We start from the raw sequence: 55,896 nt of genomic DNA, 5'->3' as shown, positions 1-55,896 counted from the left end.
TCACCATCTGGTCCGCGGCCCGCTGTTCGGTGATCCGGCTGTGCGAGAGATAGATCACGATGTCCGCCTCGGTGAGCCGGTCGTCGCGGCGCAGCTTCGCGTGGGTGAGCCCGATGCCCCGGCGCTCCAGCAGCATGGTGTAGTCGGTCTCGCGCGGGATCTCGACCGGTTCGAGACCGCGCTTCCTCAGGAGGGCGTGAAAAATGCGCCCGTGCTTGTCCTCGTCGGTTCCGTGCCGGGCGATCTTCGGTGCGAGATCCCGCATGGACTCGGGCACCAGGGCGGCGATCCGGCCGTTCTCCCACCCTCCCTGGGCCTCTCCGCTGGCCGCGATGGAACAGAAGAGCCGGAAGGTACGGTCGTCGTCCAGGATTTCCTGGAACAGGCTTCGGGCCGAGAGCATCACTGTCACCTCCATACAGACATCCGCAGAAAACGAGTCAAATGGGGTGCGGGACAACAGGCAACAGGTGCGCCGTTCGGCTGAGCCGAAAGAAGGAGCGCGAAGGCGGGTCCGGCGCGTAACCGAGCGGGGCCGGAAGGCGTTGTCGTACCTGACGGCCGTGGCGGGGAAGACCCCCGAGCCCCCACCACGGCCGCGGACTTTCCTCCTCGGGCCCCCCGACCGCCGCCATCGCCCGTCCGGGCCAACGGAACCGGGCCCGGGGCTAGGACACCAGGCCCGCGCGCTCCAGGGCGTCCGTACCGGCGCGCAGGGCGGCGACGCGCTCGTCGAGCGTGAAACCGGCCGGAGCGAGGGTCAGCGTGGTGACACCCGCGGCGGCGTAGGCCCGCATCCGGTCGGCGATCCGCTCCACCGGACCGAGCAGGGTGGTCGAATCGATCAGCTCGTGCGGAACGGCCGCCGCCGCGCCGTCCTTGTCACCGGACAGGTACTTGTCCTGGATCTCCGCGGCGGCCTTCTCGTAACCCATCCGGCAGGCGAGCTGGTTGTAGAAGTTCTGCTCGCGGCTGCCCATGCCGCCCACGTACAGCGCGGTGTACGGACGGAAGTTGTCGGCCAGCGCGTGGATGTCGGCACCGATCGCGAGGGGCACGGTGGGGCAGACGTCGAAGCCGTCCATGGTCAGTCCGGCCTTCTCACGGCCCGCCCGGAGATACCTGATCGCGGTGTCCTCGAGATGCTCGGCGGAAGGGAAGATCAGCAGCGCGCCATCGGCGATCTCGCCGGTCTGCTCCAGGTTCTTGGGGCCGATCGCGGCGATGTAGAGGGGGATGTGCTCACGCTGCGGATGCACGGTGAGCTTGAGCGGCTTGCCGGGGCCGCCGGGCAGCGGCAGCGTCCAGTGCTCACCCTCGTACGACAGCCGCTCACGGGTCATGGCCTTGCGGACGATCTCGACGTACTCCCGGGTCCGGGCGAGCGGCTTGTCGAACTTCACGCCGTACCAGCCCTCGGAGACCTGGGGACCCGAGACCCCGAGGCCGAGCCGGAACCGGCCGCCGGAGAGGGAGTCGAGGGTGGCGGCGGTCATGGCGGTCATGGCGGGCTGGCGGGCCGGGATCTGGAGGATCGCGGAGCCGACGTCGATGCTCTCCGTCTGCGCGGCGACCCAGCTCAGTACGGTCGGGGCGTCGGAACCGTACGCCTCGGCGGCCCAGCAGACGTCATAACCGAGCCGGTCGGCCTCCTGCGCGACCGCGAGATTGTCGCTGTCCATCCCGGCGCCCCAGTACCCGAGGTTGATGCCAAGCCGCATGGCCACTCCCTAACTACCGATGACTACTGATGAGTAACGTCCCTGTGCCGGGGACTCTAGCGCGCCGTACGGGCTTCCGTCAGCGGCGGGTTGTCCACAGGCTCTCTCCGCGTGGGGTCCTGGCCAGTAATCTCAGCAGCCATGGAGCAGAGGCATCTCGGCCGTACCGGCCTGCGCGTGTCCCGGATCGGGCTCGGCACCCTGACCTGGGGGCGGGACACCGACGAGCACGACGCCGCCGATCAGTTGAAGGCCTTCTGGGAGGCGGGCGGGACACTGGTCGACACGGCGGATGTGTATGGCGGAGGGGAGTCGGAATATCTGCTCGGGCAGTTGATCGAGCGGCTGGTGCCGCGCCGCGATCTGATCGTCGCGACGAAGGCCGGCAGTGTGCCCGATCCGTACCGGCGCTTCGACGGATCGCGCGGACATCTGCTCGCCGCGCTCGACGCGTCACTGGAGCGGCTCGGCACGGACTATGTGGATCTGTGGCAGATACACGCCTTTGACGACGAGACACCGCTGGAGGAGACCCTCCACGCCCTGGACATCGCCGTGAGCAGCGGCCGTGCCCGGTACGCGGGAGTGTCGAACTACTGCGGCTGGCAGCTCGCCAAGGCCGCCACCTGGCAGCTCGCCGCGCCGGGGATACGGACACGGCTGGCCAGCACCCAGATGGAGTACTCACTGTTGCAGCGCGGAGTGGAGCGCGAGGTGCTGCCGGCCGCGCTGGATCTGGGCGTCGGACTGCTGCCCTCGTCGCCGCTGGGGCGCGGGGTGCTCACCGGCAAGTACCGGCACACCACCCCGCCGGACTCGCGCGGCGCCTCGGAGCAGATGGCGCCGTTCGTCGAGCCGTATCTGGACGAGGCGGCGAGCCGGATCGTGGACGCGGTCGCGACGGCCGCGGACGGGCTCGCCACGACACCGCTGGAGGTGGCGCTGGCCTGGGTCAGGGACCGCCCCGGGGTGGTGGCCCCGATCATCGGCGCACGGAACGCGCAGCAGCTCACGGCGGCGCTGTCAGTGGAGAGCCTTAGTCTTCCTGACGAGATCTGCCAGGCGCTCGACGATGTGTCGGCGCCCGTGCACCGCTATCCCGACCAGGACTGGAGCACGCTGTGAGTACGGACCGCGACATCGCTGCCAGGGAGGAGGCCGGTCCCGTGGCCGACACGGCCGACACAGGCGAGCACCCCGCGGCCCGGACAGGTCCGGACGAGGACCCGGGTCCGTCCGCGAACGGCGCCGCCGGGCCCGGTCCGGCGGAAAGCGAGGCACCGGCGGACGCCGGCGCGACGGCCGGAACCGCGGCCGGTGCGGGTACGGACGCCGAGGGAGCCGGCACCGAAGGGGCGGCCGGCGCCGAGGCGAGCGCCGAAGTGTCCGAGGCCGCCGCCGAGTTGGCCGCGCAGCGGGAGTTGCGGGAGCGGATCGAGCGGCGGAAGGCGGAGAAGGCCGGACCCATCGCCGCCGGTACGAAGCTGAGCGGGCAGGCCGCCGATCTGCTCGCCGCCGTACGGGCCGTGGAGAGCGGCGCCCGGGTGGACCCGGCCCTGCTGCGCACGCCCGCGCCCGTACGCACGCCCGCGCCCGCCGCACCCGCCCCCGTACCGGCTCCGGCGCCCCGGTCCGCGCCGCCGGGCGCCCCGCCCGGGACCGTGTCCGGCGTCCGGGCCGTCCTCGCGGAGGGTGGTGCGCCGGAGGCGCTCGCGGGGCAGGCCGCCGCCGTGCTCGGGGAGCGGGCCGCGGACGCGCTGCGGGAGGACCCCTGGCAGCTCCTCGCCGTGCCCGGGGTGCGGCCGGAGCAGGCCGACGGATTCGCGCGGGCCCTGCTCGGGGCGGCATGCGGCCCCGGCGACGAGCGCCGGGCCGCCGCGCTGGTCGGCTGGCTGCTGGAGCGGGCCGCGCTCCAGGGCCATACGGCGCTGGAAGCGTCGTCGGTGCGCCGCGCACTGGCCGAGCACGCGGTGCCCGAGCCCGACGAGGCGGTGGAGCACTCCGTCGCCGAGGGCTCCGTGCTCCTCTTCCAGGACGGCCTCGAAGAGGGCCTGGAGGACATGGCGGGCACGGAGGGCGCGGCCGGGGAGACCGGGGACGCCGGGCCACAGGGGGACGCGCACCCCGCCGGGGCGGCCGAGGCGGCGCCGGTCCCCGACCTGCTGGCGCTCGACCGCTACGCCCTCGCGGAGGAGAGCCTCGCCGACGGACTCGCGCGGCTGGTCAAGACCGGTCCCGACGCCTCGTGGGAGGAGGCCGCGGCGGCGGCCCCCTCGCCCTCGGCCGCCGAGCTGATCCGCGCGGCCTCCGGGCACGGTCTCGTCCTGCACACCGGCGGTGAGGCGGCCCGCGCGGAGCCGGCCGCGCTGGCCGGGGCGGCCCGTGCGCTCGGCGTGCGCGCCGTCCTCGCCGTCCACAGTGAGAACGGCCGCGCCAGGCTGGGCGCGGAGACGGTCACGGTGGCCGGGCTGCTGGCCGGTACGGAGGGCCCGGGACGGGACGAGGACGGCCGGTTCGCCCTCGGTCTTCTGGTGGTGCTGGACGCGCCGCAGCTCGATGTGGAGACGGCCGCGCTGCTGGTCGAATCCCTGCCGGACGGCGCCCGGCTGGTGCTCAGCGGGGATCCCGGGGTGCTGTGGTCGGCCGGCGCGGGCCGGGTGTTCGCCGATCTGCTGGCCGCCCGTGTGTGCCCGCGGATCGTCTCCCGTACCCCCGACCCGGGACCGGTCGGCGAGCTGGTCTCCGGTATCGGCGTCGGCGAGCTGAACCAGGTGGAGGCGCCCGGCCGGGAGGTGGTGATCGTGCCGGTGCGGGACGCGGGCGAGGCGGTGCACCGCACGGTGCAGTTGGTCGCCGAGTCGGTGCCGCGCGCTTTCGGGACGGCCGCCGGGGAGACGCAGGTGATCACCGTGGGCCATGGCGGGGCGGCCGGCACCCGCGCGCTCAACGCCGCGCTGAAGCAGCGGCTCAACCCCGGCCCCGGCCTGTTCGGCGGCTTCGACCCGGGGGACAGGATCGCGTACGCGCCCTCGCCCGGCAGGACGCTCCAGGGCGCCGTGGTCTCGGCGGACCAGGAAGGGCTGCTGCTCGACTGCGAGGGCGGGGAGGTCACCGTCCCCAGGGAGCGGGTCGAGTCGGCCGTGCGGCACGGCTGGGCGCTCACCGCGCATCAGGCGGCGGGGATGCGCTGGCCCGCCGCGGTCGTGGTGCTTCCCGGTGACGCCGCCCAGGGGCTGAGCCGCCCCTGGGTCTATACGGCCTTCGGCCGGGGGGACCGGCATCTCTCCGTGGTCCATGGCGTGGACCAGGCCCTGCCGCACGCGGTGGCCACGATCCCGTCCCAGCAGCGCACCACCCGGCTCCGCCCGCTGATCGAGGGCCTGCTGACACCGGCGGCACAGCACCCGTAGCCCTGGCCCGGCCGGGCCAGGCCGCCCGTCCGGGGCCGCCCCTGGCCGCCCCGGACGGAAAGACCTGTCCGGTCCGGTGCGGTCGAGGGGCGATGCGGTCCAGGGGCGATGCGGTCCAGAGGCGATTGCCGTAACCGTGCGCCGGGTGGGCGGGGCGGCAGGTGTCCGCGCGGCGGCGCGGGCCCGTCCGAGCGGAGTCCGACGCCTCGGATGACGTCCAACGGCCTCAGGCGGCCCCTGACGGCCCCCGGCCGCCGGTCGCCATCGGTCGCCGCCGGTCAGGCGTGTCAGGCGTCCTGCTCCTCCAGGTCGTCCAGATCCACGTCGAGATCGTCCTCGTCGAAGACCGCGCTCACATCGAAACGGCAGACCACCTGCTGCGGGTCGGCCTGGTCGAAGGGGGCGCTCAGCCACTCCCCCGGCTCGGGCAGATCGTCGGCCGCCGACACCCAGAGAGTCGAATCGCCCTCTTCGAGCCCGAATTCCTTGTGCCGGGACGCGATCTCGTCCGGTTCGTACTCACCGAAGAGCACCCCCAGCGCGGCATGCACACTGCCGCCCACCACACCGCCGGTGCCGGTGTCACCGTCCACATCGGCGATGCGCTGTGCTTGTGCGAGCAGCCGCTGCGGCTCGACCACCGCGTAGTCACGCCGGATCAGCACACTGAGGGCGTTCGGCTCCTCGGGACCCCTGTATGGCGGAAGCGAGTCGTCCGGATCCGGGATCTCGAAGGGGGTGACCTCGTCGTACCGGTTGTAGAGCCGCTCGTCATAGACCTCGGCGGCGACGGCCAGGGCGTTGAACGCCTCGGAGACAGCCGGATCGTCCTCACCCGTGCGGTGTTCGACCGCCGCTAGATGGCGGTCCAGGGCTACCTTGACCGCCTCGGCGGCGGCACGTACCTCGGCAGCGGTGGGCTGCGCAGCATCAGACATAGTGCAGACGCTATCCGTACCGGGCCTCTGCCCGCACAATAGATGCGATGCCGGAATACGAATTTGTCGACGTGTACGTGCCGCGCGGGGTCTCCCGCAGGGATGCGGCCCGTCTGCTCACCGACCATGCCGAGTACGGACACTGGGAACTGGACCGTCTGAGCCTGCACCGGGACGGCAGTCGCAGAGTGCGGCTGCGCCGGCGCATCATCCGCCAGGCGCGCGCCACCTGGTGAGTGCGGCGGAACGGGCCCCGCTGTCGCGAGGCCCGCCCGTGTCCGTACCCGACCGCCGTACGCACCGTCCGTACGCGTCCGATTACGCGGCGGAGCGGGCGCGGCGGTAGATGAGGCTGCCCGCGATCAGCAGGCCGGCGCCCACCGGGACGGCGATTCCGAGCGCACCCGCACCGGTCTGGGCGAGCGACTCGGTGCCTTCGGGCCGTACGACCGTCTTCGGCTCCGGGGTGTTCGGCGACGGCGGGATCGCACGCACCTGGGTCGGCTTGCCCGGCTTGCCCGGGGTGACGGGCTTCCCGGGCTGTTCCGGCTTGGCCGGAGGGGCGACGGGCGACTCGTTCTCGCAGCCGTTGCCCATGGCGGGGTTGAGCAGGCCGCCGATGGTGACGCTGTTCCCGCAGACGTTCACGGGGATGTCGATCGGCACCTCGATGGTGTTGCCGGAGCCGACGCCGGGAGAGTTCACGGAACCGCCCCCCGCGTGGGAGCCGCCGGCCGGCACGGTGTGCGTGGCGCCCGGGTGCGAACCGCCGTGGTGCGATCCGCCCTGATGTGAACCGCCCGGCTGCGATCCACCCTGCTGCGGGCCGCCGTGGTGCGGGCCGCCGCCCTGCGGTGAGGTGTGCGAGCCGCCGTGTCCACCGGACGACGGGCCGCGCCCATTGGCGCAGCCGTTGCCGAACGCGGGGTTGAGCACCCCGACGACATCCACGGTGTTCCCGCACACATTGACCGGTACATGCACCGGGACCTGCACATTGTTCCCGGACAGCACGCCCGGAGATTTCGCCGCGGTTCCCTCGGCTCCCGAGTCCGCGTGAGCGTGGCCGCCGCCGAGCGCGAGCACGCCGCCCGCGGCCGCCGCCATGGTGATCAGGCCTTTGCGCGTGACCTGTCGCATTGCTTGGATCCCTGCCTTCTGCCTTCCGGGACTGCCCTGGGCATCGGTGCCGGGGCAGGATGCCCAGCGGCCCCGGAGTGCATGGCGCGCACTCCGGGGCCGCACGGGCTCAGACCCTCACGGGTGAGAGATACGACGTCACTTGTTGACGCAGGTGTTGCCGAAGGCGGGGTTCAGCAGCCCGATCACGGAGATCGTGTTGCCGCACACGTTCACCGGCACGTGGATGGGGGCCTGGATGACATTGCCCGAGACCACACCGGGAGAGTTGACGGCGGCACCCTGGGCATCCGAGTCGGCGACAGCCATACCCGCACCCGCGAGCACCAGGCCACCCGTGACAGCCGCGGCGGCGACGATCTTCTTGATCATTATTTCCTCCTTGTTGGCAAACGCGGCCCCAACCGCGGGCCGCAACACCTGTAACGAGGAGGAACCAATGGGGCTACGAGCTTATCGTCGCATTCACTCTTTTCAGTCAAATGCGCACGCGCTGGCGATTGTTGAGAATCCTGTGTCGGCTCTCCTCCGACTCTCCGTCGGCTGTTGTGTCAGCTCTGATCGATGAAACGGTCGAGTACGCGGACACCGAACTTCAGTCCGTCCACCGGCACTCGCTCGTCCACCCCGTGGAACATCCCGGCGAAGTCCAGCTCCGGCGGGAGCTTGAGCGGCGCGAAACCGAAACCGCGGATCCCGAGGTCGTCGAAGGACTTGGCGTCGGTGCCGCCCGAGAGCATGTACGGAACGGCCCGCGCGATCGGGTCCTCGGCCAGGAGCGCGCTCTGCATGGCGTCCACCAGGCTTCCGTCGAAGCTGGTCTCCAGGGCCTTGTCGGAGTGCGCGTCCTCACGCTTGACGCGGGGGCCGATGATCCGGTCGATGTCGGCCAGGAACTCCTCCTCGTAACCGGGCAGGAACCGGCCGTCGACATGGGCGGTGGCCTGGCCGGGGATCACGTTCACCTTGTATCCGGCGGCGAGCATGGTGGGGGCGGCGGAGTTGCGCAGGGTCGCGCCGATCATCTTGGCGATCCCGCCGAGCTTGGCGAGCGTGCCCTCCATGTCCTCCGGGTCGAGCGGGACGCCGAGCGCGTCGGACAGCTCGTCCAGGAAGGACCGTACGGTCTTGGTCATCCTCACCGGCCACTGATGGCGGCCGAGCCGGCCGACGGCCTCGCACAGCTCGGTGATGGCGTTGTCGTTGTTGGTCATCGAGCCGTGTCCGGCGGTGCCCTCGACCGTCAGACGCATCCAGTGCATGCCCTTCTGCGCCGTCTCGATCAGATAAAGACGCAGATTCTCGTTGACGGTGAAGGAGAAGCCGCCGACCTCGCTGATCGCCTCCGTGACGCCCTCGAAGAGTTCGGGGTGGTTGTCGACGAGATACCGCGCGCCGTACGTACCGCCCGCCTCCTCGTCGGCGAGGAAGGCCAGCACGATGTCGCGCGGGGGCTTGCGGCCGCTGCGCAGCCTGTCCCGTACGACCGCGAGGGTCATGGCGTCCATGTCCTTCATGTCGACCGCGCCACGGCCCCAGACGCAGCCGTCCGCGATCTCGCCCGAGAACGGGTGGTGCGTCCAGTCGTCGGCGTTGGCGGGGACGACATCGGTGTGGCCGTGGATGAGCAGGGCGGGCCTGGAGGGATCCTCGCCCTCGATCCGGGCGACGGTCGAGGCCCGGCCCCGGTGGGACTCGAAGATCCGGGGTTCGAGACCCACCTCGGCGAGCTTCTCGGCGACATATTCGGCGGCGGCCCGCTCTCCCGGTCCGGAGTGGTCGCCGTAGTTGCTGGTGTCGATCCGGATCAGATCGCGGCAGAGGTCGACGACCTCGTCCTCGCCGGAGGCGGTCCTGCCCGCGTTCGACTCGCTCACGCTGCTCACTCCCACGGTCGGTGCTGGTGGTCCCCCACATCCTCCCGCGTACCGCCCCCGCACCCCAAGGCGGTTCCCCGCCCGACATACGCCCGTCACACGGTACGAGGGGGACCAGGGCCGTGATCGGGCACCGCCGATTGTTTGCTATGGTTTTCCACGTCGGAACGGCCCCGAGCCGCCCGGCAGACACCTGGTCCGGGTGGCGGAATGGCAGACGCGCTAGCTTGAGGTGCTAGTGCCCTTTATCGGGCGTGGGGGTTCAAGTCCCCCCTCGGACACAGATCATTACCCCACGGGGCGATGCGGAAGCAGTGACCAGGTCCGGACAGAGGCTCGTCTCTGTCCGGACCTGGTGTTTTCCGAGGTTGTATGCGCCTTGGCGGGGTGAGCCGTGAGGCGGGCGAGTAGCACCTGCGGCCGTTTCTGGATGTCTGGGGTCCGCCTGGGCTCGATTCTGTGTCCGCGCGAGCCGCGGGGTGCTTTTCGCGGCTACTGACCGGTCGGGGGTCCGGCTTCTGGCGTGGGGATTCGGCGTGGGGTGGGGAGGTGCTCGTGGCGGTACTCGCCGGGGGCTTCTCCGTATTCGCGTTTGAAGGCGCGGTCGAACGCGGATTCGGAGGTGCGGCCGGTCAGCCGGGCGATGGTGTGCAGGGGTGTGTCGTCGAGGCGTAGCAGGGCGCCGGCCGAGGTCATCCGCCACCAGGCGAGGCAGGTGAGTGGTGGTTTGCCGACGAGGGTGGTGAAGCGGCGGGCGAACGCCGCCCGTGACAGCCCCGCGCGTGCGCCCAGTTCTTCCACTGTCCAGGGCGATCTCCTGCCCGTGGGAGACGAACACCACGTCGCCCGCCGCGAGAGCCACCGGCGCGGCGTCGCACGACAGCAGCAGGCACCCGCCCTCAAGCCCTGGCGTCCGAGAACCGCGTGGCAGCCGCTTCCGGCGGGCGGTCCTGACGGCACCGGGCTTCCGGCCCCACCGAGCACACCGACCCGCACGAACACACCGAACACACCGACACATCGGGAGGTTGCGCCATGTCTCCTTCCCTTCGGCCGAACCGACGCTCGGTACGTAAGGCCGGTATGGGGCTCACACTCGCCGGAGCCGGTCTGCCGACTGCCACCGCGCCTGTCGTGGCAGCCGTGGCAGCGCGGTACGGATCGGCGACACCTACCGCAGGAGTTACTTCGACGTCGACACGGGCGCGATCTGCACCCGTACCGCTCCCCGCCCCGACGCCCTGTGGAGCATCCCGGTCCCGCAGATCACCGCCTTGACGGTGCCCGACCTCTACGGCGGCCACCTCCACCCCGGCGGGGCGAGCGCGGCCTCGCTGACCCTGCTCGTGTCGCAGTGGAACGGCACCCTGGGGCAGCCGTACCGGGTGCTGCAGTTCGACGGCGTCAATCCGTGACCGGAGCGCTCGTCCGTTGCTCTGGGGCTCCTCAAATCGAGGGACATCTCTTCCCTTCGGGCGATATACACGTTGCCCCAGGAAATCGAGCGAACGCAGGGGTGCGCCAATGGAATTGGAACTGGCGGAACTGGCGGGTCTGGCCGCGTCGGCGGTGGTCAGCGGAATGGCGACGGCCGGGTGGGAGGGAGCGCGGCAGGCGATCGGCGAGCTGTGGCGCCGGGCGCACCCCGAGCGGGCGGACACGGTGGTGGCCGAGCTGGGCGAGACGCGCGACGAGGTGCTCGTGGCCCGGCGGAACGGGGACGAGCGGGCCGAGCTGGAACTCGTCGGAGAATGGCAGGCGCGGCTGCGGCGGCTGCTGGTCGCCAATCCGGAGATGGTGCCCGAACTCCGGCGGCTGATCGACGAGTCGTGGCCCGCCGTCCGCGAGGAGGAACCTCGGGCCGGCGGCGTCACTCTGACCGCGAACGCGTCGGGGAACTCCCACATCACCATGTCCGGGCGGGACATCAACATCACCAAGGGGTGATCGTTTGAGCAACTCCGGAAGGACCCCGGACGGTTCGGACCGCGACGCCGACGGCAACGGCGACAGCGGGACACGGATCGATGTACGAGGGGACGGTCAGTCCCGGATCAGGGTGGCCGGCCGTGACATGAACACCACCTACTTCGTCAGTGCCTCGTCGGCGGCGCTCGCCGCGCTCGTGGGCCTCGTGATTCTCGTCGGCATGTGGCAGCCGTGGCAGGAGACGGCGTCGACCGGCGAACAGAACCGCACGGACACCGGGATCGGTTCGGGCCCCTCCGGCGGGCCCTTCACGGACCCCGCGCCGTACCGGGAGCCGCCGCCCGCCGACGAGGACGGCAAGGAGTCGGAGGACCCGGAACCCTCTCCCAGCCCCACCCCCAGTCCCAGCCCCTCTCCGACCCCCGACCCGCCGGACCCGGTCGACGTGGCATTCGCGTCCGCCGGCGTCGGCACCTGCCTCAACGTGTACGACGACGGCTGGGGCAAGCTGAACCACGACTGGCCTTTCGCGGTCGACTGCGGTGCGACCTTCGCCTTCTCGAAGGTGACCATGGTGACGACGTCCGCCTCGAACTGCCCCCAGGGCGCAGGCCGACGGGGCTGGGGTCATGTCAACGACGACGGGTCTTCCATCGCGCTGTGCCTTGACCGCGTGTTCGCCGCGGGGCAGTGCTTCCCCGCGACACTGAGCAAGCAGGCCGACGGGTCCCTCCACGGTGAAGGGCGGCTGTTCAGCGTCTGGGGCTGTGACCGGACGCAGGTGCCGAGCGGCCTGAACGCGATCATGACGATCACGGCGGTGCTGAGAGGGGGCGGTTGCCCCCAGCGGAACGACAGGCAGACGCTCTCCTGGCCGGTCTTCAACGGCGCGGGCAAGGTCTGCGCCGTGCAGAGGACGAACTGAGGCGCTTTTAGCGTCGGGGCGGCCCGAACGGTTCTCGGGCCGCCCTACCGTCGGGGCCGTCGGTGCCCGTACCGTCCGGGCCGCCCTACCGTCCGGGCCGTCGGTGCCCGTACCGTCCGGGCCGTTCGGGCCGTCCCCCGAAGCGGGCAGGGGCCGTCGTGCCCCCGGGGACCCATTGTCCGGGGATATTTTTGCCATGTACCGTTCAAGGGCTCGTCACCCAGCGGCGGTTCGTCCGATGGTCTACGCGCGCAGAGTTTTCCCGCACGCCCACCCCCTCGTACACGGAGGTTTGACGGATGCTCGGATCAGGGATTTCCCGTCGTCGCAGACTCATCGGTGTCACAGTCGTTCTCGGTGCCCTCGCCACCGGTACCGCCGCCCAGGCCGCGCAGGCCGTCCCGGCGCCCCAGGCCCCCCGGGGCGCCCAGGCGGCGCCGGCCGCCGCCGCGGCGGCCACCCATCGTGTGCTGTTCGACAACGCCCATGCCGAGACGGCCGGCAACGCCGACTGGATCATCAGCACCAGCCAGCCCGATCCGCTGGGACAGAACCCCTCTCCCTCCTCCGACACCTCCTGGACCGGCGCCCTCTCCTCCTGGGGCGTGGCGCTCCAGCGGACCGGCGACTACAGCCTCAAGACGCTGCCGTCCAGCGGCTCGATCACCTACGGCACGACGAGCGCCACCGACCTGAAGAACTTCGACAGCTTCGTCCTGCCGGAGCCGAACGTTCTGCTGACCTCGGCCGAGAAGACCGCGGTGATGAAGTTCGTACAGAACGGCGGCGGTCTCTTCCTGATCGCCGACCACACCGGCGCGGACCGCAACAACGACGGTGAGGACGCCGTCGAGATCATCAACGACCTGATGAGCAACAACAGCGTCGACAGCACCAACCCCTTCGGCTTCTCCGTCGACACCCTCACCGTCGGCTCCGACTACCCCACCGCGATCAACGACAGGACCAACCCGGTCCTGCACGGTTCCTTCGGTACGGTCACCAAGAGCCTGATCGCCAGTGGCACCACCGCCACCCTCAGGCCCGCCGACAACCCCAACGTCAAGGGCCTCGTCTACCGGACCGGCTACTCCGGCAACACCGGCGCGTTCTTCGCCACCAGCACCTTCGGCAGCGGCCGGGTGGCGTTCTGGGGCGACAGCTCCCCCATCGACGACGGCACCGGCCAGTCGGGCAACACGCTGTACGACGGCTGGCGGGACTCCGGCGCCACCAACCCCGCGCTCGCGCTCAACGCCACCGAGTGGCTCGCCTCCGGGACCAGCGACGGCGGTGACGGCGGCGGCACCTGCACCGCCGCCCAGCTGCTGGCCAACCCCGGCTTCGAGTCCGGCACCGCCTCGTGGTCGGCCACCAGCGGTGTGATCACCAACAGCAGCTCGCAGCCCGCCCGCACCGGCTCGTACAAGGCCTGGCTCGGCGGTCGCGGTTCGGCCCGCACGGACACCGTCTCCCAGTCCGTCTCCGTCCCGTCCGGCTGCGCCGCGACCTTCAGCTTCTATCTGCACATCGACACCGCGGAGACCGGTACCACCGCCTACGACACCCTCAAGGCGCAGGTGGTGAACAGCTCCGGCACGGTTCTCAGCACCCTGGCCACCTACTCCAACCTCAACGCCGCCTCCGGCTACACCCGGCGCAGCTTCGATCTGAGCGGCTATGCCGGTCAGACCGTGACGGTCAAGTTCACCGGTGTCGAGGGCTCCAAGCTCCAGACCTCCTTCGTCATCGACGACACGGCCCTCAATGTGAGCTGACGCGCGTGAGGTGACTCAGGTGAGCCGGCTCGCGTGAACCGGCTCACCTGACCCGGCGCCCTTCGGACGAACGCGGACCGCCCGGTCCTGACACTCGCGCGGTATCGAGCCGCCCGTATCCCGCGAGTGCCGGGAACCGGGCGGCTGTGTCCTGTCCGGCGGATCGGTTCCGCGGCGGCCGGTGGCACACTGGTGGCCGGTTGTCCGAAGGAGCCCGCTGTGCCGATCATCCGCAATCTCCACCGTGCGGTGAGCCGCGCCTACCGCCGGAAAGTGGATCTGAGCCACCCGGCCCGCTCCCCGCTGGGCAGCACGGTGGTCAACTGCGTGATCTACGAGGAGGGCGCGCGGCAGCCCGACGCCGGCTCGGCGGACGAGGCCCTGCGGCAGGTACGCAAGTCCGGCAAGGGCTTCGTCTGGATCGGACTGTTCGAGCCCTCCGGGACGGAGTTCGCCTGGATCGCCGAGCTGTTCGATCTGCATCCGCTGGCGGTCGAGGACGCGGTGCTCGCCCATCAGCGCCCCAAGGTGGAGCGGTACGACGAGACGCTGTTCGCCGTCTTCAAGACCTGCCACTACGTCGAGCACAAGGAACTCACCGCCACCAGCGAGGTGGTGGACACCGGGGAACTCATGATCTTCACCGGTACCGACTTCGTGATCACGATCAGACACGGCGGACACGGTTCGCTCGGCCCTCTCCGGGAAGCCCTGGAGGCCGCCCCCCAGCAGCTGGCCAAGGGCCCCGCCGCCGTACTGCACGCCATAGCCGACCAGGTCGTCGACGACTATCTCGCCGTGGCGGATTCCGTGCAGACCGACATCGACAACGCCGAGGCCGAGGTCTTCAGCGAGCACGCCAGTCGCAGCGACGCGGGCCGTATCTATCAGCTCAAGCGCGAACTGCTGGAGCTCAAGAGGGCGGTGGCACCGCTGGACCGGCCGCTCCACGCGCTGGCCACCAAGCCGCTGCCGCCGGTCGGCCCGGACATCCAGCCGTACTTCCGTGACGTCGCCGACCATCTGGCCCGGGTCACCGAGCAGATCGCCTCGTTCGACGCTCTGCTCGACTCGATCCTCCAGGCCCATCTCGCCCAGGTGACCGTCGCCCAGAACGAGGACATGCGCAAGATCACGGCATGGGCGGCGGTGATCGCCGTACCGACGATGGTCTGCGCGGTGTACGGCATGAACTTCGACCATATGCCGGAGCTGCGCTGGACCTATGGCTACCCGCTGGCCCTGGGAGTCATCGCCGTCGCCTGTCTCCTGATCCACCGCAGCTTCCGCCGCAACGGCTGGCTCTGATCCCGCCGGGCGCGTCCGCCCGCCCTCCGTGCCGCCCCGGCCCTCCGTGCCGACCGGTCTCCGTGCCGACCGGTCTCCGTGGCACATGCGGCGACACGCATGGCGATTTGTCCGAGTATCCAATCGTCTCTACGGGACGGAGGCGGGCGCCTCCGGGGCGGCCTCGGCGGCGCCCGCGCGGGTGCGCAGACCGAACGCGCTGATCAGCGTGGCGATCACGGCCGCGACCAGGGGGACGACCAGGGCGGCCTGATACCCGTCGAGCCGCGCCGCCGGGGACGAGCCGTCCGTCGCCGCGACATTGACCGCTGCCACGAAGGAGAGCCCCAGCGCCGCTCCGAACTGGAAGGAGGTGTAGAGCAGACCGCCGGCGACACCCTGCTCCTCCTCCGCGATGCCCTCGGTGGCGACGATGGTCAGCGGACCGTACGCGAGGGAGAAGGCCAGTCCCAGGACGATCAGGCTCGGGAACATGGCCGTATACGTCCAGTCCGCCCGGACCGGCAGGAAGAGGGCGTACGACAGCGAGGCCAGGAGCAGTCCGCCGAAGATGACCCGGGCGTTGCCGAACCTCTCGACCAGCCTGGGGGTCAGCGTGGGTGAGAGAACGGCGTCGACGCCGATCACGATCATCGCGAAACTGGTCTGGAGCGTCGACCAGTCGCGTAGCTCCTGGAGATACAGGACGACGATGAACTGGAAGCCGAAGAACCCGGCGGCGAAGAGCAGTCCGGCGATATTGGAACGGACGAGCGCGGCGTTGCGGAAGATGCCCGGACGCACCAGCGGCGAGGCCGACGAGCGCTCGATGGCGGTGAACGCGGTGAACAGCAGCAGACTGGCCGCGACCGTGCCGGCCGTCCAGACCGGCGCCGCGTGCGGGGCGCGCTCCACCGCGAACACCAGCAGCAGGATGGCGCCCGTCACGGTGATCGCGCCGCCCGCGTCGACGGACCGCCCGTCGCGGCTGGGGCGGGCCGGCCTGGGGATCAGGGCGAGCGCGGCGCCCAGGATGAGCAGGGAAAGGATCACGGGGGCGAAGAACACCCAGCGCCAGTCGACCGCGGCCAGGAGGCCGCCGACGACCAGACCGACGGAGAAGCCGCCGGCGGCGGTGCCGGAGTAGACGAGCAGGGCCTTGTTGCGCCTCGGCCCCTCCTCGAAGCTCGTGGTGATGATCGACAGACCGGCCGGGGTCATGAAGGCCGCCGCGACACCGGTCACGAACCGGGCGACGACAAGCATCCACCCCTCGGTGGCGAAACCGCCCAGTCCGGAGAAGAGCAGGAAGACGACCAGCCAGCACAGGAACATCCGGCGGCGTCCGAACAGGTCGGCGGCCCGGCCGCCGAGCAGCATGAAGCCGCCGTAGCCGAGCACATACGCGCTCATGACCCACTGGAGCGTGCCCGTGGACATGTCCAGGTCCGCGCGGATCGACGGGAGCGCCACATTGAGCATGGCCACGTCGATGCCCTCCAGGAAGATCGCGCCGCACAGCACGAACAGCACGCCCCAGGCGCGCCCGGTCATTCGGTCGGTACCGCTGCCCGACGGGGATCGCAGGGTGGACACAGATGTCTCCTCGTACGCAGGGGAAGGGTGGAAGAGATCCGTCCGCGCACACGGCGCGTCGGCGGTTACGCGGAAGCCTGCCGGTTCCCACTTGTAACCGTCTGAATCCTCGGGCAGGCTGACGGGCCATGGAAGAAGGCACTTCGAAGTCACCGACGCACTGCGCGGATACCGACGGGGACTACGGCGTCCTCCAGTGGCACACGCGCGAGGGCTGCGAGGTACGGCACATCCTCGACCGCGTCGCGGACAAGTGGTCGCTGCTGGTCATAGCGCTCCTGGAACGCCGGACCCTGCGCTTCACGGAACTGCGCAACAGGATCGAGGGCATCAGCCAGCGCATGCTGACGGTGACCCTGCGTCAGCTCGAACGTGACGGGCTCGTCCGGCGGACCGTCCACCCTGTCGTTCCGCCGCGCGTCGACTACGAACTGACCCCTCTCGGGGCGACGCTCCATGCCACGATCCAGGCCCTGGTGACATGGACGGAGGAGCATCAGCACGAGATCGCGGCCGCCCGCACCGAGTACGACCACCGCCCGGCGTACGGCGAAGAGGCTTCCTGAGCCGCCGTCAGGGCCCGGAACGCACGAGTGCCGGCCGTGTTGGCACGGCCGGCACTCGTTCCGGTGGGGCGGGTCGGACGCTCAGGTACGGGGGGCCGCTATGAGGGCCGTGGTCTCCATGGGGAGTCCCGCGACGCGCTCGACGTCGAAGCCGGCCCGGTCGAGAAGTGTCCGGAACTGGTCGACGGAGCGGTGCCGGCCGCCGTTGGTCATCAGCAGATGGAGATCCCACAGCGCGGGCAGCACGGTGGAGTCCTTGTCGGTCACGGTGCGGTCGAGTACGAGAAGCCGGGAGCCGGGGCCCGCCATGGCGAGCCGGCAGTGCTCGAAGGCCGCCACGACGGCCTCGTCGGACCAGCCCGCGAGCACCCGGCAGAAGAGATAGACATCGCCGTCCAGCGGCACGGCCTTGAACATGTCCCCCGCGTGGAGCTCGACCCGGTCGAGACCGACGGTGCCGGAGAGATAGTCGCGGGCGATGGGTATCACATGGTCACGGTCGATGAGCGCGCCGCGGGCATCGGGGGTGGCCTCGAGGATGACGGAGAGAAGGTGGCCGTTGCCGCCACCGCAGTCGACGACGGTCTTGCCGCCGGAGAAGTCGAAGATCTCCGGCACGTAGTCGAAGAAGAGATTGCCGGCCTTCATGGTCCGCTGGAACCGGACGGCCAGGTCGGCGTGGCCGTCGAGATACGAGTAGAGGGGCTGTCCGTAGGCGAGTTCGAAGCCCGCGGTCAGGGTGGTGAAGCACTCGACCGCGTTGCCCCAGGCGGTGTAGAACTCCTCGCCGTAGAGGAGGCACATGTCGCGCAGGGTCCCCGGCCGGTCCAGGAGCGCCTCGGCCACCGGTGTGTTGCGGTAGCCGGACTCGTGATCCCCTTCGAACACGCCCATCGCCACCAGGAGACGCATCAGCCTGCGGATGCCCTCCTCCTCGGCGCCGGTGGCCTCGGCGAGTTCACCGCTGGTGGTGCGGCCGGCTTCGATGTGATCGGGCAGACCGAGCTTCGCGGCGGTGTGCACGGCCTGTGCCCGCCAGCCCCCGGTGATCAGCTCGACTACTTCTTGGGCCGCCTTCAGATCGGCTTTCACTGCGAACTCTCCAGGATGTCGGGGGGTCACTCCGTCGTGTTTTCACCGGGCCGTCGCGCTCTTCACCGGGCCGTCGTACCTTCACCGGGCCCCGGGCCTCAGGTGGGAATCTCGCCCCGCCGGATCACCGGAATCCCTATGCCCAGCGCACGGAGCTGGTTGTACGGGTTCATGAATTCCCGGTTCTGCACGATCTTGCCGTCGTCGAGCAGGAACGAATGGATGAAGTGGTTCTTGTAGTGGCCCGGCGGATATCCGGGGAAGAGAATCGCGCCCTCACCGTCGCACTCGACCCAGAACCGGTTGGGATCCTGTGTCTCAAAGATCTCGACGTTGTACCAGACCCAGTCGGGGAAGCATTCCAGCGACCACGCGCCGTGTGCCTTCAGCTTGTCGAGACCACGGGAGACGATCGGCTCCTCGGTGTCGGCGGTGTACAGGCCGCCGCTGCCTTCCTCGGTGAACAGGAGATAGCGGCTCAGCCGCCCCTCGCCCTTCCTGCTCATATAGTCCTCGACCACGGCTCGGTTACGGCGCCGCAGTTCCGCTTCGTCGTCGGACGCCGGTTTGCCGACGGTGGCTTCAGTCATTGCCGGACCTCACAGGGGGACGATGGCGGGTGGCGCCAGGAATTCACTGGCGACTTCCGAGCACCTTATCCGGGCCATCGGGTGTCCAACCGGCGATTTCCGCACGTTGGACACCCGTATCCCGTATCCACATCTTTTTTATCCACATCTTTTGCCGTCCCGCACTTGGACGGACAGCGAATTCTTGCGGGCTCACTCTTCGGCCCAGTATTTTGCGGGAATGCATGATTATGTAGTGGCAGATGTCTTCACCGACGAACCTCTCTCCGGAAATCCGCTGGCCGTCTTCCTCGACGCCGCCGACCTGTCCACCGCGCAGATGCAGCGACTGGCCCGGGAACTGAATCTCTCGGAGACGACATTCGTCCTTCCGCCACAGGACGGCGGGGACGTACGGGTCCGTATCTTCACCCCGGTGAACGAGCTGCCGTTCGCCGGCCATCCGGCACTCGGCACCGCGATCGTGCTGGGCGCGGCCACCCGGCAGGACCGGCTGCTGATGGAAACCGCCGTGAGTACCGTTCCGTTCGTGTTCGACCGGGGTCCGGACGGCGGGATCCGCTCGGCGTGCATGCGGCAGCCGATCCCGACCTGGGAGCCCTACGCGGAGGTCGACGAGCTGCTCGACGCGCTCGGTGTGAAGTCCTCCGTCCTGCCGGTGGAGGTCTACCGCAACGGGCCGCGCCATGTGTTCGTCGGACTCCGCAGTGTGGAGGCGCTGTCCGAGGTGCGGCCCGATCTGCGGGCGCTGGCCAGGCATCACGACATGGCGGCCAACTGCTTCGCGGGATCCGGGAGCAGTTGGCGGACGCGGATGTTCTCGCCCGCCTACGGTGTCGCCGAGGACGCGGCGACGGGATCGGCCGCCGGGCCGCTCGCGATACATCTGGCGCGCCACGGGCTGATCCCGTTCGGGCGCCGGATCGAGATCTGCCAGGGCGTCGAGATGGGCCGCCCCTCCACGATGCTCGCCATCGCCGACGGCGCCGGTGAGCGGGTGGACATGGTGGAGGTGGCGGGCTCCGCGGTCATCGTGGCCCGGGGAACCTTCCAGGTGTGAGGACCGTCGTGGTCCGCGGCGGAACCGGGCGCCGCGGACCGGACCCCGCGGATCACGTCTCGTAGACCAGTCCGAGGCCGGACAGCGCCGCTCTGTCGTACGCGCCCTCGACCGTGGCCTCGACCTCGAACCGCACCCGCTCGGTGGGCGGATAGCCGATCAGACGGGCGGCGCGGTGCGGCGGCAGCGACTGCTGCTCGCCGGCTTCCGCCGACTCCCAGAGCATCACCGCTCCCCAGCGGTTCCCCGGGCGGTCGGAGATCCAGAACTTCAGCCGCAGGCCCTTGACCGAGGTCCACGGCGGCACTCCGTCACCGCCCCGCAGATACTCCCGCAGGGAGTCGATGGTCTGCTCGGACCCGGTCAGATCCCACCAGGCGATGGTGACGTTCACGCGCGGAGCACCTCTTCCATATGAGTGGCCCAGATGTGCCGCCCGTCCCGGGTGAGCACCGATTCGGCGTGGAACTGCATCGAGGTGAAGCGGGGCCCGCGCAGCGCGTGCACCTCACCGTTCCCGGTGTCCCGGCCGACCTCGACCCGGCCGATGCCGGGAACGTCGATCTCGTCCGTGTCGCAGCGGGCGGCGAAGGTGTTGTAGAACCCGGCGAGTACGCGCGTGCCGAACAGATCGATCTCACGGCGGGTGCCCTGGCGGCAGTCGTCGCAGCGCGTCACCTCCAGGCCGAGGCGCCGGCTGAGCACCTGGTGGCTCAGACAGACCGCGAGGAACGGAAGGCGCCGTTCCAGCAGGGTGCCGATCGCCGTGTGCAGATGGGCGATCCTGGGATCGCCGCTGTCGTTGGGATCGCCCGGTCCCGGACCCATGACGACCAGCTCGTGCTCGTCGAGGGAGTACTCCTCGTCGAACCGGCGTACCGTCACCCGCGTTCCGAGGGAGCGGAGCTGATGGCCGATCATCGCGGTGAAGGTGTCCTCGGCGTCGACGACCAGTACGCGACGGCCGGCCAGGGCCGGTGAGGGCCGCTCGCGGGCCGCCGGGCCCGCCCGGCCGGCGGGGCCGTCGGCGAGCCAGAACCGGGCGAGGTCCTCGTTGCGGCTCGCCAGCGCCGACCGTACGGCGGGATGGTCGCCGAGGGCCTCGCCTTTGGATCTTGCCGGGCTCGCGTGCCCTGGCACCGCTCCCTCGTCCAGCCTGATCCGAACGGGGGACCCGGGGCGCCCCTGCCGGTCTCCTTCCAGCGCGGAGAGCAGTCCGGCCGCCTTCGCCCTGGTCTCGGCGGCCTCGGAGACGGGGTCGGAGTGCCGTACGAGTGTGGCGCCCACACCGATGTCCACCCGGCCCGCGCGGTCGATGTCCGCGGTACGGATCAGAATCGCGGAGTCCAGGGACCGCGCGCCGTCCTCCCTGCCGATCAGGGCCATGACACCGCTGTAGTATCCGCGCCCCTGTGGCTCGTACCGGCCGATGACCCGGCAGGCGCTCTCCAGCGGGCTCCCGGTCACCGTCGGCGCGAAGAGCGTCTCGCGCAGGATGTCCTGCGGTTCCCGGTGGGAGCGGCCCTCGATGAGGTACTCGGTGTGCGCGAGCCGTGCCATCTCCTTGAGCCGCGGACCCACGACCCGCCCGCCGGACTCGCAGACGCGGGCCATCATCTTCAACTCCTCGTCCAGCACCATGTACAGCTCGTCGCTCTCCTTCTCGTCGGAGAGGAACTCCAGTACGTCGGAGAGCACCGGGCCGCCCTCGGGGTAGCGGTAGGTGCCGCTGACGGGGTTCATCACGGCCGTGCCCGCGCGCAGGCTGATATGCCGCTCCGGGGTGGCGCCGACGAAGGTACGGGCTCCGGTGTGCACGATGAACGTCCAGTACGCGCCCGACTCGCGGGCGCACAACCGCCGGAAGAACGCGAGCGCGTGGGCCGGGTCGTATCCCTCGATGTCCGCGACGAACGAGCGCTTGACGACGAAGTTCGCGCCCTCGCCGGTACCGATCTCGTCCGCGACGACCCTGCGGACGATCTCCGCGTACTCCTCGTCCGCGATGTCGAATCCGCTGTTCGCGAGGGTGATCGGGACATCGGGGATACGGCTCAGCGCCTCGGGCAGCGGCAGCACGGCCTGTTCCGTCACCCGCAGCGCCAGCAGTGGTGCCCCGTCGTCGACACAGGCGAAACCGCGTTCGGCGATCTGGCGGTAGGGGATGATCACCAGAACGTCCTGGCCCTGTCCGCGGGAGTCCGCGGGTACGGGGATCCCGGCGAGGGTGGCCGGCTCCGACAGTTCGCCGAGCAGTACGTCCAGCCGGCCCCGGCCGGTCGTCTCCGGGCGGTACAGCAGCGCGAAGGGCGGCGGCCGGTCGGCCAGCACCCGGGCCAGCAGCGGATCCCCGGTCATGACAGCACCTGTCTGTGGGTGAGCACCATGGCGCAGCGCTGCGCCGCGTACTCCAGCGCCATGCGGTGGTGGCGCCGCGAGAAGTCCCCTATGGCGTCGGCCACCAGAAACGGCTGGATGTCATGGGTGAACGCCTCCACCGCGCTCGCCAGCACCCCCACATGCCCGTACACACCGCAGACGAGAAGCTGGTCGCGCTCCTGTGCCCGCATCCATTCGAGCAGATCGGAGCGGTGGAACGCGCTGTAGCGCCATTTGGTGAGCCGCCGGTCGTCCGGGCCGGGGGCCAGCGGCTCCACCACCTCCCGGTCCGCCGGGTCCGTACGCATCCCGGGGCCCCAGAAGTCCTTGAGCAGGCCCCGCTGTTCGTCGGTCATGCCTCCGGGCTGCGCCGTGTACGCCACGGGTACGCCCAGCTGACGACACCGGTCGAGGAGTCCGGCGGCGTTCCGTACGAGCGGGTCCCGCAGGCTCTCGGGGAACGGCCGCAGGAAGTACCGCTGCATGTCGTGGACCAGCAGTACGGCACGGCGGGGATCGGCGGTCCAGCGGGCGGAGTTGGCGGGGAGATCGGCGGCGCCGGGTAACGTGTAGGGCGTTATGGGGGGTATGCCGGGCATGAGTGGTTCTCTCCTTGAAGAAGGCTTGAGTACCGGCCGGGAAGAACGTCTCGAACGTCATGGCGCGGAGCGGAATCGCTGGGACCGGACAGGACCTATGCCGAGTGGGGGGCTTTACGGGCCAGTTGCTCGGCGACCACCCGCCAGCCTCTGGCGTACTCCATCGCCGCGTTGGCGATGGCGCGCCTGCGGTGGGCGGGGACGCTGTTCGCGAGGGTCGCCCACTTCTCGCTGCTCATGGCGTGGGCCTCCATCAGCCGCAGCAGGGTGCGCCCGTTCTCGCTGTAGCGGAGCGAGGGATCCGTCCTGAGCCGCTGGACCACCGTGGCGCGGTCCGCGGACTCCTGGCCCGGCCCGGAACCGGCGCGCGCGTCGGCGGAGGACGGAAGCGAGGCCGGAAGCGCGAGCGGAAGCGGGGACGGAAGCGGGAGCGGGGACGGAAGCGAGGGCGCCTCGCCCGTCCATCGCCCTTCGTCGGGCTCCCGTTCGAGCGGACCTTCCTCACGGAGCAGCCGGGCGCGGACCGACCGTGCCGTCTCCGGTGAGATCCCCACCGCCTTGGCGATCTGCCGGAGGGACAGCTCGGGGTTACGCAGGATCAGTTCGGAGGCGAGCCGGCGTTTCTCCATGGCGTCGGTGGGCCGGACGCGGCCGTCCCGGCCGATCCTGCTGTCCGGCCGGCGCGTCGTCTCGGCGGGGTGCCGGCGGCGCACCTCGGCGACCGTCTTGGCGGAGAGCCCGGTGACGGAGGCAGTTAATCGGTCGGACCACTGGGGGTGCGAGGCGATGATGCGCGCGGCGGCGGCCTTGCGGTCGGCCACGGAGAGCGGCAGCCCGCCCGTCAGATTCGCCTGCACCGCGAGCACGAACGCCTCGGCCTCGTCGCCCTCGAACATCCGGGCAGTGATGAACTCCTGCTTGCGCAGTTCGGCGGCGCGAACCCGGTGCAGACCGTCGACCACACGCATGGTCGCGCGGTGCACGACGATCGGCGGGAATTCGCCCGGGGCACCGGCCAGCATTCTGACATGCTCCGGATTCTCCCCCGCGGTTCGCGGTGTGTCGGTGGTCACCAATGACCCGATGACCACCTTGACCACCGGCCCCAGCGTCTTCCGCCGGCGTCCCGGAATCGCGCCCCTGCGTTCATAGGAAAGGCCGCTCTCTCTACCGAGAGGACCGGCCGTTGAATTCTTCACCATTTACACCCCAACCATCGCAAGGAAATGAGATAAACCTCCGATGAAGATCCGCCGCAAACACTAGGGACTGAATGTCGAGAACGTCAATGTCACAAACGTCGCAGACGGTGCACGTCATCGTGCACACAGGGTGGGCGGCCGTGCCACGTCTGCGGTTCGGTGGAAATTTCGCTCCGGTTCGACAGAAATCCATCCCCATACGGATACCTGGGCGGACCGCAAGAGACACAACGGCAAAGATTTCGACAATGGAATCGCGCATTCCGGCAGAGCACCGGTTCTTTCGGTACCGGGACAGCGGTCCGCGACCGCCCCGACGGGATACGGGCGGTCGCGGAAATACGGCGGTGTGCCACTGCTCAGGTCTGCCAGGGAAAATACCTGACCAGCGGGCCGTCCAACTGGCGATTTTCCTCGGCTGGACAGCGCACGCCCGTCGGCGCCGTTCACCGGATCGACCCTGGACAGGCCTCGACGCACAGTGATAAAAGAATTCAAGCAGTCAGGCCAGGTACCGCCATCGCTTTTCGGAAGCATTTCCGTTCCCCTGTTTCTTCCCTACTTCGCGAGGCTCCCCCCCGACGGGATCAGCACCGTCGCACTGCTACCAGGAGTGACCGCTTATGTGTGGAATCGCCGGCTGGGTCTCCTACGACTCCGATCTGAGACAGCGCCGCGATGTACTGGCCGCGATGACCGACACCATGGCCTGCCGGGGCCCGGACGACGCGGGCGTCTGGATCCGGCCGCACGTGGGACTGGGCCATCGCCGTCTGGCGGTCATCGACCTCGCCGGCGGCAGGCAGCCGATGGAGATACGGACGCCCAGCGGCACCGTCGCCCTGGTCTACACCGGCGAGGTCTACAACTTCACCGAGCTGCGGACGGAGCTGGAGAGCAAGGGACACCGGTTCCGTACCGCAAGTGACACCGAGGTGGTCCTGCTCGGCTATCTGGAGTGGGGCGAGGGCCTCGCCGAGCATCTCAACGGCATGTTCGCCTTCGCGATCTGGGACGAGCGCGAGGACAAGCTGCTCATGATCCGCGACCGGCTGGGGGTCAAGCCCCTGTACTACTACCCGACCCCCGACGGCGTCCTGTTCGGCTCGGAGCCGAAGGCGATCCTGGCCAGTCCGGCGGCGCGCAGGGCGGTCGACACCGCCGGTCTGCGCGAGCTGATCGCGTTCACCATGACGCCGGGCTGGGCCCTGTGGAAGGACATGTACGAGGTCGAGCCCGCCACCGTCGTGACCGTCGACGCCCGGGGCATCCGCACCCGCGTCTACTGGAGACTCGACGCCACGGAGCACACGGACGACCAGGCGACCACGGTGGCCAGGGTCGGTGAGCTGATGACCGACATCGTGCGCCGCCAGCTCGTCGCCGATGTGCCCCAGTGCGTCCTGCTCTCCGGCGGCCTGGACTCCAGCGCGGTCACCGGACTCGCCGCGGCCCGGCTGGCGGAACAGGGCGAGCGGCTGCGTACGTTCTCGGTGGACTTCGCCAACCGGGAGGAGACCTTCCGGGCCGACGAGAACTGGGACAGCCCGGACACCCCGTACATCCGCGATGTGGTGGACCTGGTCGGCTCGGACCACCGCTTCGTGACGCTCAGTCCGCACGAGCTGACCGACCCCGCGCTGCGCCGGGCGGTGATCACCGCGCGCGATATGCCGGTCGGTCTGGGCGAGACGGACACCTCGCTGTATCTGCTGTTCAAGGCCATCCGGGCGGAGTCGACGGTGGCCCTGTCGGGCGAGTCGTCGGACGAGGTGTTCGGCGGCTACCGCTGGTTCCACGACCCCGCCGCGGTCAACGCGCCCACCTTCCCCTGGCTCGCCTACCGCAGCCCGATGAGCCAGGACCGGGCCGCGGCGCTCCACCCGGATCTGCGCCGCACCCTCGATCTCGACACCTATGTCGCCGACCAGTACGCGACGGCGGTGGCGGCGGTCGAGCATCTCCCGGGGGCCGGTGCCCACGAGCGGCGGATGCGTACGATCGGCAATCTGCATCTGACCCGGTTCGTACGGATGCTGCTCGACCGCAAGGACCGGGTGTCGATGGCGGTCGGACTCGAGGTCCGGGTCCCGTTCTGCGACCACCGGCTGGTCGAGTACGTGTACAACACCCCGTGGTCGCTGAAGAGTTTCGACGGCAGGGAGAAGAGTCTGCTGCGGCACGCCACCGCGCATGTGGTGCCCCCGTCGGTACAGGGCCGGCTGAAGAGTCCCTACCCCTCCACCCAGGACCCCGGGTACGGAGCCGCCCTCCAGCAGCAGGCGAAGGAGGTGCTCGCCGACCACGACCACCCGGTGTTCACCCTGATCGACCGGGCCTGGCTGACCGATGCCGTCGGGCGGAACGTCACGATGCCGAGCGGCGACCGGCGCGGTCTGGAACGGGTGCTGGACCTGTACCACTGGTTCGACCTCTACCAGCCCGAGATCCATCTCGGCTGAGCCACCGGTCCGCGCCGCCCGCCGTGGCCCGCGCCGCCTCCGTGGCTCCCGTGTCAGCGGACACGGGGCGGCGGGGGCGGGCCGCCGCCGGCCAGGGGGGACCTGCCCAGATCCACACAGCCCACCGCGATCAGCCCGACGGCCACGATCTGCGGCACCAGCCACCAGCCGGTGCGCAGGGTCTCGCCGAACAGGAGCACCCCGTAGGTGATGCTGATCAGCGCGTCGCCGAGGGTGAGCATCGGCTGGGAGGCGGCCAGCCAGCCCGCCTGGAGCGCGTTCTGGAGCAGGAACAGCGCGCCCACCCCGGCCACCGCGGTGGCGTAGAGCTGCCAGGAGGAGAACAGCGCCGCGGCCCCGCCCCCGTTGTCGAGCCGGGCCACGGCGTCCTTCATCAGCGCGGCGGTCAGCGCGTAACCGCAGGCCGCGGCGAGGCCGAGCAGCGCGGCACGCGGATTGCCGCGCAGCCGCAGCGCCCAGAGGATCAGTACGGCCTCGAAGACCCCGGTGGCGATCAGCGCCGGGATCCAGGCGTAGCCCCGCACCGAGTCATGGCCTCCGCCGGGGGCCGCGGAGGCCATGCCCAGGGCCAGCCCGCCGGTCACCGCGGCCACGCCGTACCAGACATCGCGCGGCAGCTTGCGATGGAAGACATGTCCGGCGATCAGCAGGGTGGCGGGCAGTTCGATCACGAAGATCGGCTGCACCACGGCGATCGGCCCGGTGGCGAGCGCCACCGCCTGGCACCCCGCCGCCACGATCACCAGCCCGATCCCCGCCAGCCACACCTTCTGCCGCAGCAGATGGCTGATCAGCGAGAGCCGCATGGACTCGACGTCGGGCGCGGTGGCGGCGGCCCGGCGCTGGAGCACCGAGGCGGAGCCGTTGCTGATCGCGGTCAGGAGGGCGAACACGACACTGATCACCGGACCATCATGCGGGTCACCGGTGGCGGAACCATGCCATATCATCCCGATCCATCCACCCGAGGACCGAACGGGTTACCCCCGAGCAGCACCCCCGGCCCCTCCCCCGGCCGCTCTCCGCGCTCCGCCGCGCGGCCGGGGAGGACCCGCCGGCATCGGTAGACTCGCGGCGCCGGCGCTCCATGGGGCGGAAGCCACACCGAGAGGGGCGCGGGGAGCCGTGGTACGCAGACATCGACACCCGCCGCCCTCGCCGCTGCCGCAGCGCGACGGGATCGACCCGGTGCGGGTGCGGCTGCCCCCTGATCCCGGCGGGGAGTGGGAGACCGTACGGGATCATCTGGTCGCGCGGTTCGGGAAGGCCATCGGGGTGGAGCGTGTCGACGCGATACTGCGCGCGGGGCGTTTCGCCGGGGTGGACGGTCCGGTGAGGGGTACGGAGCCGTACACGGCGGGGCGTCATATCTGGTTCCACCGGGAGTTCGCCCCCGAGGAGCGGGTGCCGTTCGAGATCGGGATCGTCCACCGGGACGAGCGGATCGTGGTCGCGGACAAGCCGCACTTCCTGGCCACCACACCCCGCGGGCGCCATGTCACCGAGACCGCGCTGGCCAGACTGCGGCGGGACCTGGGACTGCCCGAGCTCCAGCCCGCGCACCGGCTCGACCGGCTGACGGCGGGGCTCGCGCTCTTTGTCGTACGGGCCGGGGACCGGGGCGCGTACCAGACCCTGTTCCGGGACCGGCGGGTGCGCAAGGAGTACGAGGCGGTGGCGCCGTACGACCCCGCGGTGGCGCTGCCCGTCACCGTGCGCAGCCGGATCGAGAAGGAGCGCGGGGTACTGGCCGCGCGGGAGGTGCCGGGCGAGCCGAACAGCGAGAGCCGGATCGAACTGCTGGAGCACCTGGGCGGATTCGGCCGGTACCGGCTGTCGCCCGCCACCGGCCGTACCCATCAGCTACGGGTCCATATGAACGGCCTGGGGCTGCCGCTGCTCCATGACCCGGTCTACCCGGTGGTCCTGGAGGAGGGGGCCGACGACCGTACGGACTTCACCCGGCCCCTCCAACTGCTGGCGAAGGTACTGGAGTTCACCGATCCGCTGACGGGTGAGCCGTACCGTTTCGAGAGCCGTCTCCGGCTCGTACCGCTCACCCGCCTCGGCCGGCCGCCCGGTCAGTGACCGCGCTGGACCCACTCCGCCAGATTCGGTGCCTCCGCGCCGATGGTGGTCGGGTCGCCGTGGCCGGTCCGTACGACGGTCTCCGGCGGCAGACCGAGCAGCCGGTCGCGGATCGAGTCGATGATCGTCGGGAAGTGCGAGAAGGACCGTCCGGTGGCGCCGGGGCCGCCCTGGAAGAGGGTGTCGCCGGTGAAGACCGTCGACAGCTCGGGGGCGTGCAGACAGACCGCGCCCGGCGCGTGCCCGGGGGTGTGGAGCACGGTCAGGGTGGTACCGGCGACGGAGAGGGTCCTGCCGTCGGTCAGTTCGCCGTCCGGGAGCCGCTCGGGGTATGTCTGCTTCCACAGCGGCAGATCGTCGGGGTGCAGCAGTACGGGCGCGCCGGTGGCCTCGGCGAGGGCCGGGGCCGCGTCGATGTGGTCGTTGTGCGCGTGGGTGCAGACGATGGCGCGCAGCGTCCGGCCGCCGAGCGCCTCCTCGATGGCGGCGGCGTCGTGCGCGGCGTCGATGACGATCGCCTCGGAGTCGTCGCCGACGATCCAGACGTTGTTGTCGACGTCCCAGGTGCCGCCGTCGAGCGAGAAGGTGCCGGAGGTGACGAGATGGTCGATACGGGCGGTCATCCGAACACCACCACCGAGCGCAGGACATCGCCCTCGTGCATCCGGGCGAACGCCTTCTCCACATCGCCGAGACCGATGGTCTCGGTGACGAAGGCGGCGAGGTCGATACGGCCCTGCTGGTGCAGATCGATGAGCATGGGGAAGTCACGGGACGGCAGACAGTCGCCGTACCAGGACGACTTGAGGGCGCCGCCGCGGCCGAAGACGTCGATCAGCGGCAGTTCGAGCTTCATCTCGGGGGTGGGCACACCGACGAGGACGACGGTCCCGGCCAGGTCGCGGGCGTAGAAGGCCTGCTCGTACGTCTCGGGGCGGCCGACCGCCTCGATGACGACATCCGCGCCGAATCCCCCGGTCAGCTCACGGATCGCCTCGACGGGGTCGGTGGAGCGGGAGTTGACGGTGTGGGTGGCGCCCATCGACCTCGCCGTCTCCAGCTTGCGGTCGTCGATGTCGACGGCGATGATCCGGGCCGCGCCCGCCAGACGCGCGCCGACGACGGCCGCGTCGCCCACACCGCCGCAGCCGATGACCGCGACCGAGTCGCCGCGGCCGACCTGGCCGGTGTTGATCGCGGCGCCGATGCCCGCCATCACACCGCAGCCGAGCAGTCCGGCCACGGCCGGTGAGACGCTCGGGTCGACCTTGGTGCACTGGCCCGCGGCGACGAGGGTCTTCTCCGCGAAGGCGCCGATGCCGAGCGCCGGGGAGAGTTCCGTACCGTCCGTCAGGGTCATCTTCTGCCGGGCGTTGTGGGTGTTGAAGCAGTACTGCGGGCGGCCGCGCAGACAGGCCCGGCAGGCGCCGCACACCGCACGCCAGTTGAGGATGACGAAGTCTCCGGGCGCGACCTCGGTGACGCCCTCGCCGACCGACTCCACCACGCCCGCGGCCTCGTGGCCGAGGAGGAAGGGGAAGTCGTCGTTGATCCCGCCCTGCTTGTAGTGCAGGTCGGTGTGGCACACACCGCACGCCCGCACCGTCACCACGGCCTCGCCGGGGCCGGGGTCGGGTACGACGATCGTCTCGACCCGTACCGGCTCGTTCTTGCCGGGGGCGATGACCCCTTGCACCTGCTGCGCCATGCCAGGACCTGCCTTTCCTCACCTCTGGGACGGAACCTTCGGCACCACTATCCCGCGCCGGGGCGGGTGCCGGGGGCCACCGGCGCCCGTCAGGGGGCGAGGACGTCCAGTTCCTGGAGGGCGCCGACGGCGATCTCCCTGGTGAGTTCCTCGGCGCGGGCCGCGTCGCCCTCGCGGACGGCCTCGGCGACACCGACATGGAGGGTCACGGCCGCCGGGTCCGGGTCGTCGAACATCACCTGGTGGTGCGTACGGCCGGTGAGGATCTCGGCGACCACATCGCCGAGCCTGGCGAACATCTCGTTGCCCGAGGCGTTCAGCACCACCCGGTGGAAGGCGATGTCGTGGACGAGATACTCCTCCAGCCGGCGCCCCCGCGAGGTGGCGACCATCCCGAGCGCCTGCTCGGTGAGGGCCGCGCACTGTTCGGGAGTGGCGTGGCGGGCGGCGAGTCCGGCCGCGACGGGTTCGACCGCGGAGCGCAGCACGGTCAGTGAACGGAGCTGGCGGGGCCGGTCCGTACCGGCGAGGCGCCAGCGGATGACCCGCGGATCGTAGACGTTCCACTCCTCGGTGGGACGCACGGTCACACCCACCCGGCGTCTGGACTCCACGAGGTGCATCGATTCGAGGACGCGGACCACCTCGCGGACGACGGTGCGCGAGACGTCGAAGCGCTGGGCGACCTCGTCCGTGCGGACCACGCTGCCCTCGGGATACTCCCCCGCGGTGATGGCGAGGCCGAGGGCGTCCAGCACACGGGTATGCAGGCCCCGGCCTTCTGTGGTCATGGGGCAAGCCTACGGGGCGGGGGGCACCGCTAAAAAGTACGACGTTTACCTCACAGAGTCTTGAATATGTCGTACCTAATGGGTTTCAGTAGCGCGACGGACCGATGTCCGCGACCCACCGATGTCGAAGAGGACAGCGAGGCAAGCGATGAGCACCCCCCACGTCGTCGTGGTGATGGGCGTGTCAGGAACCGGCAAGACCACGGTCGGGCCCCTGCTCGCCGCCGCGCTGGGCGTCCCGTACGCCGAGGGCGACGACTTCCACCCGCCCGCGAACATCGCCAAGATGTCCGCCGGTACACCGCTGGACGACCTGGACCGGTGGCCCTGGCTCGACGCGATCGGGGCCTGGGCCCACGAGCGGGCCGGACTCGGCGGTGTGGTGAGCAGCTCCGCGCTCAAGCGCGCCTACCGCGACCGGCTGCGCGCCGCCGCGCCCGGCGCCGTCTTCCTGCATCTCACCGGCGACCGGGCGCTCATCGGGCGGCGGCTGGCGGAGCGCAAGGGGCACTTCATGCCCGTCGCGCTCCTGGACTCGCAGTTCGCGGCCCTGGAGAACCTGGAGGCCGATGAGGCGGGCGTCGCCGTCGATGTGTCAGGTACCCCACAAGAAATCACCACCCGGGCCGTCGCCGCGCTGCGCCGGCTCGACGAGAGCTGAAGGAATCCCCCGTGACCAGTCTCAGCGTCGAGACGCTGGCAGCGGATGCCGTCGAGCCGATCACCTCGGCGGGCAACGCTCAGTTGGGCATAGCGGTACTCGCCGGTATCGCCGTCATCGTCCTCCTCATCACCGTCGTCAAGCTCCATGCCTTTCTGGCCCTGACCATCGGCTCGCTGGCGCTCGGCGCCTTCGCGGGCGCCCCGCTGGACAAGGTCATAGCCAGCTTCACCAGCGGCCTCGGCTCCACCGTCGCGGGGGTGGGCGTGCTGATCGCGCTCGGCGCGATCCTCGGCAAACTCCTCGCGGACTCCGGCGGCGCCGACCAGATCGTCGACACGATCCTCGCGAAGGCGAGCGGGCGCGCGATGCCGTGGGCGATGGTCCTCATCGCCTCGGTCATCGGGCTGCCGCTCTTCTTCGAGGTCGGTATCGTGCTGCTGATCCCGGTGGTGCTGCTGGTCGCCAAGCGCGGCAACCACTCCCTGATGCGGATCGGAATCCCCGCGCTGGCAGGGCTCTCCGTGATGCACGGGCTGATCCCGCCGCACCCCGGGCCGCTGGTCGCCATCGACGCGATCGGCGCCGATCTGGGGGTCACGCTGGCGCTCGGTGTGGTCGTCGCCATTCCGACCGTGATCATCGCCGGGCCGCTCTTCTCCCGGTACGCGGCGCGGTGGGTGGACATCCCGGCCCCCGAGAAGATGGTGCCGCAGCCCGCCTCCGTGGAGCTGGAGAAGCGGCCGAGCTTCGCCGCGACCGTCTCCACCGTGCTGCTGCCCGTGGTGCTGATGCTGGGCAAGGCGCTCGTGGACATCGTCGTGGACGACCCGGAGCACACCGTCCAGCGGGTCGCCGATGTCGCCGGTTCACCGCTGATCGCGCTGCTCGCCGCCGTCGTCGTCGGGCTCTTCACCCTGGGCCGCGCGGCCGGGTTCACCAAGGACCGGATCGCCTCGACGGTCGAGAAGTCGCTCGGCCCGATCGCGGGCGTGCTGCTGATCGTCGGCGCGGGCGGCGGCTTCAAGCAGACGCTGATCGACTCGGGGGTGGGCCGGATGGTCCTGGACATCTCCGAGGACTGGTCGATCCCCGCCCTGCTGCTGGCCTGGCTGATCGCGGTGGCGATCCGGCTGGCGACCGGTTCCGCCACCGTGGCGACCATCTCGGCGGCCGGTCTGGTGGCGCCGCTCGCGGCGGACATGTCCACCTCGCACGCCGCGCTGCTGGTGCTGGCGATCGGCGCGGGCTCGCTCTTCTTCAGTCATGTCAACGACGCGGGGTTCTGGCTGGTGAAGGAGTACTTCGGGATGGACGTCGGTCAGACGATCAAGACCTGGTCGGTGATGGAGACCATCATCTCCGTGGTCGGTCTGGGCTGTGTGCTGCTGCTCTCCCTGGTGTTGTAGCGGGGGGTGTCGCGGCCGGGGCCGGGCGCCGCGGCCGGACCGGGCGGGGCCGGGTCACTCCTCCTTCCACCGGGAGTGCTCCCGCTCCGCCCACGCCCGGTCCACCGACCCGGTGCGCATACCGCGCCGGGCCGCCGGGTCCCCATATGCCATCCCGATGTGCCCGACGAGCACGATGCCGATGGCCAGGGCCAGCCAGTCGTGCAGGAAGGTGGCGCTCGTACGCCACACGACCGGGGCGAGACCGGTGAACCACATCAGCAGCCCCGTGCCGAGCATCACCAGCACGGCGCCCGCGATCCAGCCCGCGTAGAGCTTCTGTCCCGCGTTGAACTTCCCGGCCGGCCGGGAGGCCGGCCGCGGATCGCGCCGCAGCACGGCACGCAGCCACTCCTTGTCGTACGGCAGGAAGCGGTTGAGCCGGCGCAGATCGGCGCGGAAGGCGCGGGAGCCGAGTCCGAGCAGTACGGGAACCGGCAGCAGCAGCCCCGACCACTCGTGGACGGTGACGACGAGATACCGGCGGCCGACCAGTTCGGCGAGCTGCGGTATGTACAGACAGCCCGCGGTCACCACGCAGACGAGCATGAGCGCGCCGGTCGCCCGGTGCGTCCAGCGCTCGGCGGTGCTGAAGCGCCGTATCCGCTCAGACGGTCGGGGTGTCGTCGCGGCCGTTGGACCTGCCGACCCAGGCGTCGACGTCATAGCCGCGCTCCTCCCAGTAGCCGGGCCTCACCTCGGAGGTGACGGAGATCCCGGAGAGCCATTTCGCCGACTTGTAGAAGTACATCGGCGCCACATAGAGCCTGACCGGGCCGCCGTGCGCGTGCCCGATCGCCTCGTCCCGCATCCGCAGCGCCACCAGCACATCGGCGCGCCGGGCCTGCTCCAGCGTCAGGCTCTCGCTGTACGCGCCGTCGAAGCAGGTGAAGCGGACCGCCCCCGCCCCCGGGCGCACCCCGGCCGCGTCGAGGAGGTCCGAGAGCCGTACGCCCTCGAACGGCGTGTGCGGGACGCGCCAGCCGGTCACACACTGCACATCGCGGACCATCCGGGTCTGGGGCAGCTTCCGCAGCGCGTCGAGGGTGTACGTGGTGGGCCGGTCGACCAGTCCGTCGACCGTCAGCCGGTAGGTGTCCGCGTTCTTCCGGGGCACGGAGGCGGTGACGGAGTAGTAGCGGAAGCCGCCGCCGTTGGGCAGCAGTCCGGTCAGACCGGTGGGGTCCTTGTCGGCGGCCGAGCCGAGGAAGGCTTCGAGGCCGCGCTGGAGGGAGGGCGCCGCGACGAGTCCCGCCGCGCCCAGGCCGAGCATGGAGAGCACCAGACGGCGGCCCACGGGGGTGCCTTCGGGCTCGCTCTGTTGAGAGTTCACCTGTCGAAGGGAACACCCGTGACCCCCGGAAGACCAGGGGCCACGGGAATGCGTGAGGAATTCGTCAGACTCCGGCACGGCTCCGGCCGGGCTCTCGCCGGGATCAGACCCCGGCCGTCTCCGACTCGGCGGCCTTCTCCAGCTGGAAGGCCTCGTTGCCGAGCCCGATACGGGCGTGCACCTCGGGCTTGACGGAGCGCAGCACCAGTCCGTACACCACCCCGCCGAGCAGCGCCAGCAGGATGATCCCCGGCAGGACCCAGCTCAGCGAGGAGCCGGGGCCCGCGCCGACCAGGACATCGAAGTCCTTCACCGTGTACACGGCGATCGCCACCAGCGCGAGGCCCGCCAGGGCGGAGGCGACCAGGCGCGGGGCCTGCGGGCGCCCGGCGCCGCGCCGTACGAAGAAGACGATGACGGCGAAGGAGGCCGCGGCCATCAGCACGATGACACCGAGCGCGCCGACATTGCCCATCCAGGTGAACAGGCGCAGCACCGGCGCGGTCGGATCGCCGACGGGCTTGTCGTCGGTGACCGCGAAGGCGAGCACCACGACGATCGAGAACACGGACTGGAGGGCGGAACCGGAGGCGGGGGCGCCGCTGGCCTTGTTCGTCCGGCCGAAGGCGGCGGGCAGCAGCCCCTCGCGCCCCATCGCGAAGGCGTAGCGGGCGACGACATTGTGGAAGCTGAGCAGCGCGGCGAACATACCGGTCACATACAGCACATGCAGGACATCGGTGAAGGTGGCGCCGAGCCGGCTCTCGGTGAGTCCGAAGATCAGTCCGGGCCCCTCCTTGGCGGAGAGGGCGACGATCTCGCCGGGCCCGGTGGCCACGGAGAGCGCCCAGGCGCTCAGGGCCAGGAAGAGCGCGGAGAGACCGACGGCCAGGAACATCACCCGGGAGACGACGACATGCGGGCGGCTGGTCTCCTCGGCGTAGACGGGGGCCTGTTCGAACCCGACGAAGGCGGCGACGCAGAAGCAGAGCGCGGTGCCGATGCCCGCGCCGGTCAGCGCGTCGGGGTTGAACGCCGCGAGGGACAGCCCCTCCTTGCCCGGATCGGCGACCGCGGCGACATCGAAGATCACGACCAGGGCGATCTCGATGAACAGCAGGACTCCGAGGACCTTCGCGTTGAGGTCGATCTTCAGCCAGCCGAGCAGACCGACGGCCGCGGCGGCGACGAGGGCCGGTATCCACCAGACCACGCTCATGTCGAGGTAGGTGGCGAAGAGTCCGGAGATCTCGAAGCCGAAGATGCCGTAGATGCCGACCTGCATGGCGTTGTAGGCGACCAGGGCGACGAGCGAGGCGCCCGCGCCCGCCGTGGGGCCAAGACCCCGGGCGATGTACGCGTAGAAGGCGCCCGCGTTGTGCACATGTCTGCTCATCTCCGCGTATCCGATGCTGAACAGCACCAGGACGACACCGAGGATGACGTACAGCAGGGGCTGGCCGACGACGCCCATGACGCCGTAGACGGCGGACATGACACCGGCGACCGTCAGCAGGGGCGCGCTCGCGGCGAGCACGGAGAGCAGCAGTCCCAGCGTGCCCAGCCGGTCGGCGCGCAGGGCCCGTTCCTGCCCCTTGAAGGTGTTGATCTCGCTCGTGCTCGAACTGCCCGTCGGCATGACAGGGGGTGTCCTTTCGGGGAGGGCGGGATGGTGCGCTGGGTCAGGCGGCGCCGAACGCGGCGTCGCGTGCGGCCGTGAACGCCTTGCGGGGGTCCCGGTCCGGATACGACCAGGGCGCCGGGGTGATGTGCGGGCCGATGCGCTGGAAGAGCGCCGCCGCCTCCGCGGTCCGGCCGTCGAGGAACTGGGCGTGGGCGAGGAAGTTGAGATCGACGCGGCCCCGCGGATGCTCCACGCTCTCCCACTCCAGCCACCAGTCGAAGGCGGTCTTCAGCACCTGGCGGGCGCGGCGCCCGGTCCAGTGACCGGATTCGGCCGGATCGGCGGGCTCGTGTCCGGCCGTCGCGAGCACCCGGTAGCGCTCGGCGTGGGCGACCACGGGAAGGACGGCCAACGGCGAGTCCGCGGGGGCGTGTTCGGCGGCCCAGGAGGCGAAGTCGTACACCTCGTGGAGGGGGTCCTGGCCCGCGTCGGGATGCCGTTCCGCGAGCCGCGCCGCCATCAGATGGTGGGCGTGGTGGTGTCCGGGGTGGCGGGTCCTGACCTCGTCGAAGAGCTGCGCGGTCTCCTCCTCGGTGCCGAGCGTACGGGCCAGGAGCAGCAGACCGAGCCAGGGCGTGGGATCGGCGGGGGACCTGCGGATCGCCTCACGGCAGGCCTCCCGCGCCTTCGCTTCCTGTTCCTTCCCGCGGAGCGCGGCGACGGCGGTGGCGCAGGCGAGCAGGGTGGCCGCGTCGGAGCTGTCGGGTTCCGCGAGCAGCCAGTCGCGGGTCCAGGCGACGGCGCCGGCGGCCTGGGCCAGTACGACGGCCCGGTGGCCCCGCCGGTCCCAGTCGTCACCGGTACCGGCGAGGAGGGTGCGGGCCTCGGACCAACGGCCCTGGGCCAGTTGGTCTCTTACCGCGCCGAGTTCGGCGTCGTCGAGGGCCGGATCGAAGAACTGGTCGGAACGTGAGCCACGTCTTCGCAAGCGGCCCAGGGGTGGCGGAGGCGGAGACATCCGCGGGGTCCTCCAGGGCACATGAACGAGCGATGATCGCGCACAGCCAACCGGTAGGCAAGCCTTCGCGTCAAGGGCTGTCTTCGGTACGAACCCACGCCAACTGTTCCACGTTCCGCCACTGTTGATCCACTTCTCGTACGGAAGCCCAGCTCAGATGGGTTTCGGCCACCATGGACCATAAGGCGACGCCCTTCGGCCCGGTGCCCGCGAGTCGCGGAAGTCACGTGGGGGAGCGGTCCGATGGCGGGGCGTCAGCCGACCGCGCGCGCCGCGGCGCGGCCCGCCGCACGGCCGGAGAAGAGGCAGCCGCCGAGGAAGGTGCCCTCCAGGGAGCGGTAGCCATGGACCCCGCCGCCGCCGAAACCGGCCACCTCGCCCGCCGCGTAGACACCGGGCAGGGGTTCGCCCGCCGCGGTCAGCACACGTGAGGACAGATCCGTCTCCAGGCCGCCAAGCGACTTGCGGGTGAGGATGTTCAGCCGTACGGCGATCAGCGGCCCCGCCGCGGGATCGAGGAAGCGGTGCGGCGCCGCCGTACGGATCAGCTTGTCCCCCAGATATCTGCGGGCTCCCCGGATCGCCGTGATCTGGAGGTCCTTGGTGAAGGGGTTGGCGATCTCCCGGTCGCGCGCGGTGATCTCACGGCGCAGCCGGTCCTCGTCGATCAGCGGCTCCTCGGTGAGCGCGTTCATCCCGCGTACGAGCGCGCCCAGATCCCTCTCCACGACGAAGTCGGCCCCGTTGTCCATGAACGCCTTCACCGGTCCCGGTACACCGGCGCGCGCACGGCCGATCACGCCCCGGACCGACTTGCCCGTGAGATCGGGGTTCTGCTCGGAGCCCGAGAGCGCGAACTCCTTGCCGATGACGCGCTGGTCGAGGACGAACCAGGTGTGGTCGTGGCCGGAGCGCGTGATGTGCTCCAGGGTGCCGAGCGTGTCGAAGCCGGGGAAGAGCGGTACGGGCAGCCGGCGGCCCCGCGCGTCCAGCCAGAGCGAGGAGGGCCCCGGCAGGATACGGATGCCGTGCCGGGCCCAGACCGGGTTCCAGTTCTCGATGCCCTCGGTGTAGTGCCACATCCGGTCCCGGTTGATGTGGTGCCCGCCCGCCGCCTCCGTGATACCGAGCATCAGCCCGTCGACATGCGCGGGCACTCCGGAGAGCAGCTTGCGCGGCGGGGTGCCGAGCCGCTCCGGCCACTGGGCGCGGACCAGCTCGTGATTCCCGCCGATACCGCCCGAGGTGACGATCACGGCCTGTGCCCGCAGTTCGAAGGAGCCGGTGGCCGTACGGCCGCTCGCGGTGCCGCGCTCGGCGTCGCTCGGCTCCAGGATCTCGCCGGTGACGGTGTCCACGGCGCCGGCCGTGGCGGCGAGGCCGGTGACCCGGTGCCGGAACCGGAAGGTCACCAGCCCCCGGGCGGCGCCCTCGCGCACCCGCCGCTCGAAGGGCGCGACCACGGCGGGCCCGGTGCCCCAGGTGATGTGGAAGCGCGGTACGGAGTTGCCGTGCCCGCCCGCGTCGTATCCGCCGCGCTCGGCCCAGCCCACCACCGGGAAGAACCTCACCCCTCGCGCGTGCAGCCAGGACCGCTTCTCGCCCGCCGCGAAGTCCACGTACGCCTCGGCCCAGGCGCGCGGCCACCGGTCCTCGGGACGGTCGAAACCGGCCGTGCCGAGCCAGTCCTGGAGGGCGAGTTCACGGCTGTCCCTGATCCGCAGCCTGCGCTGCTCGGGCGAGTCCACGAGGAACAGTCCGCCGAAGGACCAGTGCGCCTGGCCGCCGAGCGACCGCTCGGGCTCCTGGTCGAGAAGGATGACGGACCGGCCCGCGTCCACCAGTTCGGCGGTGGCGACCAGGCCCGCGAGGCCCGCCCCGATCACGATCACATCAGCGTCGTACGCCATCGTTTCCGTCCTTTGGGAGCACATGTCGAGCACGGGGCCGGGCAGGTGGTCCGATCCTCCGTACGCGTGAGTAACACGTCAACTGGTTGGATGGGGTTCATGAGCGCTGCTGACGAGATCCTGGACGTCGTCGACGAGAACGACCGTGTGGTCGGGCAGGCGCCGCGCGGTGAGATCTACGCGAAGGGCCTGCGGCACCGCTGTGTCTTCATCCTGGTACGGGACCCCGAGGACCGGGTGTTCGTCCATCGAAGAACCGCCGGCAAACTCGCCTTCCCCTCCCTCTACGACATGTTCGTGGGCGGTGTCGTGGGAGCGGGCGAGAGCTACGACGACGCGGCGCTGCGGGAGGCCGAGGAGGAGCTGGGGGTGTCGGGTCTCGACCGTCCCGTACCGCTGTTCCCGTTCCGCTACGACGCGCCGGACGGGTCCTTCCTGGAGAGCGCGTATGTGTACTGGGTGCGCTGCGCGCTGCCGGTCGATCCCCAGGTGGAGGAGATCGCCTGGCACGGTTTCCTGACGGAGGCCGAGCTGGAGCGGCGGCTCGGGGAGTGGGAGTGGGTACCGGACGGCCTCGCGGCGTACGAGCGCTTCAGGGCCTCCCGCGCGCCCCGTCCGCCACACGCGTAGGGTGCGGCACGTGACCGGCTTTGTACGGAGCCTGCGGCTGTGGTTCGCGCCCCGGCGCGTCGCCGACGAGGGCGAGACCCCCGACTACCGTTTCTCGCTGGCCAACGAGCGCACCTTCCTGGCCTGGATCCGTACGGCGCTCGCGCTGGTGGGCGGCGGGTTCGCGGTCGACCAGTTCCTGCCGGACCTGCGCTGGGGCGTACGGGTCGGGCTCGCGGTGGCGCTGCTCGCGGCCGGGGCGCTCTGCTCGCTGCGCGCGGTCAACCACTGGGTGCGCTGCGAGCTGGCGATGCGGCGCGGGGAGGATCTGCCGGTGTCCGGCTTTCCCACCCTGCTGAGTCTGGCGGTGGGAGTGGTCGCCGTGGTGATGGTGGTCATCGTGGTGCTGGGCCGGGCCGGCTGATGCCACCGAGCGCCGCTCCGGGGCCTCGGGAGCCGGGGCCCGTCCGGGATCCCGGGCTCCAGCCGGAGCGCACCCGGCTGGCCTGGCGGCGTACGACACTCACCTGCACCGTCGTGGCGGTGCTGGCCGCGCGCCAGGCGATCCACGACGGGGGTACGGCCGCCACGCCGGCCGCCGTCGCGCTCGTCGCCCTGGTCTGGCTGGGCTTTCTGGCCACGGCCCACCGGCGGGTGCGGGCCCTGGCCACCGCACGTCCCCGGGCGCTGCCGGTGAGCGGCGCCGTCGCCATGGCGGTCTGCACCGTTCTGCTGGCGGTGTGCGCGGTCGCGGTCATGATGTGAGCCTCCCCGGCCGCCCATCCGCCCGGGTCCGTGACACTGGACGGCATACCGACCGGTCGGCATCATGAGCGGGAGACCGTACACAGGAGGCCGTACAGCCGGTACGGTTCCGCCCCCTCAGCCCCCTCAGCCCCCTCAGCCTCAGCCCCCTCAGCCCCTTCTTTCCTCGCCCTCCTACCTCTCCTCCCCCTCTTCCCTCCTCCTTCCTCCCCCGACCGCCCACGGAGGTACCGCACCATGAGCCCAGCCCCCCTGCCAGGACTCGACCCCGAGAAGCTGCGCGGCCGGCTCGACCTCGTCCGTCCCGGACTGGTGGGCGGGCCCCTGGAGGCACGGCTGATCGAAGGGGGCCGCTCGAATCTGACGTACGCCGTCACCGACGGCACCCGGCGCTGGGTGGTCCGCAGGCCTCCGCTGGGCCATGTGCTGGCCACCGCCCATGACATGGCGCGCGAGTTCCGGGTGATCAAGGCGCTCCATCCGACGGCCGTGCCGGTGCCGGAACCGCTGCTGCTCTGCGAGGACGAGTCCGTCCTCGGCGCGCCCTTCTACGTCATGGAGCATCTGGAGGGCACGGCGTACCGCACGGCCGAACAGCTCGCCCCGCTCGGTCCCGGGCGCACCCGCGCCGCCGTCCTCGCCCTGGTCGACACCCTGGTCGAGCTGCACGCCGTCGATCCGGAGGCCGTCGGTCTCGGTGACTTCGGCCGCCCCGAAGGATTCCTCGACCGTCAGCTCCGCCGCTGGGGCAAGCAGCTCGCCGCCTCCCGCGACCGCGCGCTGCCCGGCATCGACGAACTGCACGCCGCCCTCGGCCGCGCGCTGCCCGGCTCGCCCTCCCCCACCGTGGTCCACGGCGACTTCCGGCTCGACAACGTCCTGATGGACGGGGACGACCGGATCACGGGGGTGCTGGACTGGGAGATGTCCACGCTGGGCGATCCGCTCACCGATCTGGGGCTGCTGGTGATGTACAGCACGAGGCTGGGGCTGGCGGACTCACCGGTCAGTACGACGGCGGGGGCGGCCGGCCACCCCGCGCCCGGGGAACTGGTCGAGCGGTACGCGGCCCGCTCGGGCCGGGACACCTCCGCCATCGCCTGGTACACGGCGTTCGCCTGGTTCAAGCTCGCCGTGATCCTGGAGGGCATCCACTACCGCTACACCCTCGGCCGGACCGTGGGACCCGGTTTCGACCGGATCGGCGATCTCGTCCCCGTCTTCATCGAGCACGGTCTCACCACCCTCCAGGAAGGCTGACCCGTCCATGGATTTCGCATTCGACGCCCGCACCGAAGAGCTGCGCGCCAGGCTGCTCGCCTTCATGGACGCGTATGTCCTCCCGGCGGAGGAGGTGGCGCACGAGCAGCGTTCGCGGCTGGCAGACCCCTGGGGCACCCCGCCGGTGGTGGAGGAGCTGAAGGCCGAGGCGCGCCGGCAGGGGCTGTGGAATCTGTTCCTGCCCGGCAAGGAGTACGGCGCCGGGCTGACCAATCTCCAGTACGCGCCGCTCGCCGAGATCACCGGACGCTCACCGCAGTTGGCGCCCACGGCGCTGAACTGCGCGGCGCCCGACACCGGCAATATGGAGGTGCTCGCCCAGTTCGGCACCGAGGAGCAGCGCGAGCGCTGGCTGGAGCCGCTGCTCGCGGGCGGGATCCGCTCGGCGTTCGCGATGACCGAACCCGAGGTCGCCTCGTCGGACGCGACGAACATCCGGACAAGGATCGAGCGTGACGGCGACTCCTATGTCATCAACGGCCGCAAGTGGTACATCTCCGGGGCGATGAACCCGGAGTGCGCCGTCTTCATCGTGATGGGCAAGACGGACCCGGACGGCGAGGACGTCCGCCGGCAGCAGTCGATGATCCTGGTGCCGCGCGACACCCCGGGGCTCACGGTGACCCGCGCGATGCGGGTGTACGGCTACGAGGACCACTACCACGGCGGCCATGCCGAGATCGTCCTCGACGATGTACGGGTGCCGGCCACACATCTCGTGGGTGAGGAGGGCGGCGGTTTCGCGATCGCGCAGGCCCGGCTCGGGCCCGGCCGTATCCACCACTGCATGCGGCTGATCGGCATGGCCGAGCGCGCGATCGAGCTGATGTGCCGACGGGCCGCGTCCCGTACGGCGTTCGGCGGGCCGATCGCCCGGCAGGGCGTCGTACAGAACTGGATCGCGGACGCCCGGGTGACGGTCGAGCAGCTCCGGCTGCTCGTGCTGAAGACGGCCTGGCTGATGGACACGGTCGGCAACCGGGGCGCGCACACGGAGATCCAGGCCATCAAGATCGCCACTCCGCGCGCGGTGGTGGACATCATCGACTCGGCCGTCCAGTTGTACGGCGCGGGCGGGGTCAGCCAGGATTTCCCGCTGGCCGAACTGTGGGCGGCGGCACGGACCTTGCGCCTGGCGGACGGCCCCGACGAGGTGCATCAGCGGTCGCTGGCGCGGCGGGAGCTGAAGAAGTACCTCTGAGGCCTGGGCGCGGACTCGGGCTCGGGCTCGGACTCGGGCGCGGGCTCGCGTACGGGCTCGGGCTTGGACGTCGGCGCGGGCACGGGAGCGAAGGGCGCACGGCAGCATCTCGCCACTTATTTCAGCCTTTACGGTGGTTATCACCCCATGGATCTCAATTCGGCCCCTTCTCTGGCTAGCGTCGGCAGCGCCCTACCGACCGCAAGCCGTGCACCGGAGCCACAGGGGGAATCACCCATGCGTCATCGTTCGATCGCCGCACTCGCCGTGTCCGCCGCCTTCGCGGCGGTCGTCGCCGCCGCGCCCACCGCCTCGGCGGAGCCGAATCCGCCCGGCTGTCCCAAGCAGTACTTCTGCGCCTACTCCGGCGAGGGACAGAGCGGCCGCCTGCTGCTGAAGACCGCGGGCAACTGGTCGGGCGGTGTGGCGGGGGTCCGCTCCGTCTTCAACAACGGCGTCCGCTTCGCCGGCGGCGACCATGTCCAGCTCTCCTGGCGGTACAACGGCCGCGACTGGGGCCAGTGCTTCCACTTCAACCCGGGACCGGGTGAGTACAAGGCCGACTTCGTCGGTGTCACCGTCACCAAGGTCATCTGGCGCGGTGAGTGCTGAGCCACCGCCGAGAGAAGCTCCTGAGAGGATCCGACAGCAGCCGAGGGACCTTTCAGGGCCCGTCCGTAGGGCCTGTACGGCGCACAGGCCCTACGGACGAAGCGCCCGCAGCAGCAGATCCGCGAGATGGTCCGCGACCTGCTGCGGGGAGAGAACGCCGTCCGGCCGGTACCAGGTCGAGAGATGGTGGACCGAGCCGAAGTGGTAGTCCACCACCAGATCGGCGGGGGTGGCGGTGGAGAAGACACCAGCGCGCTGGCCCTCCTCGATCAGCGCGCGGAAGCGCTCGTGGTAGCGGCGCCGCTCGGCCCGTACCTGCTTGTTCTTCTCCGGGCTGAGATGGTGCATCGAGCGGAAGAAGATCGAGGCGTCGTCCAGATTGTCGATCGTCGTCACCACGACATCGGCGGCGGCGGCCCGCAGCCGCCGCTCCACCGGCTCGTCCGCGTCGGCGAAGGCGTCCAGACGCTCCTGCTGGAGACGGAGGACCCGTGCGTAGACCTCCTGGAGGAGATCCTCCTTGGAGCCGAAGTAGTGGTAGAGAGCGCCCTTGGTGACACCCGCCGCCTCGACGATCTCCTGCACCGAGGTGCGGTCGTAGCCGCGCTCCGCGAAGAGCCGGGTGGCGGCGGCCAGCAGCCGTTGAGGGACGGGCACTCCGCCCCCGTCCGTCGTCCTGGCCATGTGCCGCCACCCGCCTTCCGTTCCGTACCGCGCGCTGTCCGTCGCAGGAGACGTGACCCGCGCCCCCTGCCCGAGGATCTTCCCACCTCCGGACACGGACGGCTCCGGCGGGAAGGCGCGGCCCGTCGGCCAAGGCCCGTCAGCCCTCGGTCGCCTCCCACTTCCGCTGGACGCGGTTCATCGTGGCCAGCCAGCGGTCGGGGTCGCCCGCACGCGCCTGGTAGTAGCCGGCCACCTCCGGATGCGGCAGAACGAGGAAGCGGTCCTCCGCCATGGCGGTGAACAGGGCGTCGGCGACATCCTCCGGTTCGATGGCGGTGGCGGCGAGCACCAGTTCGCCCGCGCCGCCCGAGGCGGTGAGCATGTCCGTACGGACGCCCTGCGGGCAGACGGCGTGCACCCGGAGACCGCGGTGGCGGTAGGTCAGCGAGAGCCACTCCGCGTAGGCCAGCGCGCCGTGCTTGGTGACGCTGTACGGGGCCGCGCCGATCATGGTGAGCAGTCCGGCGGCGGAGACGGTGGAGACGAACCGGCCGCCGCCGCGCTCCAGCCAGTCGGGCAGCAGCGCCCTGACGGCCCGCACGTGCGCCATGACATTGACGTCCCAGGCGGACGACCAGACCTCCTCGCCGGCGAGCGCGTCGCCGGGCGAGCCGACTCCCGCGTTGGCGCAGTAGATGTCGACGGTGCCGCCGAGCGCCTCCCGGGCCTCGGCCACGATCAGGGAGGCATCGCCGGGGACCGCACGGGCGCCGATCTCCGCGGCGACGGCCGCGGCCTTCTCCGCGTCGAGATCGTTGACCACCACACGGGCGCCCTCGGCGGCGAATCTGCGGGCGAGCGCGGCGCCGATGCCACCACCGGCCCCCGTGACCACGACCCCCGCGCCCCGCACCATGTCCTCCGTACTCATCGGGACCTGCCTTTCCGGGCTTCCGGTTCTGCGCCGGCCGCCCCGCCGACACCGGCAGACTAACCAGTCGGTATGTGGAGAGGGAAGGGAGCGGCGGGGAAGGGAGCGGGACACGGGCGGCCCGCGGACACGAAGGGTGCAGAGTGGAAGCGGAGGGGGAGCCGAACGGGCCGCCTGCTTCGTTCCGCGCGGCGCCCCCGCGCGCTAGCGTGCGTGAGCATGACAGACGACGGACGACCCGATCACGGAGGTAGCGGGATGAGCCTGTCCAGACGGGGTTTGCTGGCCGCGGGCGGTGCGGTGGGGGCCGCGGGGGCGCTCGCCGCGGGCGCCTCCCATTCCGCCTCCCATGCCGCCGCGCGCTCCGGGAGCGCGCCCTCGGTGCGCACGGGCTTCGACCGGCTGGCCGCCGACGGCTACCGGCTGCTGTCGGGGCAGAGCGTCGGCCTGGTCACCAACCCCACCGGGATCACCCGGGACGTACGCCATGTGGTGGATGTGATGCACGGCGACGACCGGGTGGATCTGGCCGCCGTCTTCGGTCCGGAGCACGGCTTCCGGGGGACGGCCCAGGCGGGCGGCTCCGAGGGCCGCCACGACGACCCGGCCACCGGGCTGCCCGTCTACGACACGTACCTCAAGAGCGGGCAGGCTCTCGCGGACATCTTCACCGGGTCCGGTGTGGACACGGTCGTCTTCGACATCCAGGACGCGGGCGCCCGCTTCTACACCTATATCTGGACGCTCTACGACTGTATGGAGGCGGCGGCGCTCGCGGGCAAGCGCTTCGTCGTACTGGACCGGCCCAATCCGGTCACCGGGCGGGCGGCGCTCGGACCCGTCCTCCAGCGGGAGTTCGCGACCTTCGTGGGCCGCGAGCCGATCTCCCAGGCGCACGGTATGACGGTCACCGAACTGGCGCTGCTCTTCAACGGCGAGTTCCTGGCGGAGCCGGTGGAGCTGACGACGGTGGCCATGTCGGGATGGCGCCGGTCCGACTTCTTCGACGAGACCGGACTGCCCTGGGTGCCGCCGAGCCCCAACATGCCGACACCGGACACGGCGCTGGTGTACGCGGGCACCTGTCTGTTCGAGGGGACGAATCTGTCGGAGGGGCGCGGTACGACCCGGCCGTTCGAACTGCTCGGCGCCGAGGGCATCGACCGGACCTGGGCCGAGGCGGCCAACGCCCTGGAGCTGCCCGGGGTGCGGTTCCGCGAGGCGTATTTCGCGCCGACCTTCTCCAAGTTCCAGGGGAAGACGATCGGCGGGGTGCAGCTCCATGTCCATGACCGGACGTCGTTCGATCCGGTACGCACCGGGATCGCGCTGCTGGTGACGGCGAAGCGGTCCTGGAGCGGATTCGCCTGGCGCCCCGACAACTGGATCGACAAACTGACCGGCTCGGCGCGGGTCCGCACCCTGATCGACGCGGGCGCCGGGACGGACGAGGTGGTCGACGCCTGGCAGGACGAGCTGGCCGCGTTCCGCCGGGTACGGCGCGGCTATCTGCTCTACCGCTGAGCGCCGGGCACCGGCCGCCGGTCCGGCGTCCCCGGCCGAGCGCCGGGCGCCGGTCCGGACCGCGCGCGTCTGTCACGGTCCGGACCGGCCCCTGGACCGCTCCGCCGGTGTCACCGCGTCAGCGGTGCGACGGGAACTCCACCACCTGCTGGTAGGTCGGCCTGTTCTGCCAGTTGACCGTCGGGTGGGTGATACCGCCGAGCGCCCGGTGGATGATCGCGTCCGTGCACCACTGATCCCCGGCCGAGCAGCTCTCGTCCCCCGGGTAGACCGCGGTCGCGGGCGCCTGCACGGCCGCCTTCAGGGTGGTGAGCAGGGTGTCCCGGCAGGCGCTCAGCCCACCGCCGCCGCAGTAGGTGGTCGCCGTCGGTGCCTGCACCGGATCGCCGAGCACCTGCCTGAGGTCCTTGTCGGCATAGCCCCACCAGCCGTACTGGAACGCCGAGCCGCTGTGCGCGCCCGTCGGACCGTGGCTCGACGCCGGTGACTCGTCGATCGAGAGCGACGCGGTGAGCGCCTGGTAGAACTCGTCCCCGAGTGCGGGCCTGAACTGTGCCTCGACCAGCCGCGGCCACCAGGCGTCCATGATCCGTACGGCGGCGGAGTGGCCGTAGGTGTGCGAGCCGGGCGAGGTCTCCTTGCGCTGCGCCCCGGCCGTGCGCCAGGCCTCCAACTGCTGTACGGCGGTGCTCAGCGCCGGATCGGTGACGGGCGCCGAGCGCACCACCCGCAGCAGTTCGGGCAGTACCTGCTCGCCGCGCAGATCGGTCACGGCGGCCTCGGCCATCGCCCGGGTGAGGGAGGCACGGGTGACTCCGCCGTCCGCGACCAGCCTCCTGACGCGGTCGTCGAGCAGATCGCCCCGGTGCACCGCCCCGAAGCCGAACCCGGCCGCGTCGTACTCCTTCGCCTGCCGGTTGTTCCAGGAGATGTAGTAGTCCTGGCCGACCGACTGGGGATGCTCGGCGAAGGGCGTGTAGGCGGCGGTGTTGTACCGCGGGTCGTAATCCCGCCATTCGTACGCCTGCTCCGCCCGGACGGGCAGCGCGGGATCGACACCGTCGGCCCGCACCGGGTTCATCCCGCTGTTGAAGTAGGCGGCGGTGCGGGAGTCCGCGTAGAACCAGTTGAAGGCGTAGTCGATGTTCGAGGCCGCCCGCTGGAAGGACGCGGCGTCCTTGGTGTACGAGGGGTCGTTGAGCATCTGGAAGCCGATGATCGAGTCCGCCTCGTGCCGGTAGGTGGTGCGCAGCGAGGTGTACGCGAAGGGCTTGCCGCCGATGGTCGCGCGATGGGTGACCATGCCGTACTCGGTGCGCCAGACCTGGAGCCGGTACGAGCCCGCGGCGGTGGAGTCCGCGACGCTCGGCTTCCAGGAGTTGACGCGCTCCATCTTCTCCATCGGGGTGCAGACCGAGCGGTGGAGATAGTGGCCGGACGCCTTGGTGGGGGCCGATCCGTCGGGCTCGCACAGCTCGACGGCATAGGTGTCGGTGATGTCCTGGCCCGAGGAGGTGGCGCTCCAGGCGTAGTCCTGGCCACGGCCCATCTGCACATACATGCCGACTCCGGCGAAGGAGACTCCGCGGGCGCTGATACCGGGTCCCTGGAGTTCCTGGAGCATCATGAGCTGGGGCGCGAAATAGCCGGTCTGCGGGCCGAAGACGGCCACGGGATTGCCGCTCGCGGTGTGCTCGCCGGAGACCAGCAGGGCGTTGGACATCCCCCGCCTGGCGGAGAGCGAGCCCTCCGGAATCACACCGTCGTCGAAGATCCCCTGGGCGGGTTTGAGTTTCGCGGGGGCGCGGACCGGCGCCCTGGTGCCGGTGCCCGCCGATCCCGTCCTGTCGTACACGAGCCGCTCGGCCTGGACGGAGCCCGCGTCGGGCAGGGCCGTACCACGCGGCTGGGCGGGCTTGCGCGCGTACGGGAAGGCGGTGCCGTCATGGACGGTGAGCACGGCCTCGGGGTCGTCGCGTTGGCGGAAGGACTCCCAGACCCGGGTGCCCTCGACGACGCCGTACTTCTGCTGCGCGGCCAGCAGCGAGAGGGCGGCCTGCACCTCGCCGCCGCCTCCGCCGCCGAACTGGCCGCCGACGACGGACGCGATGGAGATCAGATCGGTGACCTCGAAGGGCTGGATCTCGCCCACGTTGGTGATCGAGTCGATCTTGCCGGTGAGGACGTACTCACCGGGGAAGTACCGCCCGTCCTTGGCCTGCCGGCGGTAGGCGTTGATGCCGTCGACATACGCCTGCGCGTCGGCCATGGCCAGCTCGCCGCGCTCGCCCTCGGTGGTCCTGATCCGCTCGATCTGGGCCTCGTAATCGGCCTCCGTGTACGGGGCCGAGGGCCAGAACTGCTGTTCAAGCCCCTGGTTGGCGAGCGCGCCGCCGGCGAAGGAGGTCAGCTCACCGCGGCCGATGTGCCGGAAGAGATCCATCATCCAGAGCCGATCCTGGCCCGCGGCGTAACCGGCGCCGAACTCGGTGCCGTAGCGGGTGGTGCCCTTGATGTGCGGAACGCCGGTGCTTCGGTCGCGGGTGATCGTGACGTCCGGGCGCGGGGTGGTGACGGATTCGGCCTGGCCGGCGGGGACGCCGAAGGAGGCATCGTTGAAGAAGTCGGTGAGCTTCTCGTCGGTGAGCCCGCTCTGGCCCCCCACCAGCGCGTCGTAGCGCCCGAGTTGGTCGGAGCTGTGCGCGGGGCGGGTGCCGAACAGCTGGTGGAGGAGGATGCCGGCGAGCGTGGCGTTGCCATTCTGTCCTGGCGGCAGGATGTCGTCGCACTGGCTCCGGCAGTGGTCGGTGACGGGGTCCGCGACGGCCGCGGGCGCGCGGGCGGGTTCGGCGGACGCCCGCGTCTGCGGGATCAGCAGAGCCGCGCCCAGCGCGAACACCGCGGCGGTGGCGGGCAAGAGTCTTCCGGTGCGTCGTCGCATGGATGCTCCTCGGGAGGCCGGTGCGCCGGAGGTTAGCGACGGTCCGACCGCTCAGTAAGATGAACATCAGTCACCTTTTCCGGATCCTCACATCGGCCTTCCTCTGGATCGCCTCTGAAATCGGTTCCGAATGAGAGATGAGAGCTCGAAATCGGCCGGGATGTCCCGGGTATTGAGGCGATCCGGAATTGGATGGAGCCAAACGGGGCAGGCGTACGTCCATTCCTCAACGCCGAATAGCGACGGAGGTGGCATGCGATGGCCGGATTCCGGAGTCTCGCGAGACAGGTGCGCGATCCGCGGTGCGATCTGGCCTTGCGACGGTATTCACTGCGCAAGTGCCTGGAACGGTTTGCCCCTTATGGGCACCGGGCGACCTGGGATCATCTGTGCGCACGGCACAGCATCGAGCCCGAGGACAGGTCACCCGATCCGGTACGGCTGACGGCCGCGCTGGACGAACTGGAGGAGGCGCGGGCCGTCTGGCTCGCGTACGAGGGAGAGTTCGCGGAACGGCGCAAGCGCGAGAAGCACGACGGGCTGAGGCGGCCCGGGAGCTTCGACGACTGGCACCGGCGGACCTGGGGCGGTAACGGTGTGGCCCGCTGCGACGATCCGGCGGTCCATCCGTCCGAGTCGCTGGCCGAGGTGCTGCGCCGGCTGATCTCGGGACTGGAGTCGGAACCCGGCGCGACCTGTCCGGTCTGCGCGGAGAACGGCATCGTCTGGCGACCCGATCTGTCCAACGAGCCCTGGTCGGGACCGGTCTGCCGGGACTGCGGCATCGTCGTGCCGCAGCCGGTCCTGACGGCCGAGGCGCTGGACCGGGCGAAGCGGATACGGCTCAAGGAACTCGCCTCGGTGGCATGAGAACCGCGGGGGCGGGCTCCGAGACGGTGCGCCCCCGCTCCGTCTCCGCCCGCGTTCCCGGCCCGCGTTCCCGTCGGGCGGCCCGTGTCAGCGGCGGGCCGCGGCATCGGCGGCACCCGCGGTGTCGGCGTCCGGGGCAGCCGGGGCGGCGTCCGGGGCGGCGGCTTTCCGCTTCTTGGGGGCCCGGCGCTCCGGCAGCAGACGGGAGCCCGTCATCCGCTCGCCGATGACATCGCCCGGGTTGGACAGCACACAGGTCTCCAGCGCGAGACAGCCGCAGCCGATGCAGTCCGTGAGGTGGTCACGGAGCCTGCCGAGCTGTCTGATGCGCTCGTCCAGCTCCGAGCGCCAGGCCGCCGAGAGGCGCGCCCAGTCGTCGCGGTTCGGCGTGCGCTCCTCGGGGAGTTCGGCGAGCGCGTCCCTGATCGTGGCGAGGGGGATGCCCACCCGCTGGGCCGCCCGTACGAAAGCGACCCGGCGCAGCGTGTCACGGCTGTAGCGGCGTTGGTTGCCGCTCGTCCTGCGGCTGCTGATCAGCCCTTTGGACTCGTAGAAGTGAAGCGCGGACACCGCGGCGCCACTGCGCGCGGAGAGTTGTCCGACCGTCAGCTCATCGATCTTCTCGGGAATCTGTGGCACCCCTCGAAGCCTACTGTCCGTCCACGGTGTCCGCGTTGACAGGAGATCCCCGGCCCAGCAAGCTGAGCAAGCGCTTGGACAGAACAGGCCGAGAGGCAGGGAACAGGACATGGCTGAGCCGAGGATCTTCACCTCCGCCGAGGAGCTGCGCGCCGGGGTCGGCGAGCCGCTCGGTCACAGCGACTGGCTGGAGATCGACCAGAAGCGGATCGATCTCTTCGCCGAGGCCACCGGCGACCATCAGTGGATCCATGTGGATCCGGTGCGGGCGGCGGCCGGTCCGTTCGGCACGACGATCGCGCACGGCTATCTGACGCTGTCGCTGCTGCCCCTGTTCCTACCGCAGCTCGTCCAGGTCGAGAACGTCACGATGGGCATCAACTACGGGACCAACAAGGTCCGTTTCCCCTCCCCCGTGCCCGTCGGCTCACGGCTGCGCGCGTCGGCGGTGCTCACGGAGGCCGTGGAGGCGGGCGGCGGAGTGCAGATCACCACCCTGGTGACGGTCGAGCGCGAGGGCGGCGAGAAGCCGGCCTGTGTGGCGGAGTCCGTCTCCCGCTACTACTTCTGACCGCCTCCGGGGGTTCCGGCCGGCTACGCCTTCTGGACGGAGACCATACGCAGCACGAGGTCGGCGTAGAGCGCGCCGACCTCGTCGGGGGTACGGCGGCCGGCCGCGTTGAACCAGCGCGCGACATCGATACAGAGCGACAGCACCGCGAGCGTGGTGCCCGGTACATCGGGGACGTCGAACTCCCCGTCCCGCACCCCGTCGCCCAGGATGCGCCGTACGGCCGCGTCGCTGCGCCGCCGCAGCCCGACGATCTCCGTACGGTGCTCGGGGGCCAGCGCGTCCAGTTCGTACTGCACGACCCGCGCCGTGGTGTGCCGCTCCGCGTGCCAGCGGACGAAGGCCCGTACGGCCTCGGCGAGCCGCTCCGCCGCCGTGCCCCCGCCGTCGGCCGCGGCCGTCAGGATCTCCAGCGCCTTGTCGTGCCCGATCCGGCTGATCCGGTGGAGCAGCTCTTCCTTGGTCTTGTAGTGGATGTAGAGCGCCGCCGGGCTCATCCCCGCGCGGCTCGCGATATCGCGGGTGGTGGTGGCGTGGTATCCGCGCTCGGCGAATGCCTCGACGGCGGCGACCAGCAGCCTTCTGGCCGCCTCCGGCTCGACCTCACCCCACGGAGCGCTCTCGCCGTCCGCCGTCTGTTCCGCCGTACGCATCGCTCACACCTTCCACTCGGCCTCGGCCTGCCGTTCGGTCTGCCACTCGGCAGGACGAACACCATACCCCGAGCTGAGCAAGCGCTTAGAGCCTTCGGCGGGGACTCGTGACGGTGACTCCCGGGGGCGGGCGGGTCCGGTACGAGGGGCCGGGCACCGGGCCGCGCATCTCGTGTGGGGGCCGGGGCGCCGTCCGCGTACCTTCCCCGTATGACGCACTCGCACACGCCCCGTCCGACGCACTCGGCGGACTCCGCACGCCCCTCCCCCGCGACCTGGCTGCCCCTGGCCGCGGCGGGTGTCACCGTCGTGCTCTGGGCCTCGGCCTTCGTCTCGATCCGCAGCGCGGGCGCCGCCTACTCGCCGGGGGCGCTGGCCCTCGGCCGGCTGCTCTCCGGCGGCCTGGTCCTCGGCGCGGTCTGTCTCGTACGGCGCGAGGGGCTGCCGCCGCGGGCGGCCTGGCCCGGTATCGCCGTCTCGGGTGTGCTCTGGTTCGGGCTCTACATGGTGGCGCTCAACTGGGGTGAGCAGGAGGTCGACGCGGGCACCGCCGCGATGATCGTGAACATAGGCCCGGTCCTGATGGCCCTGCTGGGTGTCCGGCTGCTGGGCGAGACACTGCCGCCCCGGCTGGCGGCGGGCATGGGGGTGTCGCTCGCGGGCGCGGTGGGCGTGGGGCTCTCGATGTCGGGCGAGGGCCGTGCCTCGGTGCTCGGGGTGTTGCTGTGTCTGCTGGCGGCGGTGGCGTACGCCGCCGGGGTGGTCGCGCAGAAGCCCTCGCTGGCGCGGGCGAGCGCGCTCCAGGCGACGACCTTCGGCTGTCTGGTCGGCGTGGTGGCCTGTCTGCCGTTCGCGGGACAGCTGGTCGGCGAGGCCGGGAGGGCCCCGCTGCCGGCCACGCTCAACATGGTCTATCTGGGCGTGTTCCCGACCGCGCTGGCCTTCACGACCTGGGCGTACGCGCTGGCCCGTACGACGGCGGGGCGGATGGGCGCCACGACCTACGCGGTTCCGGCGCTGGTCGTGCTGTTGTCGTGGCTGTTCCTGGACGAGGTCCCGGGTCTGCTCACGCTGGCGGGCGGCGCGCTGTGTCTCGCCGGGGTGGCGGTCTCACGCTCCCGCCCGCGCCGTCGTCCCGCCGTCGTCGCGCCGCTCAAGGAGGAGAGCTGACAGGCGTGGTCGGCCCGGACCGGGCGGGTTCTACGGCGCCGGAGGCCGGCGGCGCGTCCACACGGACGGCGGCGCGTCCACGCGGACGGCACCTTCCACGCGGACGGCACCTTCCACGCGCGCCATAAGTTCTTCGTCTGTGCCGTCAGTTCCCGCACGCGTTCCATCGCGACGAGCGCCACATCGTCCTGCAACTGCCCGTCCACGTATTTGAGCAGGTCCTTCATCAGGAGTTCCAGAAGCTGGTCGGGGTCGCACCAGCGCAGGCCCGCCAGACGGTCGGACGCCGGATAGAACGTGCCGGTGGAGTCACGGGCCTCCAGCAGGCCGTCGGTGTGGAGGAGCATCACGTCCCCCGGCGCGAGCCGGAAGATGTCGAGGTGGTAGTCCTCCGCGGGGCCCGCCAGGCCCAGCGGTGGCGCGGGTCGCGTCGAGCGCAGAACCTCCGCGGCCCCGCCCTGGGACCGCAGGGGCGGCGGATGGCCACAGCTGATCATCCGGACCACATGCGCGTCGTCAGGCACCTCCACCACCAGAACGGTGATGAACCGTTCCCCGCTGTCGCGGTCGGCCGCACCGGCCTCTTTGATATGCCTGCGGACGCTGGCTTCGAGGGAGGCGACCAGTTCCGGCAGGGTGGCGGTCTGGTGCGCGGCCTCGCGGAAGGCGCCCAGCACCGCGGTGGCGTCGTCGACCGCGGGAAGCCCGTGGCCCCGCACATCACCGATGATCAGCCGGACCGCGCCCGGGATCTGCGCCACCGCGTACAGATCGCCGCCGATCTGCGCCTGGGCCGCCGCGGAGCGGTACACGGACGCGATCCGCAGCCGTCCGATCCGGCGGGGCAGGGGGCGCAGTACGGCGCGCTGCACGGTGTCGGAGACGGATCTGACCTGGTCGAAGGCCTTGGTGTCCAGCCCCCGCAGAAACCAGAAGAGCAGGACGAGACCGCACACCACGAGCAGATCGATCACATGGATGGGCAGAATCGCCGAGTTCAGCAGACCGTCCCGGATGTCCAGGCCGACCGCGGCCACACACGCGAACGCGGTGATGACACCGGTGACACCGGGGCCCTCCAGTCCGGCGGTCATCGCGGGAACGGCAACCAGGAGCGAGGCCAGATGGATCTCGGGAGGGACGAGGAACCCGGTCACCGTCACCACGCACAGCACCGTCACCGGAAGCACCTTGGGCGCCTGCCACAGCAGTCGCAGGACGAACGGCTGCTCGGCCACCGCGCCGCTCGGCACACGGGAGCGGGTGGCGGCGGCGGCCGCTACGATCCGCGCCCGATTGACGAGAACGTATTTCGATGTGATCCGGCGGAGTCGTTCCATGGTCTGCGCCTCAAGGCCTGTGTCAGTTCTTGCTGAAACGGACTGCAAGAATTCTCGGTCCTGGGAGAAGCGGTACGGGCCGGCCGTGCCGAGGTCCGATCGGGGTGTCCGACGAGTGACAGACGCTCAAAGGCGCTGCCGGTTTCCGGTATTTTCCTGCGGCGCGTGTCCGACCCTGATTCCTGAAGGGTAGTACACGGCCCAGAACAGGGCCTGGGCACCGCCGAGGCCCTGAGGCGCGCTCCGGAAGGGACGCGTTCCGGAAGCGGCGCCCTAGGCGTCCAGGCCCGGCAGGTTTCTGGGCGCGGGGCAGATACGGCGGCCGAAGTCGTCGAAGACATAGAGATGGGCGAGATCGATCAGGAGCGGCACCTGGGCGCCCGTACGCAGCCGCATGTCGGGGCCGGTGCGGACGACGAGATCGCTCGCCGTGATGGCCGGACGGTCCGGGCTGTACGCGGGTCCGACCGCCTCCTCCGGCTCGTCGAGGACCACGGCGGGACTCCCGGCACGCCCGGCCGCGCGCCCCCTGAGCCGGGCCAGCACGCCCGTCCTCCGGCCGCCGTTCCCGCGCCGCCGCGATACGGTCCCGGTCCGGGGACTGGCTGATTCGAGGTCGGTCACCACGGCCGGCCTGGAGCCGGTGTTGAGATGCACCAGCGCCTCGTGCCCCTGGTACTCCATGTGCTCGACGATGCCGCTCAGCGCCACCTCACCGGGGCGGGCCTGGCTCGGCGCGGCGATACGGGCCGCCTCGGACCGCAGTCCCACGATGATCCGCCGGCCCTGCTGGACACGGAGCAACTGGTGGTCGGGCCTGAGGGGTTCGGGCAGCGGCAGCCGCTGCCGGCCGAGGTCGATGGACATCCGCCCGTCCAGCGGCGCGTACACCACGGCCTCCAGCAGATTGATCCGCGGGGTGCCGATGAACGCGGCGACGAAGACGTTCTCCGGCAGGGCGTACACCTCG

52 protein-coding genes, 1 tRNA gene and 2 pseudogenes (2 of these 55 running past the window's edge) are annotated in these 55,896 nt (G+C 70.7%); 25 read left to right on the top strand and 30 right to left on the bottom strand.

What is annotated here, in order from left to right:
- On the bottom strand, nt 1-403 hold the 5' portion of the coding sequence (locus ACWGDX_RS15605; RefSeq protein WP_453625849.1) for a ferritin-like domain-containing protein. It extends 383 nt beyond the left edge of the window; 403 of the gene's 786 nt are visible here — the first part of the coding sequence; it begins with the start codon at nt 401-403; its stop codon lies off the left edge, out of view.
- A gap of 265 nt (nt 404-668) precedes the next feature.
- The gene (locus ACWGDX_RS15600; protein ID WP_453625847.1) at nt 669-1,721 is read right to left on the bottom strand and encodes an LLM class F420-dependent oxidoreductase; all 1,053 of its coding nucleotides are present in this window, start codon (nt 1,719-1,721) and stop codon (nt 669-671) included.
- Nucleotides 1,722-1,862: 141 nt separating this feature from the next.
- On the opposite strand from ACWGDX_RS15600, the gene ACWGDX_RS15595 reads away from it, so the two are divergent.
- Entirely contained in the window at nt 1,863-2,846 is a 984-nt protein-coding gene (locus ACWGDX_RS15595; RefSeq protein WP_066955781.1) for an aldo/keto reductase, read from the top strand.
- Nucleotides 2,843-5,131 (top strand): helix-hairpin-helix domain-containing protein, encoded by a 2,289-nt coding sequence (locus ACWGDX_RS15590; protein ID WP_453625845.1) that lies wholly within the window; start codon nt 2,843-2,845, stop codon nt 5,129-5,131. Before ACWGDX_RS15595 ends, ACWGDX_RS15590 begins: the two co-directional genes overlap by 4 nt.
- Nucleotides 5,132-5,418: 287 nt before the next feature.
- Here ACWGDX_RS15590 and ACWGDX_RS15585 read toward each other — a convergent pair whose 3' ends face one another.
- Complete coding sequence (locus tag ACWGDX_RS15585; RefSeq protein ID WP_453625843.1) at nt 5,419-6,069, bottom strand: hypothetical protein; 651 nt, start codon at nt 6,067-6,069, stop codon at nt 5,419-5,421.
- 47 nt (nt 6,070-6,116) lie between these two features.
- Between ACWGDX_RS15585 and ACWGDX_RS15580 the strand changes: the two genes are divergently transcribed.
- Nucleotides 6,117-6,305 (top strand): DUF5703 family protein, encoded by a 189-nt coding sequence (locus ACWGDX_RS15580; protein WP_453625841.1) that lies wholly within the window; start codon nt 6,117-6,119, stop codon nt 6,303-6,305.
- Nucleotides 6,306-6,387: 82 nt separating this feature from the next.
- On the opposite strand, the gene ACWGDX_RS15575 is transcribed toward ACWGDX_RS15580, so the two are convergent.
- From ACWGDX_RS15575 to ACWGDX_RS15565, 3 genes are all read right to left on the bottom strand, one after another.
- Nucleotides 6,388-7,209, bottom strand: coding sequence for a chaplin family protein (locus ACWGDX_RS15575; protein ID WP_453625839.1), 822 nt, complete (start codon nt 7,207-7,209; stop codon nt 6,388-6,390).
- A gap of 138 nt (nt 7,210-7,347) precedes the next feature.
- Nucleotides 7,348-7,581, bottom strand: coding sequence for a chaplin ChpH (chpH, locus tag ACWGDX_RS15570; RefSeq protein ID WP_453625837.1), 234 nt, complete (start codon nt 7,579-7,581; stop codon nt 7,348-7,350).
- Between the two features lie 179 nt (nt 7,582-7,760).
- Entirely contained in the window at nt 7,761-9,086 is a 1,326-nt protein-coding gene (locus ACWGDX_RS15565; RefSeq protein ID WP_453625835.1) for a M20/M25/M40 family metallo-hydrolase, read from the bottom strand.
- A 196-nt stretch (nt 9,087-9,282) separates the two neighbouring features.
- Between ACWGDX_RS15565 and ACWGDX_RS15560 the strand changes: the two genes are divergently transcribed.
- Nucleotides 9,283-9,367 (top strand) — tRNA-Leu (locus ACWGDX_RS15560).
- Between the two features lie 211 nt (nt 9,368-9,578).
- Here ACWGDX_RS15560 and ACWGDX_RS15555 read toward each other — a convergent pair.
- Nucleotides 9,579-9,896, bottom strand: a pseudogene (locus ACWGDX_RS15555) (helix-turn-helix transcriptional regulator); the annotation flags it as partial.
- Nucleotides 9,897-10,246: 350 nt separating this feature from the next.
- Here ACWGDX_RS15555 and ACWGDX_RS15550 point away from each other — a divergent pair.
- The 5 genes from ACWGDX_RS15550 to ACWGDX_RS15530 all read left to right on the top strand — a co-directional run bounded on the left by ACWGDX_RS15550 (nt 10,247) and on the right by ACWGDX_RS15530 (nt 15,026).
- Nucleotides 10,247-10,501, top strand: coding sequence for a DUF4185 domain-containing protein (locus ACWGDX_RS15550; protein WP_453625874.1), 255 nt, complete (start codon nt 10,247-10,249; stop codon nt 10,499-10,501).
- A 109-nt stretch (nt 10,502-10,610) separates the two neighbouring features.
- A complete protein-coding gene (locus ACWGDX_RS15545) occupies nt 10,611-11,033 on the top strand; it encodes a hypothetical protein (protein WP_453625833.1) in 423 nt (140 codons plus the stop codon).
- Nucleotides 11,034-11,037: 4 nt separating this feature from the next.
- Entirely contained in the window at nt 11,038-11,940 is a 903-nt protein-coding gene (locus ACWGDX_RS15540; RefSeq protein WP_453625831.1) for a hypothetical protein, read from the top strand.
- Nucleotides 11,941-12,239: 299 nt separating this feature from the next.
- Nucleotides 12,240-13,718 (top strand): hydrolase, encoded by a 1,479-nt coding sequence (locus ACWGDX_RS15535; protein ID WP_453625829.1) that lies wholly within the window; start codon nt 12,240-12,242, stop codon nt 13,716-13,718.
- A 225-nt stretch (nt 13,719-13,943) separates the two neighbouring features.
- The gene (locus ACWGDX_RS15530; protein WP_453625872.1) at nt 13,944-15,026 is read left to right on the top strand and encodes a magnesium and cobalt transport protein CorA; all 1,083 of its coding nucleotides are present in this window, start codon (nt 13,944-13,946) and stop codon (nt 15,024-15,026) included.
- A gap of 129 nt (nt 15,027-15,155) precedes the next feature.
- On the opposite strand, the gene ACWGDX_RS15525 is transcribed toward ACWGDX_RS15530, so the two are convergent.
- Entirely contained in the window at nt 15,156-16,559 is a 1,404-nt protein-coding gene (locus ACWGDX_RS15525) for an MFS transporter (RefSeq protein WP_453625870.1), read from the bottom strand.
- A gap of 170 nt (nt 16,560-16,729) precedes the next feature.
- Between ACWGDX_RS15525 and ACWGDX_RS15520 the strand changes: the two genes are divergently transcribed.
- Nucleotides 16,730-17,167: a winged helix-turn-helix transcriptional regulator gene (locus ACWGDX_RS15520; RefSeq protein ID WP_453625827.1), complete on the top strand. Its 438-nt coding sequence runs from the start codon at nt 16,730-16,732 to the stop codon at nt 17,165-17,167.
- Nucleotides 17,168-17,248: 81 nt separating this feature from the next.
- Here the strand turns inward: ACWGDX_RS15520 and ACWGDX_RS15515 are convergent, their stop codons facing one another.
- Both ACWGDX_RS15515 and ACWGDX_RS15510 read right to left on the bottom strand, forming a co-directional pair.
- Entirely contained in the window at nt 17,249-18,259 is a 1,011-nt protein-coding gene (locus tag ACWGDX_RS15515) for a methyltransferase (protein ID WP_453625825.1), read from the bottom strand.
- Between the two features lie 98 nt (nt 18,260-18,357).
- Nucleotides 18,358-18,849 (bottom strand): PhzA/PhzB family protein, encoded by a 492-nt coding sequence (locus ACWGDX_RS15510; RefSeq protein WP_453625823.1) that lies wholly within the window; start codon nt 18,847-18,849, stop codon nt 18,358-18,360.
- A gap of 220 nt (nt 18,850-19,069) precedes the next feature.
- Here ACWGDX_RS15510 and ACWGDX_RS15505 point away from each other — a divergent pair, with 220 nt between their 5' ends.
- Entirely contained in the window at nt 19,070-19,909 is an 840-nt protein-coding gene (locus ACWGDX_RS15505; protein WP_453625821.1) for a PhzF family phenazine biosynthesis protein, read from the top strand.
- 52 nt (nt 19,910-19,961) lie between these two features.
- Here ACWGDX_RS15505 and ACWGDX_RS15500 read toward each other — a convergent pair whose 3' ends face one another.
- From ACWGDX_RS15500 to ACWGDX_RS15485, 4 genes are all read right to left on the bottom strand, one after another.
- Nucleotides 19,962-20,303, bottom strand: a complete 342-nt coding sequence (locus tag ACWGDX_RS15500; protein WP_382849070.1) for a hypothetical protein — start codon at nt 20,301-20,303, stop codon at nt 19,962-19,964.
- Entirely contained in the window at nt 20,300-22,267 is a 1,968-nt protein-coding gene (locus ACWGDX_RS15495; protein ID WP_453625819.1) for an anthranilate synthase family protein, read from the bottom strand. The genes ACWGDX_RS15500 and ACWGDX_RS15495 overlap by 4 nt, the downstream gene beginning before the upstream one ends.
- Nucleotides 22,264-22,887, bottom strand: coding sequence for an isochorismatase family protein (locus ACWGDX_RS15490; protein WP_453625817.1), 624 nt, complete (start codon nt 22,885-22,887; stop codon nt 22,264-22,266). The genes ACWGDX_RS15495 and ACWGDX_RS15490 overlap by 4 nt, the downstream gene beginning before the upstream one ends.
- A 95-nt stretch (nt 22,888-22,982) precedes the next feature.
- The gene (locus ACWGDX_RS15485) at nt 22,983-23,987 is read right to left on the bottom strand and encodes a streptomycin biosynthesis protein (RefSeq protein WP_453625815.1); all 1,005 of its coding nucleotides are present in this window, start codon (nt 23,985-23,987) and stop codon (nt 22,983-22,985) included.
- A 725-nt stretch (nt 23,988-24,712) separates the two neighbouring features.
- On the opposite strand from ACWGDX_RS15485, the gene asnB reads away from it, so the two are divergent.
- Nucleotides 24,713-26,551, top strand: coding sequence for an asparagine synthase (glutamine-hydrolyzing) (gene asnB, locus ACWGDX_RS15480; protein ID WP_453625813.1), 1,839 nt, complete (start codon nt 24,713-24,715; stop codon nt 26,549-26,551).
- 53 nt (nt 26,552-26,604) lie between these two features.
- Here asnB and ACWGDX_RS15475 read toward each other — a convergent pair whose 3' ends face one another.
- Nucleotides 26,605-27,477, bottom strand: coding sequence for a DMT family transporter (locus tag ACWGDX_RS15475; RefSeq protein ID WP_453625811.1), 873 nt, complete (start codon nt 27,475-27,477; stop codon nt 26,605-26,607).
- 220 nt (nt 27,478-27,697) lie between these two features.
- On the opposite strand from ACWGDX_RS15475, the gene ACWGDX_RS15470 reads away from it, so the two are divergent.
- The gene (locus ACWGDX_RS15470) at nt 27,698-28,660 is read left to right on the top strand and encodes a pseudouridine synthase (protein ID WP_453625809.1); all 963 of its coding nucleotides are present in this window, start codon (nt 27,698-27,700) and stop codon (nt 28,658-28,660) included.
- Here ACWGDX_RS15470 and ACWGDX_RS15465 read toward each other — a convergent pair.
- The 3 genes from ACWGDX_RS15465 to ACWGDX_RS15455 form a co-directional block, all read right to left on the bottom strand.
- Complete coding sequence (locus ACWGDX_RS15465; protein ID WP_453625807.1) at nt 28,654-29,283, bottom strand: MBL fold metallo-hydrolase; 630 nt, start codon at nt 29,281-29,283, stop codon at nt 28,654-28,656. The genes ACWGDX_RS15470 and ACWGDX_RS15465 overlap by 7 nt on opposite strands.
- Nucleotides 29,280-30,368, bottom strand: a complete 1,089-nt coding sequence (locus ACWGDX_RS15460; protein ID WP_453625805.1) for an S-(hydroxymethyl)mycothiol dehydrogenase — start codon at nt 30,366-30,368, stop codon at nt 29,280-29,282. The genes ACWGDX_RS15465 and ACWGDX_RS15460 overlap by 4 nt, the downstream gene beginning before the upstream one ends.
- An 89-nt stretch (nt 30,369-30,457) precedes the next feature.
- Complete coding sequence (locus ACWGDX_RS15455) at nt 30,458-31,159, bottom strand: FadR/GntR family transcriptional regulator (protein WP_365900403.1); 702 nt, start codon at nt 31,157-31,159, stop codon at nt 30,458-30,460.
- Nucleotides 31,160-31,307: 148 nt separating this feature from the next.
- Here ACWGDX_RS15455 and ACWGDX_RS15450 point away from each other — a divergent pair, with 148 nt between their 5' ends.
- Both ACWGDX_RS15450 and ACWGDX_RS15445 read left to right on the top strand, forming a co-directional pair.
- Nucleotides 31,308-31,820 carry a gluconokinase gene (locus ACWGDX_RS15450; RefSeq protein ID WP_453625803.1) on the top strand — a complete coding sequence of 171 codons (513 nt, stop codon included), beginning with the start codon at nt 31,308-31,310 and terminating at the stop codon, nt 31,818-31,820.
- An 11-nt stretch (nt 31,821-31,831) separates the two neighbouring features.
- Nucleotides 31,832-33,229, top strand: coding sequence for a GntT/GntP/DsdX family permease (locus tag ACWGDX_RS15445; RefSeq protein WP_453625801.1), 1,398 nt, complete (start codon nt 31,832-31,834; stop codon nt 33,227-33,229).
- A 54-nt stretch (nt 33,230-33,283) separates the two neighbouring features.
- Here the strand turns inward: ACWGDX_RS15445 and ACWGDX_RS15440 are convergent, their stop codons facing one another.
- The 5 genes from ACWGDX_RS15440 to ACWGDX_RS15420 all read right to left on the bottom strand — a co-directional run bounded on the left by ACWGDX_RS15440 (nt 33,284) and on the right by ACWGDX_RS15420 (nt 39,153).
- The gene (locus ACWGDX_RS15440; RefSeq protein ID WP_453625799.1) at nt 33,284-33,934 is read right to left on the bottom strand and encodes a cytochrome b/b6 domain-containing protein; all 651 of its coding nucleotides are present in this window, start codon (nt 33,932-33,934) and stop codon (nt 33,284-33,286) included.
- Nucleotides 33,876-34,541, bottom strand: coding sequence for a molybdopterin-dependent oxidoreductase (locus ACWGDX_RS15435; RefSeq protein ID WP_365900644.1), 666 nt, complete (start codon nt 34,539-34,541; stop codon nt 33,876-33,878). The genes ACWGDX_RS15440 and ACWGDX_RS15435 overlap by 59 nt, the downstream gene beginning before the upstream one ends.
- Before the next feature lie 163 nt (nt 34,542-34,704).
- Nucleotides 34,705-36,240 carry an APC family permease gene (locus ACWGDX_RS15430; protein WP_453625797.1) on the bottom strand — a complete coding sequence of 512 codons (1,536 nt, stop codon included), beginning with the start codon at nt 36,238-36,240 and terminating at the stop codon, nt 34,705-34,707.
- 43 nt (nt 36,241-36,283) lie between these two features.
- A complete protein-coding gene (locus ACWGDX_RS15425; protein ID WP_453625795.1) occupies nt 36,284-37,243 on the bottom strand; it encodes a hypothetical protein in 960 nt (319 codons plus the stop codon).
- Between the two features lie 254 nt (nt 37,244-37,497).
- Entirely contained in the window at nt 37,498-39,153 is a 1,656-nt protein-coding gene (locus ACWGDX_RS15420; RefSeq protein ID WP_453625793.1) for an FAD-binding dehydrogenase, read from the bottom strand.
- A 99-nt stretch (nt 39,154-39,252) separates the two neighbouring features.
- Here ACWGDX_RS15420 and ACWGDX_RS15415 point away from each other — a divergent pair, with 99 nt between their 5' ends.
- The 6 genes from ACWGDX_RS15415 to ACWGDX_RS15390 all read left to right on the top strand — a co-directional run bounded on the left by ACWGDX_RS15415 (nt 39,253) and on the right by ACWGDX_RS15390 (nt 43,621).
- Entirely contained in the window at nt 39,253-39,783 is a 531-nt protein-coding gene (locus ACWGDX_RS15415) for an NUDIX hydrolase (RefSeq protein WP_453625791.1), read from the top strand.
- Between the two features lie 10 nt (nt 39,784-39,793).
- Nucleotides 39,794-40,186, top strand: coding sequence for a YidH family protein (locus ACWGDX_RS15410; RefSeq protein WP_453625789.1), 393 nt, complete (start codon nt 39,794-39,796; stop codon nt 40,184-40,186).
- A complete protein-coding gene (locus ACWGDX_RS15405) occupies nt 40,186-40,527 on the top strand; it encodes a DUF202 domain-containing protein (RefSeq protein ID WP_453625787.1) in 342 nt (113 codons plus the stop codon). The genes ACWGDX_RS15410 and ACWGDX_RS15405 overlap by 1 nt, the downstream gene beginning before the upstream one ends.
- Nucleotides 40,528-40,764: 237 nt before the next feature.
- A complete protein-coding gene (locus ACWGDX_RS15400) occupies nt 40,765-41,787 on the top strand; it encodes a phosphotransferase family protein (protein ID WP_453625785.1) in 1,023 nt (340 codons plus the stop codon).
- Nucleotides 41,788-41,794: 7 nt separating this feature from the next.
- Nucleotides 41,795-43,009: an acyl-CoA dehydrogenase family protein gene (locus ACWGDX_RS15395; RefSeq protein ID WP_453625783.1), complete on the top strand. Its 1,215-nt coding sequence runs from the start codon at nt 41,795-41,797 to the stop codon at nt 43,007-43,009.
- Between the two features lie 237 nt (nt 43,010-43,246).
- Nucleotides 43,247-43,621: a peptidase inhibitor family I36 protein gene (locus tag ACWGDX_RS15390; protein WP_453625781.1), complete on the top strand. Its 375-nt coding sequence runs from the start codon at nt 43,247-43,249 to the stop codon at nt 43,619-43,621.
- Between the two features lie 90 nt (nt 43,622-43,711).
- Here ACWGDX_RS15390 and ACWGDX_RS15385 read toward each other — a convergent pair whose 3' ends face one another.
- Both ACWGDX_RS15385 and ACWGDX_RS15380 read right to left on the bottom strand, forming a co-directional pair.
- Nucleotides 43,712-44,305, bottom strand: coding sequence for a TetR/AcrR family transcriptional regulator (locus ACWGDX_RS15385; RefSeq protein WP_363084683.1), 594 nt, complete (start codon nt 44,303-44,305; stop codon nt 43,712-43,714).
- A gap of 139 nt (nt 44,306-44,444) precedes the next feature.
- The gene (locus ACWGDX_RS15380; protein ID WP_453625779.1) at nt 44,445-45,218 is read right to left on the bottom strand and encodes an SDR family oxidoreductase; all 774 of its coding nucleotides are present in this window, start codon (nt 45,216-45,218) and stop codon (nt 44,445-44,447) included.
- A 258-nt stretch (nt 45,219-45,476) separates the two neighbouring features.
- Between ACWGDX_RS15380 and ACWGDX_RS15375 the strand changes: the two genes are divergently transcribed.
- The gene (locus tag ACWGDX_RS15375) at nt 45,477-46,742 is read left to right on the top strand and encodes an exo-beta-N-acetylmuramidase NamZ family protein (RefSeq protein ID WP_453625777.1); all 1,266 of its coding nucleotides are present in this window, start codon (nt 45,477-45,479) and stop codon (nt 46,740-46,742) included.
- 118 nt (nt 46,743-46,860) lie between these two features.
- Here ACWGDX_RS15375 and ACWGDX_RS15370 read toward each other — a convergent pair whose 3' ends face one another.
- Nucleotides 46,861-49,683: a penicillin acylase family protein gene (locus ACWGDX_RS15370; RefSeq protein WP_453625775.1), complete on the bottom strand. Its 2,823-nt coding sequence runs from the start codon at nt 49,681-49,683 to the stop codon at nt 46,861-46,863.
- A gap of 258 nt (nt 49,684-49,941) precedes the next feature.
- Between ACWGDX_RS15370 and ACWGDX_RS15365 the strand changes: the two genes are divergently transcribed.
- The gene (locus ACWGDX_RS15365; protein WP_453625773.1) at nt 49,942-50,553 is read left to right on the top strand and encodes a hypothetical protein; all 612 of its coding nucleotides are present in this window, start codon (nt 49,942-49,944) and stop codon (nt 50,551-50,553) included.
- An 87-nt stretch (nt 50,554-50,640) separates the two neighbouring features.
- On the opposite strand, the gene soxR is transcribed toward ACWGDX_RS15365, so the two are convergent.
- Complete coding sequence (soxR, locus tag ACWGDX_RS15360) at nt 50,641-51,192, bottom strand: redox-sensitive transcriptional activator SoxR (RefSeq protein WP_453625771.1); 552 nt, start codon at nt 51,190-51,192, stop codon at nt 50,641-50,643.
- Between the two features lie 109 nt (nt 51,193-51,301).
- Here soxR and ACWGDX_RS15355 point away from each other — a divergent pair, with 109 nt between their 5' ends.
- Entirely contained in the window at nt 51,302-51,763 is a 462-nt protein-coding gene (locus ACWGDX_RS15355) for a MaoC family dehydratase (RefSeq protein WP_453625769.1), read from the top strand.
- Between the two features lie 23 nt (nt 51,764-51,786).
- On the opposite strand, the gene ACWGDX_RS15350 is transcribed toward ACWGDX_RS15355, so the two are convergent.
- A complete protein-coding gene (locus ACWGDX_RS15350; RefSeq protein WP_453625767.1) occupies nt 51,787-52,416 on the bottom strand; it encodes a TetR family transcriptional regulator in 630 nt (209 codons plus the stop codon).
- A 210-nt stretch (nt 52,417-52,626) separates the two neighbouring features.
- Here ACWGDX_RS15350 and ACWGDX_RS15345 point away from each other — a divergent pair, with 210 nt between their 5' ends.
- Complete coding sequence (locus ACWGDX_RS15345; protein WP_453625765.1) at nt 52,627-53,586, top strand: DMT family transporter; 960 nt, start codon at nt 52,627-52,629, stop codon at nt 53,584-53,586.
- 170 nt (nt 53,587-53,756) lie between these two features.
- Here the strand turns inward: ACWGDX_RS15345 and ACWGDX_RS15340 are convergent.
- Nucleotides 53,757-54,680: pseudogene (locus ACWGDX_RS15340) on the bottom strand (PP2C family protein-serine/threonine phosphatase); the annotation flags it as partial.
- A gap of 519 nt (nt 54,681-55,199) precedes the next feature.
- Nucleotides 55,200-55,896, bottom strand: the 3' portion of a protein-coding gene (locus ACWGDX_RS15335) for an ABC transporter ATP-binding protein (protein ID WP_453625763.1). 659 nt of this gene lie beyond the right edge of the window; only the last 697 of its 1,356 coding nucleotides appear in the window; its start codon lies beyond the right edge, outside the window — the gene reads right to left on this strand; it ends in the stop codon at nt 55,200-55,202.

This window comes from Streptomyces sp. NPDC055025 (genome assembly GCF_053608565.1).
This window is presented reverse-complemented; position numbering and strand designations above follow the sequence as displayed.

Bases quoted from the DNA above. Each gene is read 5' to 3' on its own strand.
- ACWGDX_RS15600 (WP_453625847.1), bottom strand. From the start codon at position 1,721: ATGCGGCTTGGCATCAACCTCGGGTACTGGGGCGCCGGGATGGACAGC.
- ACWGDX_RS15595 (WP_066955781.1), top strand. From the start codon at position 1,863: ATGGAGCAGAGGCATCTCGGCCGTACCGGCCTGCGCGTGTCCCGGATC.
- ACWGDX_RS15585 (WP_453625843.1), bottom strand. From the start codon at position 6,069: ATGTCTGATGCTGCGCAGCCCACCGCTGCCGAGGTACGTGCCGCCGCC.
- ACWGDX_RS15580 (WP_453625841.1), top strand. From the start codon at position 6,117: ATGCCGGAATACGAATTTGTCGACGTGTACGTGCCGCGCGGGGTCTCC.
- ACWGDX_RS15575 (WP_453625839.1), bottom strand. From the start codon at position 7,209: ATGCGACAGGTCACGCGCAAAGGCCTGATCACCATGGCGGCGGCCGCG.
- chpH (WP_453625837.1), bottom strand. From the start codon at position 7,581: ATGATCAAGAAGATCGTCGCCGCCGCGGCTGTCACGGGTGGCCTGGTG.
- ACWGDX_RS15545 (WP_453625833.1), top strand. From the start codon at position 10,611: ATGGAATTGGAACTGGCGGAACTGGCGGGTCTGGCCGCGTCGGCGGTG.
- ACWGDX_RS15535 (WP_453625829.1), top strand. From the start codon at position 12,240: ATGCTCGGATCAGGGATTTCCCGTCGTCGCAGACTCATCGGTGTCACA.
- ACWGDX_RS15525 (WP_453625870.1), bottom strand. From the start codon at position 16,559: ATGACCGGGCGCGCCTGGGGCGTGCTGTTCGTGCTGTGCGGCGCGATC.
- ACWGDX_RS15520 (WP_453625827.1), top strand. From the start codon at position 16,730: ATGGAAGAAGGCACTTCGAAGTCACCGACGCACTGCGCGGATACCGAC.
- ACWGDX_RS15510 (WP_453625823.1), bottom strand. From the start codon at position 18,849: ATGACTGAAGCCACCGTCGGCAAACCGGCGTCCGACGACGAAGCGGAA.
- ACWGDX_RS15505 (WP_453625821.1), top strand. From the start codon at position 19,070: ATGCATGATTATGTAGTGGCAGATGTCTTCACCGACGAACCTCTCTCC.
- ACWGDX_RS15495 (WP_453625819.1), bottom strand. From the start codon at position 22,267: ATGACCGGGGATCCGCTGCTGGCCCGGGTGCTGGCCGACCGGCCGCCG.
- ACWGDX_RS15490 (WP_453625817.1), bottom strand. From the start codon at position 22,887: ATGCCCGGCATACCCCCCATAACGCCCTACACGTTACCCGGCGCCGCC.
- asnB (WP_453625813.1), top strand. From the start codon at position 24,713: ATGTGTGGAATCGCCGGCTGGGTCTCCTACGACTCCGATCTGAGACAG.
- ACWGDX_RS15465 (WP_453625807.1), bottom strand. From the start codon at position 29,283: ATGACCGCCCGTATCGACCATCTCGTCACCTCCGGCACCTTCTCGCTC.
- ACWGDX_RS15460 (WP_453625805.1), bottom strand. From the start codon at position 30,368: ATGGCGCAGCAGGTGCAAGGGGTCATCGCCCCCGGCAAGAACGAGCCG.
- ACWGDX_RS15455 (WP_365900403.1), bottom strand. From the start codon at position 31,159: ATGACCACAGAAGGCCGGGGCCTGCATACCCGTGTGCTGGACGCCCTC.
- ACWGDX_RS15450 (WP_453625803.1), top strand. From the start codon at position 31,308: ATGAGCACCCCCCACGTCGTCGTGGTGATGGGCGTGTCAGGAACCGGC.
- ACWGDX_RS15440 (WP_453625799.1), bottom strand. From the start codon at position 33,934: ATGACGTCGACGCCTGGGTCGGCAGGTCCAACGGCCGCGACGACACCC.
- ACWGDX_RS15435 (WP_365900644.1), bottom strand. From the start codon at position 34,541: ATGCTCGGCCTGGGCGCGGCGGGACTCGTCGCGGCGCCCTCCCTCCAG.
- ACWGDX_RS15430 (WP_453625797.1), bottom strand. From the start codon at position 36,240: ATGCCGACGGGCAGTTCGAGCACGAGCGAGATCAACACCTTCAAGGGG.
- ACWGDX_RS15425 (WP_453625795.1), bottom strand. From the start codon at position 37,243: ATGTCTCCGCCTCCGCCACCCCTGGGCCGCTTGCGAAGACGTGGCTCA.
- ACWGDX_RS15420 (WP_453625793.1), bottom strand. From the start codon at position 39,153: ATGGCGTACGACGCTGATGTGATCGTGATCGGGGCGGGCCTCGCGGGC.
- ACWGDX_RS15415 (WP_453625791.1), top strand. From the start codon at position 39,253: ATGAGCGCTGCTGACGAGATCCTGGACGTCGTCGACGAGAACGACCGT.
- ACWGDX_RS15405 (WP_453625787.1), top strand. From the start codon at position 40,186: ATGCCACCGAGCGCCGCTCCGGGGCCTCGGGAGCCGGGGCCCGTCCGG.
- ACWGDX_RS15400 (WP_453625785.1), top strand. From the start codon at position 40,765: ATGAGCCCAGCCCCCCTGCCAGGACTCGACCCCGAGAAGCTGCGCGGC.
- ACWGDX_RS15395 (WP_453625783.1), top strand. From the start codon at position 41,795: ATGGATTTCGCATTCGACGCCCGCACCGAAGAGCTGCGCGCCAGGCTG.
- ACWGDX_RS15390 (WP_453625781.1), top strand. From the start codon at position 43,247: ATGCGTCATCGTTCGATCGCCGCACTCGCCGTGTCCGCCGCCTTCGCG.
- ACWGDX_RS15385 (WP_363084683.1), bottom strand. From the start codon at position 44,305: ATGGCCAGGACGACGGACGGGGGCGGAGTGCCCGTCCCTCAACGGCTG.
- ACWGDX_RS15380 (WP_453625779.1), bottom strand. From the start codon at position 45,218: ATGAGTACGGAGGACATGGTGCGGGGCGCGGGGGTCGTGGTCACGGGG.
- ACWGDX_RS15375 (WP_453625777.1), top strand. From the start codon at position 45,477: ATGAGCCTGTCCAGACGGGGTTTGCTGGCCGCGGGCGGTGCGGTGGGG.
- ACWGDX_RS15370 (WP_453625775.1), bottom strand. From the start codon at position 49,683: ATGCGACGACGCACCGGAAGACTCTTGCCCGCCACCGCCGCGGTGTTC.
- ACWGDX_RS15365 (WP_453625773.1), top strand. From the start codon at position 49,942: ATGGCCGGATTCCGGAGTCTCGCGAGACAGGTGCGCGATCCGCGGTGC.
- ACWGDX_RS15355 (WP_453625769.1), top strand. From the start codon at position 51,302: ATGGCTGAGCCGAGGATCTTCACCTCCGCCGAGGAGCTGCGCGCCGGG.
- ACWGDX_RS15350 (WP_453625767.1), bottom strand. From the start codon at position 52,416: ATGCGTACGGCGGAACAGACGGCGGACGGCGAGAGCGCTCCGTGGGGT.
- ACWGDX_RS15345 (WP_453625765.1), top strand. From the start codon at position 52,627: ATGACGCACTCGCACACGCCCCGTCCGACGCACTCGGCGGACTCCGCA.